Here is a 57,671-nt window from a genome sequence, read left to right as displayed (position 1 = left end):
CACCTCGACCAGGCCAACGAGCGCCTGGCCTACACGGGCACGAACGCGAACACGCTGGCCTACGATTACCTGGCCGCGATCAAGGACGAGGCCTCGGCGGCGTATGCCCTCGATCCGGCCAACATCGATGCGCTGATCGCGAAGATCAGCACCGTGATCTACACGGCAGGCATGGAAGAACCGGTGCACCTCGTCGGGGTGCAGCCGGGTTGACGACGGGGCGGCGGGCTCAGGCGCCCGCTTCGTTCGCCATCGTGCTGCCGGCCGTCTTGCCACCCGCACAATGCGGACACGATTTCCCCACCACATATTCCGGCGCCAGTTGCTGGCGCGGCGTGACAACGGCGCGGCAGGCAAAACACTGCACGGTTTCCGTCGGTTCCAGTTTGGGATTGAGCGCGGTACGGTAGTCGAACACGAAGCAGTCGCCCGTGTAGTGGTCGCCGCCCACTTCCTCGAAATACTTCAGGATGCCGCCGTCGAGTTGATACACGCGGTCGTAGCCGATGTTCTGCATGTGGATCGCCGCTTTTTCGCAGCGGATGCCGCCCGTGCAAAAAGTCACGACGGTCTTGCCCTGGAGCGCATCCTTGTGCTGCGCGACGACGTCCGGGAATTCGCTGAACTTGTCGATGCGGTAATCGAGCGTGTTGTCGAACGTGCCGACGTCCACCTCGAACGCGTTGCGGGTTTCCATCATGACGACGGGGATGCCGTCGTCGTCGTGGCCCTGGTCGAGCCAGCGCTTGAGCGTCTTCGGCGCCACGGACGGCGCACGGCCCAGTTCCGGCTTGATCAGCGGCATGCGCATCGTGATGATTTCCTTCTTGATGCGGACCAGCATGCGGCGGTGCGACTGCTCGGTCGACACGCTTTCCTTCCACTCCAGGTCGGCCAGGCGCGCGTCGCTGCGCACCCAGGCGAGGTACTGGTCGATCGCCTCGCGCGGGCCGGACACGAACATATTGATGCCTTCCGGCGTCAGCAGGATGGTGCCCTTGAGGGCAAGTTCGGTGCACAGCGCCTGGTATTGCAGGCGCATCTCTTCGAGGTTGTCGAGGCTGACGAACTTGTAGGCGGCGATATTGACGTGCATGATCGTTAAAGCGGAGGAACGTGAAATGAAGCCTTCTATTATATGCTAGAAAATGCGGGCAGCTGAGCCCCGCAGACGTCGCATTCGCGGCAATTGGCATTACAATGCTTTTCTTTCGTGCAAGCTTTCCGGCCCTTCCATGCAATCGCTGAACCTGCAATACAACCCGCGCATCGACCAGCTGCGCTGGCTGGCCGCCACCATCGTGTTCCTGTTTCATTTCCACCTGGAGTACCGCGGCCTGGGCGGAGCGCCGCTGGTGAGCAACTGGGCGGCCCTCATCACGGAAGGGCATACGGGGGTGGGACTGTTCTTCACGCTGTCGGGTTTTTTGTTCATGCAGATCGCGCTGGCGCAAAAGACCATCGTCTACCGCGATTTCGTGCGCAATCGCGTGCTCCGCATATTCCCCCTGTTCCTGACGATCTTCCTCGTCGCGACGTCGATCGGGCGCGATAATTTCCAGCCGCAGGACCTGCTGTATCTGTTCGCCACCAACCTCGGCCATGCGCCCACGTCGGGCACGGTGGTCACGGGTGCGGCCTGGACCATTTCCCTCGAATTCCTGTTCTACCTCGTCTTCCCGTTCCTCGCCCGCTTTGCGCTGGAGCGGGGCAAGCGCTACGTGCTGCAGCTGCTCGTGCTGATGGCGTTCTTCAAGCTCGCCGCGTATACCGTCAACGACAACAGCACGCTGATGTATTTCTGCACGTTCGTCGGGCGCTTCGACCAGTTCCTGATCGGTATGCTCGCGGCGATGCTGTACCAGCAATACCAGCCCACGCTGCAGCGCCATGCGCCGTGGCTGCTCGTGGCCGCGGCCGCGCTCGTCGTGTGGGACACCGCCACCATGCACCGCCTGGCGCCGTTCGGCGCGACGCCGAAATCGTCGTTCTGGATCTTCTGGTCGATGGCGGAGTCGGCCGGATGGGCTTTCTTCATCCTCGCCTGGGTGGGATTCCGGCCGCGCCTGCCGGACGTCGTCGAGCGCGTGCTGTGCCACGGCGGCAAGGTCAGCTTTTCCTTCTATTTGCTGCACATGGGGCTGCTGCACCTGCTGGCCCAGCGCGTCGGCCTCGTGCACCCGACCGGGCGCGGCTGGCTCGACGCCGCCCTCATGGTGGCCGTCAGCTATGGCGCGACGTGGACGCTGGCGACCCTCAGCTACAACAGCATCGAGGAGCCGTTCCTGCGCATGCGTCGCCGCTACGGTGCCGACAAGCCGGTGCAGGCGAGCGTCGCCGTGCAATGATGGATTGATCACGCGGCCGCATCTTGTCAAGCGTGTCACCGTGCCTGGATGCAACCCTCCCATCCGGCGGTCCGAGGTAAAATGACAGGATGACTTCCCCGATCTTCACCCACCTCCGCGTCCATACCGAATACTCGATCGTCGACGGCCTCGTGCGCATCGACGACCTCGTGGCTGCCGCCTCCAAGGACCAGCAGCCGGCGGTGGGGGTCACCGACCTGGCCAACGCGTTCTGTCTCGTGCGTTTTTATAAGGCGGCGCGCGGCAAGGGCATCAAGCCGATCGTCGGGGTCGACGCCTGGATCACGAACGACGAGAACCGCGAAAAGCCGTTCCGCCTGCTGATCCTGGCCAAGAACAAGACCGGCTACCTGCAGATCTGCGAACTGCTGTCCAAGGCGTGGCTCACCAACCAGTACAAGGGCCGGGCCGAGATCCGCGTCGAGTGGCTGGAAGCGCTGGCGACGAGCGTGTCCACGCTCGAGCCGGACGTGCCCCAATCGAACGCCCTGATCGTGCTGTCGGGCGCGCAGTTCGGCGACATCGGCCAGGCCATCGACAACGGCGACATGGACAAGGCCGAGGCCGCTGCGACCCGCTGGGCGCAGCTCTTCCCCGGTCACTTCTATGTCGAGATCCAGCGCGCCGGCCAGCCGAACCAGGAACAGCAGGTGCGTCATTCGGTGGCGCTGGCGAACCGGCTCGGGCTGCCCGTCGTCGCGACGCACCCCGTGCAGTTCATCAGCAAGGACGAATTCGTCGCGCACGAGGCGCGCGTCTGTATCGCCGAGGGCGAGATGCTGGCGAACGCCAAGCGCGTGCGCCGCTTCAACGAAGGCATGTGCTTCAAGTCGCAGGCCGAGATGGCCGAGCTGTTCAAGGACTTGCCGGGCGCGTTGGCCAACTCCGTGGAGATCGCCAAGCGCTGCAACGTCACGCTGACGCTCGGCAAGCCGCAGCTGCCGAACTTCCCGACGCCGGGCATGACGATCGACGAATTCCTTATCGCCGAAACGAAGAAGGGCCTGGAAGAGCGTCTCGTCGAGCTGTACCCGAACGAGGAGCAGCGCGAATCGGCGCGGCCGCGCTACGAGGCGCGCCTCGAGTTCGAGAACAACACCATCATCAAGATGAAGTTCCCGGGCTACTTCCTCATCGTGGCGGAGTTCATCCAGTGGGGCAAGAACAACGGCGTGCCGATCGGCCCGGGCCGCGGTTCCGGTGCCGGTTCGCTCGTCGCGTACGCGCTCAAGATCACCGACCTCGATCCGCTCAAATACAACCTGCTGTTCGAACGTTTCCTGAACCCGGAACGCGTCTCGATGCCCGACTTCGACATCGACTTCTGCCAGGAAAAGCGCGAACTGGTGATCCAGCACGTGAAGGACCTGTACGGCCGCGACGCCGTGTCGCAGATCGCCACGTTTGGTACGATGGCGGCGAAGGGCGCGATCCGCGACGTGGGCCGCGTGCTCGATTTCGGCTACAACTTCTGCGACGGCATCTCCAAGCTGATCCCGTTCAAGCCGGGCAAGCAGGTGTCGATCGCCGAGGCGATCGAGGAAGAACCGATGCTGAAGGAGCGCCTCGAGAACGAGGAAGAGGTGAAGCAGTTGATCGAGCTCGCGCAGCAGGTCGAAGGCATCACCCGCAACATCGGCATGCACGCGGGCGGCGTCTTGATCGCCCCCGGCAAGCTGACCGACTTCTGCCCGCTGTACACGCAGGGCGGCGACGCCGGCGTCGTGTCGCAGTACGACAAGGACGACGTCGAGGCGGCCGGCCTGGTGAAGTTCGACTTCCTGGGCCTGACCACGCTGACGATCCTCGACCGCGCCGTCAACTACATCCGCGGGCTCGACCCGGCCGACAAGGATTTCGACCTGGCCAAGCTGCCGCTGACGGACCGGCCGACCTATAAACTGCTGACGGATGCGAAGACCGTCGCCGTGTTCCAGCTCGAAAGCCGCGGCATGCAGGGCATGCTGAAGGATGCGCGTCCCGACCGCTTCGAGGACATCATCGCGCTCGTGGCGCTGTACCGTCCGGGCCCGATGGACCTGATCCCCGACTTCTGCAAGCGCAAGCACGGCGAAAAGTTCGACTACCCGGACCCGCGCACGGAGTCCATCCTGTCCGAGACCTACGGCATCATGGTCTACCAGGAGCAGGTGATGCAGATGGCGCAGATCGTCGGCGGCTACTCGCTGGGCGGCGCGGACATGCTGCGCCGTGCGATGGGCAAGAAGAAGGCCGAGGAAATGGCCGAGCACCGCGCGATCTTCCGCGCCGGCGCCGCGAAGGACGGCCTGTCGACCGAAAAGGCCGACGAGATCTTCGACCTGATGGAGAAGTTCGCGGGCTACGGCTTCAACAAGTCGCACGCGGCCGCGTACGCGCTGCTGTCGTATCACACGGCGTACCTCAAGGTCCACCACACCGCCGCGTTCATGGCAGCCAACATGTCGCTGGCGATGGAAGACACGGACAAGATCAAGATCCTCGTCGAGGACTCGATCGACATGTGCGGCCTGACGATCCTGCCGCCGGACGTCAACGAATCGCAGTTCCGCTTCACGCCGGAAGGCCCGCCGCCGTCCGTCACGGGCAAGCAGGTGAAAAACATCCGCTACGGCCTGGGCGGCGTGAAGGGCGCGGGCCAGGGTGCGATCGAGGCGATCATCGCGGCGCGCGAGGAAGGCGGCCGGTTCAAGGACCTGTTCGACTTCTGCAAGCGCGTCGACCGCAAGCAGATCAACCGCCGCACGATCGAATCGCTGATCCGCGCCGGCGCGATGGATTGCTTCGGCACCGACCGCGCCGTGCTGCTCGCGTCGGTCGCCTTCGCGATGGAAGCGGCGGGCCAGGCCGCCGCCGCCGCCAACCAGGTCAGCCTGTTCGGCGGCGACGATTCCGACCTCGTCGCGCCGCCGGAATACGTGAAGGCGACGCCCTGGACCGACCGCCAGAAGCTGGCCGAGGAAAAGACCGCGCTGGGCTACTACCTGTCGGGCCACATGTTCGACTCGTACGCGCAGGAAGTGCGCCGCTTCGCCAAGACCAAGCTGAAAGACCTGGAGCCGTCGCGCGATCCGCGCATGCTGTGCGGCGTGATCACGGGCGTGCGCACGCAGCTCACGCAGCGCGGCAAGATCCTGATCGTGTCGCTGGACGACAAGTCGGGCGTCGTCGAGGTCACGATCTACAGCGAGCTGTTCGAAGCCAACAAGAACATCTTCCGCGAGGACGAATTCCTGCTCGTCGTCGGCAAGGTGTCGGAAGACCGCTTCAACGGCGGCCTGCGCATCACGGCCGAAAAGGCATTCGACATCGCGACGGCGCGCATCCAGTACGGCCACAAGCTGGAGATGGACGTGGCCTGCACCATCGCGCCGGCCAAGCTGGCCGAGATCCTGCAGCCGTACCGCCACGAGAACGGCCTGCCGGTCAGCCTGCGCGTGACGCCGCAGGGCATCCCGTGCATCCTGCAGTTGGGCGACGCGTGGCGCGTGGCGCCGTCGGACGAACTGAAATACGCGCTCGAGCTGCACCTCGGGGCGAAAGAGGTCGCGGTCGAATACTGATTACTTCCTGAGGACGACGATCCCCGCCTGGTGCTTGGAGAACAGCACCGTGCACGCGCCCACGAGCGCGCGCATGCCGGGGATGCGCATGACCTTGCCGAGCAGGCCGCGCAGTTCGCGCCGGTACAGCGCGATGTACAGGTACTGTGCATGCGGGTGCACGGAAAAGCCAGTGAAGCCGGCCTTCTTCGCGCCGCGGATGATTTTCGCGGGATGCATGTCGCGTTCCGTGACGCCGAATTCCTGCATGACGGCGGCCGAGCGTTTTTCGTGGCCCAATCCCGGTTCCGACGTGATGCAGATGCCGCCCGGCTTCAGCGCGCGGTAGGCGCTTCTCAATGCGCCGACTTCGTCGACCGCATGGTGCAGGCAGTCGAAGAACACGACCACGTCGAATTCGTTCTCGAACGCCAGCGACTCGTAGTCGCCCACGACGAAGTCGAGGTGTTCGAGGCCGTTGTCGTGCTTGAGCCGGCGCGCCGCCTCGATGGCTTCCGGCACCAGGTCCTGCCCGACCACGTGGTAGCCCCTCTTTGCGAACAGCACGCTGGTCCAGCCCGTCCCGCAGCCCATGTCCAGCAGGCGGCCCCCTTCCGGCATCAGGCCCATCATGGCGCCGAGTTCCATCAGGTACATGCCGCACTGGCTGTCCGACCACGGTTTGTGCGCGGCGTGCCGCATGCCGTCCGCGCCGATGTTCTTGAAATAGTCGTACTCGCCTTGCGTCGCCATGTGCCCGTACCGAATTCAGCAAAAACGGTATTCTAATGGATGAACTCGCGCAGCATTACGCACACGGCAAGACTATTTGTTAAGCGGCCGCCGGCCGTGCGCCCGCCAGGCCGCCGTATTCTCGTGCTCGCGCAACCCGATCGTTGCCTGCGTAACCTTGTTCGCAGCGCGCTCGAGGACGACTTTCCGGTTGCTCGTTTCCTGGTCGCGCTGCGCCTCGCGGTGCCACAGGTGGAACACTTCGGTGGCGAAGGCGCCGTCCTTGCGCATCACGCCGGCGTGGAACAGGCGCACGACGAGGTCGGAATCCTCGTGGCCCCAGCCCGTGAAACTCTCGTCGAAGCCGTTCACCCGTTCCAGGTCGCCGCGCCACACGGCCAGGTTGCAGCTCTTGATGCGGCGCCAGGAAAACTTGCGCGACGTGCGGCCCAGGTCGGGCCAGCGCAGCCCCAGCGGCTGCAGCGTCTTGTTCAGGTCGCCACGCAGCCGCCAGCGCAGGCGCGTGAGCGGGGACGTGGCGGCGACGTCGATCCCGTCGTCCAGCACCCGGCGCGTCAGCGTCTCGGACATCAGGATGCGGCTGCCCGACACGAGGCAGCCGGGCCGGGCCAGCGCGCGGTGGCGGGCGATGAAATCGCGCTGCGGGATGCAGTCGCCGTCCAGGAAGATGATGTAGTCGCCGGTGGCGGCGAGAATGCCGCGATTGCGTGCCATGGCGGCGCGAAACCCCACGTCGGGTTGCCAGACGTGGCGTAGAAGCACCGGTGAAGCGGCTGCCAGCCGTTCGACGCAGGCACGCGTGTTGGCAGTCGAGCCATCATCAGCGATAATGATTTCAAAATTCTTGTCGTTCTGCATGAAACATGCCCGCACCACCGCCTCCAGCGCGTCTGGCCGGTTATAGGTGGTGATCACGACCGAGATTGTCTGAGCGTGACGCATAAGGTCCGTTGTACACTGCTGTATTCAGGGGCAAGAGTATCCCACAAGAACATCAATGAACAGTAATCCGACGAATACGAGGGCGCCGATGCGGGTCTGGATCGGCGCCCTGGCCTTCCTGTTACCCTTTTCGAGCCTCGTCACCTCGTTCGGCGTGAGTCTTGCAAGTTTCCTCTTCCTGGTCAGCGCCTTGATATTGTTCAAACCGTGCCGTGATGCGCTCGTGCGCCACTGGCCGGAGGTGCGCTGGGTCGTGCTAGCCTTCCTGCTGCATCTCCTGTTCGTGCTGGCCTGCGCACTGTTGCGCGGCGAAAAGATGAGTGTGGTGGAAAAACCGGTGCGCATGCTCCTGTCCCTGACCGTGCTGGCCGCCGTGGTGGCGAGCCGCGCGCCGCGCCGGGCGCTGTGGTGGGGCGCGAGCGCGGGGGCGGTGGCGGCGCTGCCGTTCATCGCCTGGCAGCGCTTCGCCCTGCACATCGAGCGCCCGGGGGGCTTCATCAATTCGATCACGTTCGGCGATCTCGCCATGCTGCTGGCGCTGCTGGCGCTGGCCGGCGCGATCGACATGCGCGACCGCCCGCGCGATGCGCTGCTGGCCGGCGCCGGGGCGCTGGCGGGCTTCGCAGCGTCCGTGCTGACCGGCACCCGCGGCGGGTGGGCGGCGCTGGTGCTGGCGGCGCTCGTGCTGGGGCGCCATGCGGGCCGGATCGACAGCCGGCGCGGGCGTGCGCTGCTGGCGGCCGGCGTGGCCGTGCTGGCCGCGGCCTGGTTCACGCCGGCGCTGGGCGTACAGGAACGCTTTGCCGAAGGCGTCCACGACGCGCGCACCTGGTACGAGGGCGGCACCGTGTGGACGAATGTGGGGACCCGGCTGGAATTGTGGAAGGGCGCCGTCATGCTGATCCGCGAACACCCGTTGTTCGGCATGGATTTCGATGCCTGCCGCGCCCGCCTGGCGGCGTATGCGCAGGCCGGCCGGCTCGATCCGATGGTGCTCGAGCTGCCGCACCTGCATAATGACGGGTTGCAGGCCCTGGCGACTGGCGGCGCGGTCGGCTTCGTCATCTGGGCCGCCACCCTGGCCGCGCCCCTGCGGTTTTTCCTGCGCCGCCTGGGGCGGGCGACGGCAGCGCGCGAACCGCAGTTCGCGGTCGCGCTGGGCGGGGCGCTGGTGGTGCTAGGCTATGTCGGCTTCGGGCTGACGGAAGTGATTTTCTGGTCTATGAAGGGCAGTCTGTTCTATGCGCTCATGGTGTTTCTGCTCATGGGCTTCTGCCTGAATGCGAAAGAAAAAATTGGATAACAGTGTCATCATCAAGCGCCTGTGGGCGATCCTGAAGCCGTATCGCGGGCGCGCCTTCCTGTCGCTGCTCGCGATGGCGTTGACGGCCGCCACCCAGCCGTTGCTGGGCGAGGCCCTGAAGCTGCTGATGGACAAGGGTTTCAAGCATAAGGTGCCGTTCAGCCTGTGGTGGATTCCCGGCGTGCTGGTGTCGATCTTCGTCCTGCGCGGCATCGGCACGTTCGCCACCGCCTACTACAACAACTGGGTGCTGTCGCGCGTACTGAACGACTTGCGCGCCCAGGCCTTCGCACGGCTGCTGCGCCTGCCGGTCGCGCGCTTCCACGAAGAGTCGACCGGCAAGGTGATCAACACCGTCGTCGGCGACGTGCGCCAGGTCGTGGACATGATCCAGTCCGTGTTCATCTCGTTCGTGCGCGACGTGCTGGTCGTCATCGGCCTGCTCGGCTCGCTGCTGTGGCTGAACTGGAAGCTCACGCTCGTCGCGATCGTCGTCGTGCCGCTGACGGCCGTGATCGTGCGGACGACGAGCCGCCGCCTGCGCCACCTGAACCGGGAGAACCAGCGCGTGACGGCCGAGATGACCCAGGTCGTCGAGGAAGCGGCGCGCGGCCACCAGGTGATCCGCGTGTTCTCCGGCGAGCACTACGAAAACCGTCGGTTCTTCCTGCGCAGCGAGGCGCTGCGCGGCTTTTCCCAACGCATGACGGTCGCGTTCGCGGCGACGACGCCCGTCACGCAGATCGCCACGTCGATCTCGCTGTCCGTCGTCGTCGTGCTGGCGCTGAAGGCCGATATGACGGTCGGCGAATTCACCCAGTTCGTCACCATGATGCTGATGCTCCTGACGCCGCTGAAGGCGCTGGCCGAGGTGAACGGCCCGATGCAGCGCGGGATCGCCGCCGCCGAGACCGTGTTCGAACTGATCGACGCGCCTGTCGAGCACGATCCGGGCACGCGTACCCTCGCGCGCGCGCAGGGCCATGTGCGCTTCGAGCACGTGACGTTCCGCTACCCGAACGCGCATGCGCCCGCGCTGGACGACGTGTCGCTGGACGTGAAGCCGGGCCAGACCGTCGCGCTGGTCGGCATGTCGGGCGGCGGCAAGTCGACGTTCGTGAACCTCGTCACGCGCTTCTACGAACCGGAATCCGGCCGCGTCCTGTTGGACGGCATCCCGTACCAGGACATCGCATTGGCGTCGCTGCGCGCCCAGCTGGCGCTCGTGAGCCAGAACGTCGTGCTGTTCGACGACACGCTGCGCGCCAACGTCGCGTACGGCGCCGAGCACGTCGACGAGGCGCGCCTGCACGCGGCCATCCACGCCGCGCACCTGGGCGACGTCGTCGCGCGCCTGCCGGAAGGCGTCGACACGATGATCGGCGAGAACGGCATGCGCCTGTCCGGCGGCCAGCGCCAGCGCGTGGCGATCGCCCGCGCCATCTACAAGGATGCGCCGATCCTGATCCTGGACGAGGCCACGTCGGCGCTGGACAACGAATCGGAACGCGCGGTGCAGGCCGCCCTCGACACGCTGATGGCGGGCCGCACCACGTTCGTGATCGCGCACCGCCTGTCGACCATCGAAGGCGCCGACCTGATCGTCGTGATGGAACACGGCCGCATCGTCGAGCAGGGCACGCACGACCAGCTGCTCGCGCAGGGCGGCATGTACGCCAACCTGTACCGCCTGCAGTTCTCCGCCCTGGTGGAAGAAACATGACCGGGAAGAGCAACGAGCGGGCGCGGACCCTGGTCATCTCGCCCAACTGGATCGGCGACGCCGTGATGGCCCAGCCCCTGCTGCGCCTGCTCAAGCAGGCCCACCCGGAGCGCGCCATCGACGTGCTGGCGCCGCCGCAGGTGGTGCCCGTGTGGCGCCGCATCCAGGAGGCGGACGATATCCTGGTGACGCCGTTCCGCCATCGCGCCCTGCAGCTGGGCGAACGCTGGCGCTACGCGCGCCTGCTCAAGGAGCGCGGCTACAGCGACGCCTACGTGCTGCCCAACACGCTGAAATACGCGCTGATCCCGTGGCTGGCGCGCATTCCGCGCCGCGTGGGCTACAAGGGCGAGATGCGCTACGGGATGGTCAACGTCATGCACCACGACGAGAAGCCGCCGCGCTCGATGGTGCCGTTCTACGCGGCCCTCGCGCGCGAGCCCGAGCTGCCGCTGCCGGGCAGGCTGGCGCGCCCGTTCCTCGTGGTCGGCGGGGAAGAGACGGAGCAGGTCGGGAAACGCCTCGACGTCGATCTCATGCGCCCCATCGTCGCGTTCGCGCCGGGCGCGGAATTCGGCATCGCCAAGCGTTGGCCGCCCGCGCATTACGGCGCGCTGGCGGCCCGGGTCGTGGACGCCGTGCCGGGCGTGCAGGTGCTGCTGCTCGGCTCCCCGAACGACCGCGAGACGTGCGCCCAGGTGCAGCAACATGCCGGCGCGGCCGCTTCCGTGGTGCTGAACCTGGCGGGCCAGACGTCGCTCGACGACGCCATCGCCCTGCTGGCGCAGGCCAGTGCCGTCGTCTCCAACGATTCCGGCCTGCTGCACATCGCGTCGGCGCTGAACCGTCCGGTGGTGGCCTTGTACGGCTCGACCGATCCGGACTACGCGCCGCCGTTGTCGGAAGTGGCGCGCACGGTGTCGCTGCGCCTCGAATGCTCGCCGTGCCGCAAGCGCGAGTGCCCGCTCGGGCATCACGATTGCATGAACAAGATGAGTGTGGAGCGGGTGTGGAGCGAGTTGGCGCCGATCCTGGTGCCGGTCCGCGACAACCGTAGGGTGGGCGCGGCTGTGCCCACGCGGTGATACGCGACATTGAATAATTCGCGGCCGTGCCGGCGGATGTTGAACGGGTCGGCACGGGGTGCCCCCGTACGATTACCTTGCTCGCAACGCGATGCACACGGCGTCCGCCATCCGGCTCACGAGCTCGTGCCGCTTGCGCGCCTCCGACCGCTTCTTCGACGGTATGCTCTCCAGGTCCGGCGCCGCCACCGGCGCGCAGTCGAGTTCCCAGTCGCCGTCGGGCCGCTTGCGCGCGCCCAGTTCTTCCCACAGCTGGTCGTAGTCCGCCAGCACGCGGCCGTGGCGGATCGCCTTGTAGATCACGCGGTTGCGGTTCGAGACCATCACCATGCGCTCGCACCCGTAGGCGTGGCCCAGCTGGCGCACGACGGTCGCCATCAGTTGCTTGGGCCGCATGCCGTGCAGTTCGCGCGTGGCCGTGCGGATCGCCTCGCGCGCATCGTCCGTCTTGCCGCCCTGGACGCAGCCGATGCTGACGGCCGGGCGGCCGTCGCGCGGCGCCACCGTGAACGCCACCGTGTACAGGACGCGGTCGGCCTGGGTCAGCTGCAGTACCAGTTCGCCCTCGCGGTCGAACATGTTCACGGTGCGCAGCTGGAGCTGGTAGGGCAGGCCGCTCTTGCCCGCGGCCTCGGCCAGCACGACGGGACCGAGGCTGGCGCGCGCCAGGGTCTGGCCCAGGCCGCGCCGGAACATGAAGTCGTAGTGCGCGCGGATCGCTTCCAGGCGCGCGTCGGCGTCCAGCACGTGGCTGATGTAGGGGCGGTAGACCTTGTACAGGAAGCGCGGACAGTTGCGCACGTATTCCGAGAACGCCGGGTGCGCGTTGAGCAGGCGCAGCCACTGGGGCGTCTGGCGCGGATGCAGGATGGCCCGCAGCCGGATCTTCGCGAACTCGCGCACCGACTTGAAGCCCGCCAGGTGTGGCGGCACGGCCGAGCGCAGCGTGACGGACGGCGCGGCGGATGCGATCAGGCGCTCGGTCCAGCCATGGTCTTCACGATAGAGTTTCATGCTGGCCGTCCGGCCGGGGCAGCACGGGGCACCGCGGGTAGCGGCTGGCGAGGGAAGTCGGACATGTCAGTCACACCAGGTTGCGTAAAGTAACGCTAAGTAACGTAGTGTAACTAAATAAATCCCTCCAGTAAATACAGCGGCAGCCGATGTAATGAAACAGTAATACGGCCGCCCGCGGGCGCGGACGGCCGTGGCCGTTGGCCGGCGATCAGCTGGCGTAGTGCGCCGATTCGACCTTGTTCGCCCGGTCGTCAATGCGCTCGCGCTCGCGCAGGTAGCGCGCCAGTGCATCGTCGAAGGAGGGCAGCAGCAGGCCGCGCTCGCTGCTCATGGCGCTGTTGCGCGGACGGGCGGCGCGCAGGCCGAGTTCGCCGGTCGTGCGTTCTTCCAGCCGGCCGTCGGCGACGCCGGCCGCCGCGCAGGCCCGCCGCGCCAGGTTGGCCCAGCTTATCGCGGCACCGTTGGTCAGGTGCCAGATGCCGGATTCGCGGTCGATCAGCAGGTCGAGGCAGGCGTTGACGAGGTCCGGCACATAGGTCGGCGCCGTGACCTGGTCGGATGCCGCCGCGAACGGCCGGCCCGCATCGAGCGCGTCGAGGGCATGCGTCACGAAGTTGTGCTCGTCCCACGGACCGAAGAAGGCGCTGGTGCGGATGACGAGGGCCTGCGGGTCGGCGTCGAGCACGCGCCGTTCCGCGTCGGCCTTGCTGCGGCCGTACACGCCCAGCGGCGCGACCGGATCGGATTCCACGTACGGACGGTCCTGGGTGCCGTCGAACACGAGGTCGCTGGAAAAGGTCATGAACCGCAGCGCGTGGCGGATCGCGGCCAGGGCGAGCACGGTCGGACCGTGGGCATTCTCGCGCATGCAGCGTTCGATATCGCCCTCGGCATCGTCGACGCGCACATAGCCGCCGGCATTGATGATGGCCCATGGCTTGAAGCGCACGATCGCCGCCTCGACGGAGGCCGGATCGGCGATGTCCATCTCCTGGCGCGTGAGCACGTGGAAGGCGAGGTTGCGCCGTTCGCAGATGCGGGCGAAGGCGCGGCCCAGGGTGCCCGTCGCGCCCGTGATCAGGATCGGCTGCGGGAAGGTCGAGCGGAGCGCGCCGCGCTCGGCGATGTCGGCCACGGCCGTGCTGGTCGCCACGGGCCTGGCCAGGAAGCGGCCCGGCCGGCGCCACCAGCCCTGGCCCTGCAGCACCGGATGCGACAGCGGCCGGCCGCTGGCCAGTTCGCGCATCAGGTTGGCGACCGCGGTCGGACGGGGCTGCGGTCCGCGCACGTCGAACGGGCCCGGTTCGTAGTAGCCGCGGCATTCGGTGACGAGGCAGTTCCAGTCGAACGAGCCGAGCAGCGCCCACACGGTGACGGCGCGGATGTCGGCGCCGCCCTGCTGGACTTTCCTGGCCGCGTTCCAGATCTCCACGAGCCAGCGTAATTGGTCTTCGCGGTTGGCGTCGATGTGCGCCTCGGTGACGGCGACGGGCAGGCCGTAGCGGTCCCACGTTTCCTGCAGCAGCGGGCCGATGCCCGGCGTCGGCGTGGCGAGCACGCGCGGGCATTCGATGTCGGCGTGCGGGATGCCGCGATAATTGCTGCGATGGCTTTCCGGATAGCGTTCGGCCCGGTGGTCGAGCCAGCGCTCGCTCGTGATGTAATAGTTGACGCCGATGACGTCCGGCGGGCAGGTATTCTCCTTGAACCACAGGAGCTCGTCCGCCTCCGCGCCGTTTTCCAGCAGATAGTCCCACAGCGCATGACCGGGGTCGATCTTCCCGCACAACATGTCCCACGCCAGCCAGCGGCGTTCGTTGAAGAAATTCGCGATCTCCGCCATTTCCGGCGTGCCGTAGGTGCGCGACAAGTCGTCCGTCTGCACGAGCTTCGCACCCGGATTCACGGCGCGGATCGCGCGCATCGACAGGACCACGGCGCGGCACTGGTTGATGAGGGCGCGGATGAACAGGTCCTCGCTGTCGCCGTGCGGATACCATACGCCATTGAGGCCGGAGAAGCGGGCCGTGGTGCAGGGCTCGTTCACGGGCGTCCAGTACTCGACCCAGGGATAGCGGCGCGCCACGGCGCCGGCATAGTCGGCCAGTTTTTCTGCGAAGTCCGGCGCCACGAGGCTCGTATGGCGCGGGCCGCTGCCGTGGTGGACGAGGCCGACGATGGGCGTCACGCCCAGTTGCTGCAACACGGGCAGGCGCTCGTCCGGCCACGACCAGTCCGCAGCTTCGATGCCATCGGGGGCGATCCGTTCCCACAGGACGGGGTAGCGGATGGCGCGGATGCCGAGCGACGCGAAGCGCTCCAGGTCCTGGAGCCGTTCGGCATGTCCATTGCGTTCCATTTGGGAGAAGTACTGATTGCGTACGCGGTTGACGGTGCATTCGAGGCCGCCCCAGAGCTGGAGCGGCGAGCTTGCTGGCTGGATATGACTGTTAAGATTCATGTGCGTGTCCTGCTGTTGATCCAAGGTCTAAGCCTAGTCGGCGAGCCCGGCTTCTTGTGTGGGATGGCGAACATATAGGCTCGATTTAGGACAAGTCCTACGTTCTCGCGGTCTCAGCTATGGCGCCGGCCGGGTTTGTCTTGACAGCCCCGGCGCGCACCGACACGATGCGGCCAGGAGGAACGAACATGTACATGGTGTACTGGATGATCGAGGAAGATGGGAGCCGGACCCCGCACGCGCAGCCGTTCGACACCACCGGGATGGTGGCCGCGATGCGCTTCATGGAAGACCTGCGGCGGCGCCAGCGCGAAGGCGAGGGCGTGCGCTTCGTGACGATGTGTTCCGAGCATCCGGACGTCGTCGGGCATCCGGGCGTGGATGTGACGGGGCCGGGTTACGACTGGAAGAAGAGGCGCAGATAACAACGGTGCAGATGATAACGGCGCAGATGACAACGGCGCGGATAACAACGGCGCGGATAACAACGGTGCCGATAACAACGGTGCCGATAACAACGGTGCAGATAACAACGGTGCCGATAACAACGGCGCAGATGACAACGTCGTCCCCGCGCAGGCGGGGATCCAATTTGCACGCGTCTCGACAGCGCTGGCAAACTTGGCCCCCCGCCTTCGCGGGGGCGACGAGTTAGAGGTTGGCGGCCTTTTCCTTGAGCACGTGCTTGAGCACCTTGCCGTTCGGCGCGGCGGGCAGGGCGTCCATCATGACGATGCGCGCCGGCCGCTTGTACGGCGCGAGCCGTTCCGCCACCCACGCGCGCAGCTCGGCGTCATGAGGCGGGCGGCGCGGATCGGGGTGGACGAAGGCGATGACTTCCTCGTTGCCGTCGGCCACGGTGCGGCCCACGACGGCCGACTGCGTCACGCCCGGATGCGCGTTCAGCACCGTCTCCACTTCCAGCGGGAATACATTGAAACCCGACCGGATGATCAATTCCTTCGTGCGGCCGACGATGAACAAGGCGCCGTCCGCGCCGCGCCGCGCCATGTCGCCCGTGTTCAGCCAGCCGCCGGGACGCAGCGCCGCATCCGTCGCCGCCGGATCGCGGTAGTAACCCCGCATCAGGTTCGGCCCGCGCACCCATAACTCGCCCGCGTCGCCGTCCGCCGCGTCGCGCCCGTCGCGGTCGACGACGCGCGCCTCGACGCCCGGGATCGGCTGCCCGACGGACGTGTCGGCACGCGGCGCGTCCAGGCGCGTCTGGCTGACCGTGGGCGCCGCCTCGGACAGGCCGTAGCCGTTGTGCAGCGCCACGCCCAGCACCCGCTCGACGGATGCCTTCAATACCGGATCGAGCGGCGAGCCGCCCGCGTACGCGAAGCGCAGGCGCGACGGCAGCCGAGCGTCCGCCCCGACCCGTTCCAGCAGCCGCGCATACATCGCGGGCACGCCCTGCACGATGGACAGGCCGTCGTCGCGGATCGCGGCCAGCATGCCCTCTGGCGTAAAGCGGGGCGCCAGGTGCAGGCAGGCGCCCGCGCTGAGCGTGCCCAGCATCACGGAGGTGAGGCCGTACACGTGCGAGATGGGCAGCACGCCCCAGGCGCGGTCGGCCGGCGCGAGGCCGCGCAGGCGGCTGGAGACGGCGGCCACGAACAGCAGGCTGCGGTGGCTCAGCATCACGCCTTTCGGCTGGCCCGTGGTGCCGGTCGTGTAGACGAGCGCCGCGACGTCGCCCTCGTCCGCCGGCGCGCAGTCGTCGTCCGGCGGGCCGATCATGATGCCGTCGTCGCACGCGGCGCCCGCGCGCATGGCGTGCGCCTCGGCTTCAGGCGATACGGCCGCCGTGTACAGCGCGATGCGCGCGCCGCAGTGCGTGCGGATCGCGTCCAGCTCGGGCGCGGTCAGGCGCGGGTTGACGTTGACGATCCATGCATCGACGCTCGCGGCGGCGAAGATCAGCGCGACCTGGTCCGCGCAATTCTCGCTCGCCAGCAGCACGCGGTCGCCGGGCCGCACGCCGTGTGCCCGCAACTGGTCGGCGCGGCGGTCGACGAGGGCGGCGAGGTCGCGGTAGGTCAGCGTGCGGCCGGCGTCGACGAGGGCCGGCGCATCCGGCGTACGTGAGGCGGCGCTGCGCACGATCGCGTCGATGCGCGCGGGCAGCGCGGCGAGCAGGGCGGGGATGTCGATCATGGCCGCGATGATAACCGGGCGGGCGCGGTCCCGCCAGCCACTGTAAATATTGGGCGCGGCGCGCACTCGTGATACGCTCGCGATGCAGTAAAAGTTTCCATAAGTATACGCTCTGAACAACGACAATCACGGAGGGGACATGGCTTTACTGGATATGCTGGACAAGGAACACACCGTGGCGCAGCCCGGTTTCAATCGCTGGCTCGTGCCGCCCGCCGCGCTCGCGATCCACCTGTGCATCGGCATGGCGTACGGGTTCTCGGTGTTCTGGCTGCCGCTGTCGAAGGCGGTCGGCATCAAGGAGTCGCTCGCCTGCCCGGCCGGCATGGGCTTCCTGGCCGAGATCACGGCGACGACCTGCGACTGGAAGATCTCGATGCTGGGCTGGATGTTTACGCTGTTCTTCGTGTTCCTGGGCCTGTCGACCGCCCTGTTCGGCGGCTGGCTCGAACATGCGGGACCGCGCAAGGCCGGCGTCGTCTCGGCCCTGTGCTGGTGCGGCGGCCTCGTGATTTCCGCGCTGGGCATCTATTCCCACCAGATCTGGCTGATGTGGCTCGGCTCGGGCGTCATCGGTGGCATCGGCCTCGGGCTCGGCTACATCTCGCCCGTCTCCACGCTCATCAAATGGTTCCCCGACCGGCGCGGCATGGCGACCGGCATGGCCATCATGGGCTTCGGCGGCGGCGCGATGATCGGCGCGCCGCTGGCCGACCGTCTCATGAAGCACTTCGCCACCGCCACGTCGGTGGGCGTGTGGGAGACCTTCCTCGCGCTGGCCGCGATCTATTTCGTGTTCATGATGGGCGGCGCGCTGTCGTACCGCGTGCCGGCAACGGGCTGGGTGCCGGAAGGCTGGACCCCGCAGGCCGCCAAGGGTTCCAATGCGATGATCACCCACCGCCACGTGCACGTGAAGCATGTCGGCTCGGTGCCGCAGTTCTGGCTCGTGTGGCTGGTGCTGTTCCTGAACGTCTCGGCCGGCATCGGCATCCTGGCGATGGCGTCGCCACTGCTGCAGGAAGTGTTCGGCGGCCGCCTGATCGGCGTGACGGCGGCCTTCAACGAGCTGACCACGGGGCAGAAGGCCCAGATCGCGACGATCGCGGCCGGCTTCACGGGCCTGCTGTCGCTCTTCAATATCGGCGGCCGCTTCGCCTGGGCCTCGTGCTCCGACTACATCGGCCGCAAGGCCACGTACTTCGTGTTCCTCGTGCTCGGCTTCGTGCTGTACGCGGCGATTCCGGCGCTGGCGCACGGCGGCCACCTGGCCCTGTTCGTCGTGTTCTTCTGCGTCATCCTGTCGATGTACGGCGGCGGCTTCTCGACCGTGCCGGCCTACCTGGCCGACCTGTTCGGCACGCAGATGGTGGGCGCGATCCACGGCCGCCTGCTGACCGCATGGTCCGCGGCGGGCGTCGTCGGCACCAGCCTGATCAACTACATCCGCGAGTACCAGATCGCCCATGGCGTGCCGAAGGCGCAGGCGTATGATACTGTCATGTACGTGCTGGCCGGCCTGCTGGTGCTGGGCTTCCTGTGCAACCTGATGGTGCGCCCGGTGGCTGCGCGCCACTTCATGAGCGAGCAGGAACTGGCGGACGAACGGCGCCTGGCGCACGAGCGCGACGGCGCGGCGGGACGTGCGCCGGCAAGCGCACCGGGCGTGGCCGGTATCGCCGGCGGCGCGGCGGTGGCGGTGCCGGCGGCGGCGGGCAATCCGCTGGTCGCGGCGCTGGCCTGGGCGGTGGTCGGCGTGCCGTTGTTGATCGGCGTGTGGATCACGTTGCAGAAGGCTATCGTGCTGTTCCAGTGATGTGAATGCATGCGCTGGTTGTGCGAACGGCTGCACATCGATCATCCAACGTAAGACAGGATCGACCATGAACCACCCCGTCATCCCCATCGCTACGCAAGGCCCCAGCCGCCAGCGCAAGCGCGAGGCACCCAAAGGCCGGCGCGTCGACCCGCAGGCCCTCGCCGACGTGCAGGCCGCGCTGGGCGATGCGCCGCGCCGGCGCGACCTGCTGATCGAGCACCTGCACAAGGTCCAGGACCGCTACGGGGCCCTGTCCGCGCCCCACCTGGCCGCCCTCGCGCAAGAGCTGAAACTGGCGCAGTCCGAGGTCTACGAGGTGGCCACCTTCTACCACCATTTCGACGTGTTGCGCGACGGCGACGATGCGCCGCCGGCATTGACGGTGCGCGTGTGCGCCGGCCTGTCGTGCGAACTGGCCGGCGCGCGCGACCTGCTGGCGCGCCTGCCGGCCATCCTCGGCACGCAGGTCCGCGTGCTGGCCGCGCCCTGCATCGGCCGCTGCGACGGGGCGCCCGCGGCGCTCGTCGGCCAGCGTCCCGTCACCGGGGCGAACGTCGACACGGTGCGCGCGGCCGCCGCCGGCGCCACCACCGACGTGCACACGGGCCATGCCGATTACGACGCCTACCGCGCCGCGGGCGGCTACCGGCTGCTGCGCGCCTGCATGGAGGGGCACCTCGACCCCGAGTCCACGATCGTGACCATGATGGCGTCGAGCCTGCGCGGCCTGGGCGGGGCGGGCTTCCCGGCCGGGCGCAAGTGGCGCATCGTGAGGAACGAACCGGGACCGCGCCTCATGGCGGTCAACATCGACGAAGGCGAACCGGGCACGTTCAAGGACCGTCATTACCTCGAACGCGATCCGCACCGCTTCCTCGAAGGCGCGCTCGTCGCCGCGTGGGCCGTGGGCATCGATACGATCTACCTGTACCTGCGCGACGAATACCACGGCCTGCGCGCCATGCTGGCGCAGGAGCTGGACCGGCTGCGCGCCGATCCGCCCGTGCCGGACCTGCCGGAGATCGTGCTGCGCCGCGGCGCCGGCGCCTACATCTGCGGCGAGGAATCGGCGATGATCGAATCGATCGAGGGCAAGCGCGGCATGCCGCGCCTGCGGCCGCCGTACCTGGCGCAGGTGGGCCTGTTCGGGCGGCCGACGCTGGAACACAACCTGGAAACGCTGCACTGGGTGCGCGACATCCTCGAACGCGGCGCCGAGTGGTTCACGAGCCAGGGCCGCCACGGCCGGCGCGGGCTGCGCTCGTTTTCCGTGTCGGGCCGCGTGCGCGAGCCGGGCGTGAAACTGGCGCCGGCCGGCATCACGATGCAGGAACTCCTCGACGAATACTGCGGCGGCATGCAGGACGGCCACGCGTTCTATGCCTACCTGCCGGGCGGCGCGTCCGGCGGCATCCTGCCCGCAAGCATGGCCGACATCCCGCTCGACTTCGACACCCTGCAGCGCCACGGCTGCTTCATCGGCTCGGCCGCGGTCGTCGTGCTGTCCGACCGCGATTCCGCCCGCGCGGCCGCGCTGAACACCTTGCGCTTCTTCCGCGACGAATCCTGCGGCCAGTGCACGCCGTGCCGCGCCGGCACGGCGAAAGCCGTCGCCCTGATGGAGCGGGACGCGTGGGACACGGCGCTGCTGGCCGAACTGTCGCAGGTGATGCGCGACGCGTCGATCTGCGGCCTCGGCCAGGCCGCGCCGAATCCGTTCGACTGCGTCATCCATTATTTTCCGCACGAGCTGGAGGGAGCATGAACGCGAATCTGCCCGGCGTGACGTTCGAGATCGACGGCCGCGAAGTCTCGGCCCGGCCTTTCGAGACCTTGTTCGATGCCGCCGCCCGCGCCGGCATCGAGCTGCCGCACCTGTGCCACAAGGACGGGCTGGAGCCGGCCGGTAACTGCCGCGCGTGCATGGTGGAGATCGACGGCGAACGCACGCTGGCGCCGTCGTGCTGCCGCCAGCCGGCGCCCGGCATGAAGGTGCGCACGGACAGCGCGCGCGCCGTCGCCGCGCGCAAAATGGTGCTGGAACTGCTGCTGTCCGACCTGCCCGAGACGACGTACACGCGCGACGACGAGGTCGCGCAGTGGGCGGACAGACTCGGCGTGGGCAAGCCGCGCTTCCCCGCCACGCGCGCGGTGCCGCCGGCGGACGCCAGCCACGCTGCGATCGAAGTGAACCTCGACGCCTGCATCCAGTGCACGCGCTGCGTGCGCGCCTGCCGCGACGAGCAGGTCAACGACGTGATCGGCCTCGCGGGCCGCGGCGAGAACGCGCGCATCGTGTTCGACCAGGGCGACCCGATGGGCGCGTCGACGTGCGTGGCCTGCGGCGAATGCGTGCAGGCCTGCCCGACGGGCGCGCTGGCGCCGGCGCGCGGTGCCGCGTTGGCCGTGCCCGACAAGCAGGTCGATTCCGTCTGCCCGTATTGCGGCGTGGGCTGCCAGCTGACGTACCACGTGAAGGACAACCGCATCGTGCGCGTCGAAGGCCGCGACGGCCCCGCGAACCACGGCCGCCTGTGCGTGAAGGGCCGCTACGGCTACGACTACGCGCACCATCCGCAGCGCCTCACAAAGCCGCTGATCCGGCGCGCAGGCGCGCCGAAACGCGGCGACTTCACGATGGACCCGAGCCGCGTGCTCGACGTGTTCCGCGAAGCGACGTGGGAAGAAGCGCTGGCGGCGGCGGGCGGCGGCCTCGCGCGCATCCGCGACGCGCACGGGGGCCGCGCGCTGGCCGGCTTCGGCTCGGCCAAGGGCAGCAACGAGGAAGCGTACCTGTTCCAGAAGCTCGTGCGCACGGGCTTCGGCAGCAACAACGTCGACCACTGCACGCGGCTGTGCCACGCGTCGTCCGTCGCCGCGCTGCTGGAAGGGATCGGCTCGGGTGCCGTGTCGAATCCCGTGATGGACGTGACGCGGGCCGAAGTCGTGATCGTCATCGGCGCCAACCCGACCGTCAACCACCCCGTTGCCGCCACGTGGATGAAGAACGCCGTGCGCACCGGCGTGAAACTCATCGTGATGGACCCGCGCCGCTCCGACCTCGCGCGCCACGCGCACCGCTTCCTGCAGTTCAAGCCGGACACCGACGTCGCGCTGCTCAACGCGATGATGCACACGATCGTCGAGGAGGGCCTGGTCGACCCGGCCTTCATCGCCGACCGCACGAGCGGCTACGACGCGCTGGCGGCGAATGTGGCGAACTACAGCCCGGAAGCGATGGCGCCCATCTGCGGCATCGCCGCCGACACGATCCGCTACGTGGCGCGGCTGTACGCCACGTCGACGGGCTCGATGATCCTGTGGGGCATGGGCGTGTCGCAGCACGTGCACGGCACCGACAATGCGCGCTGCCTGATCGCGCTGGCGCTGATGACGGGCCAGATCGGCCGTCCCGGCACGGGCCTGCATCCGCTGCGCGGGCAGAACAACGTGCAGGGCGCGTCGGACGCCGGCCTCATTCCGATGATGTATCCGGACTACCGGCGCGTCGATGATGTTCAAGCCCAGGCGAAGTTCGAAGCCGCGTGGGGTAGGGCGCTGGACGGCAAACCGGGCCTGACGGTCGTCGAGATCATGGACGACATCCTGGCCGGCGGCGAGGACAGGATCCGCGGCATGTACATCATGGGCGAGAATCCGGCCATGTCCGACCCGGATGCGAACCACGCGCGGGAAGCGCTGGCCGCGCTGGAACACCTCGTCGTGCAGGACATCTTCCTCACCGAGACGGCGTACCTGGCCGACGTGATCCTGCCGGCGTCCGCGTTCGCCGAAAAGACCGGCAGCTTCACGAACACGGACCGCGTGGTGCAACTGGGGCGCCAGGCGCTCGATCCGCCGGGCCAGGCGCGCCAGGACCTGTGGATCATCCAGCAGCTGGCGCGCGGCCTCGGCCTGCCGTGGGATTACGCCGGACCGGCCGCCGTGTTCGACGAGATGCGGCGACTCATGCCCAGCATCGCCGGCATCACGTGGGACCGGCTGGAGCGCGACGGTGCCGTGACGTATCCGTGCCGCGCGGAGGGCGACCCGGGCGAGCCCGTCGTCTTCACGCAGGATTTCCCGCGCGAGGGCGGCCGCGCGCGCTTCGTCCCGGCCGACATCATCCCGGCCGACGAGCGTCCCGACACCGCGTACCCCGTCGTGCTGATCACGGGCCGCCAGCTCGAGCACTGGCACACGGGCAGCATGACGCGCCGCGCCGGCGTGCTCGACGCGCTCGAGCCGGATCCGGTCGCGCTCGTGCATCCGCTCGACCTGGAGGCGCTCGGGGGCCGGCCGGGCGATGTGGTCACGATCGCGTCGCGCCGCGGCGAAGTCGCCCTGTACGCCCGGGCCGACGACGGCACGCCGCGCGGCGCCGTGTTCGTCCCGTTCTGCTACTACGAGGCGGCGATCAACCGGCTGACGAATGCCGCGCTGGACCCGTTCGGCAAGATCCCGGAATTCAAATACTGCGCGGTGCGCGTGCGCCTGGGCGGGCAGGTCGCGCACCAGGGTTCCTACGGTGGCTGCCAGATTCTGGACCCCATGGCACAATTGCAGGCATGACATCTTCATATCGTCCGCAGCTGTCCCAGGCCAGCGCCGGCCTCACGCACCCGGTCACGGCCATCGATGAGCGCGGGCGCCGCGAGACCCTGCACATCCCGGCCGAGCGGCCGTTGACGGTGTATGTCGACAAGCGCGAGCTCGTCACCTTGATGACGCTGGGCGCGGCGCCGGAAGCGCTGACCCTCGGTTATCTGCGCAACCAGCGGCTCGTGCGGTCGCTGGACGACATCGTGTCCGTGCAGGTCGACTGGTCGGTGGATGCGGTCGCCGTCGTCACGCGCGGCGGCATCCGGGACGTCGAGGCGCGCACGGCGAAGAAGGTCGTCACGACGGGCTGCGGCCAGGGCTCCGTGTTCGGCGGGCTGATGGACGAGGTCGACCGCATCGTACTGCCGCCGGACGCGCGTTTGAAACAGTCCGTCGTGCACCGCATCGTCGAGACGGTGCGCACCCAGCAATCCGTGTACAAGCAGGCCGGCTCCGTGCACGGCTGCGCGCTGTTCACGGGCGAGGGCGAACTGCTGTGGTTCATCGAGGACGTCGGCCGCCACAACGCCGTCGACGCCATCGCGGGCCTGATGTGGCTCGAAGGCGTCGACGGCGCCGACAAGGTGTTTTATACGACGGGCCGGCTGACGTCCGAAATGGTGATCAAGGGCGCGCAGATGGGCATCCCGTTCCTGCTGTCGCGCTCCGGCACGACGCAGATGGGGCATGCGGTGGCGGCGCAGGTCGGCATGTCGCTGCTGGCGCGCTGCAGCGGTCATCATTTCCTGTTGCTGTCCGGCGAAGAGCGCCTCGTGTTCGAACCGGAGTGGCTGGCCGCTCTCGAGACCGCGCGCACCTTGCGCACGGCCTGACGTCTGCCCATGAACGACATCGAGGATGCCGTCCTGCGCGCCTTTGCGCTGCTGTTCACGGGCGACGCGGACCTGTGGCGCATCGTTTGGGTATCGCTCAAGACGAGCCTCGTCGGCCTGTTGCTGGCCACGCCGCCGGCCATCCTGATCGGCTACGTCGTCGCGATGCGGCGCTTTACCGGACGGCGCATCGTCATCTGGCTGGCGCAGGCGGCGCTGTCGCTGCCGACCGTCCTGATCGGCCTCGTGCTGTACCTGCTGCTGTCGCGCCACGGGCCGCTGGGCGGCCTGCAATGGCTGTTCTCGCAGCCCGGCATCGTGTTCGGCCAGTGCGTCGTCGCGCTGCCCGTGCTGCTCGCGTTCACGCTGGCCGCCGTGCAGGGACTCGATCCGCGCTACGCCGAGACCGCGATCGCGCTGGGCGCGTCGCCGCTGCAGGTGATGGTGCGCGTGTTGCACGAGGCGCGCTTCGGCGTGATGGCGGCCGTGCTGTCCGGCTTCGGCCGGGTGATCTCGGAAGTCGGCTGCGCGCTGATGGTGGGCGGGAACATCGAAGGCGAGACGCGCACGATCACGACCGCGATCGCGCTGGAGACGAGCAAGGGCGAGTTCGCGCAGGGCATCGCGCTCGGCATCGTGCTGGTCTCGATCGCGCTGCTGATGAACGGCGCGCTGATGCTGCTGCAGGGCGACGCCCACACGGTGCGGGAGCGCGCATGAGCATCGGCATCCACGCGCAGATCGCGGCGGCCGTCCACGAGAACGCCGACGCGCCGCAGCGCGACGAGCGCCGCAAGGCCCTGCTGGGCGTGCGTGGCCTGCGCAAGCGCCACGGCGACCGGCTGCTGTTCGACATCGACGTGCTCGAGATCGCGACGCACAGCGCCTACGTGCTGACCGGGATGAACGGCGCCGGCAAGAGCACCCTGCTGCGCGTGCTGGGCGGCCTGGAACGGGCCGAGATCGACAGCCTGCGCTTCGCCGGCGAGGACGTGCTGCGCGTGCACCCGTACCCGCGCGCGCTGCGCCGGGCCATCGTCTACGTGCATCAGCATCCGATCCTGTTTTCGACGAGCGTCGCCGCCAACATCGGCTACGGCCTCGCACTGCGCGGCGAACCGCCCGCCGCCGTGCGACCCGTCGTCGACGAAGCGATGGCCTGGGCCGGCGTGGCGCACCTGCGCGATACCGACCCGACCAAGCTCTCCGGCGGCGAAAAACAGCGCGTGGCGCTGGCCCGCGCGAAGGTGCTGCAACCGCGCCTGCTGCTGCTGGACGAACCGACGTCCAACCTGGACGGCGCCGCGCGCGAACAGGTGATCGCCCTGATCCCGACGATGGTCGACGCGGGCAGCAGCATCGTCATCGCCTGCCACGACCGCGACCTGATCAACCTGCACGGCGTGCAGCGGCTGAAGCTGCGCGACGGGCATCTCGAATACCGTTGATACGACAAGGAGACACCATGCACCGCCGTTCCATCCTCCGCTTCGTCGCCTGCCTGACCGCCTGCTTGACCGTCGCGGCGCCGTGCGCACGCGCGCAGTCCGGTCACGTCCTGCGCCTGTCCACCACCACGAGCACCGAGAACTCGGGCCTGCTGGGCTATCTGCTGCCGGCCTTTGAAGCGCAGTCCGGCCTCAAGGTCAACGTGATCTCGGTCGGCACCGGCAAGGCGCTGGAACTGGGCAAGAACGGCGACGTCGACGTCACGCTCGTCCACGCCCGCAAGCTGGAAGACAAATTCGTGGCCGAGGGCTGGGGCATCGACCGCCACGACGTGATGTACAACGATTTTATTATTGCGGGACCGGTGGCCGACCCGGCGGGCGTGAAGGGCAGCCATGATGTGATCGCCGCGTTCAGGAAGATCGCGGCGGCGAACGTGAAGTTCATTTCGCGCGGCGACAATTCCGGCACGGACGTGATGGAAAAGGGTTACTGGCAGCAGGCGGGCACGAAACCCGCGGGCGCCAATTACGTGTCGGCCGGCCTGGGCATGGGCGAGGTGCTGAACATGGCGGCGGAGATGGGGGCCTACACGCTGACGGACCGTGCGACATACGGCGCCTATAAAGCCAAGACGGGGCTGGCGATCCTGGTCGAGGGCGACAAGCGGATGTTCAATCCGTATGGGATCATCGCCGTCAATCCGGCGAAGCACCAGGGCATCAATTACCAGGGCGCGACGGCGTTGATCGGGTGGATCACGTCGCCGGCGGGGCAGGCGAAGATCGCGTCGTTCAAGCCGGAAGGGGAGCAGTTGTTTTTCCCTTCGGCTAAGTAAAATTGGGTCCCCGCCTTCGCGGGGACGACGTGCTGGCTTTAGCAGTACTGCATGCACGTCGCCCCTGCGAAGGCAGGGGCCTAATTTCGTAAGGCAGTCGAAAAAACAAAGGGCCGCATTCGGCGGCCCTCGTTACACAATCACGCGATTCACGCCAATGCGTGCATCACCGCATCGACTGGAATCGCCTTCACCCAATCCCTTCTCTGATCCGCCGTGATGACGGTGCTGTTGGCCTTGTCGACCGGCGCCCATTCCGGCGTCTTCTGGCGCATCAGCGCGACCACCGGCACGCCGACGGCGTTCGCCAGGTGCATCACTGCCGTTTCCACCGAGACGATCAGGTCGCACTGCGCCAGCATCGCCGGCAGCTGGAAGAAGTTTTCGTTGGCGCTGAACAGCTCCGTGCGGTCCAGCTGGCGGCGCACCAGCATCGCCTTCACGTTGTCGACTTCCTGCGGCACCGCGTTGACGATGAAGCAGGCGTCGCGCCATTCCGGCTGCGCGCGCATCGTCGTGATCAGTTCGGCCACGCGCTCGACGGGCCAGCAGCGCTTGCGCGTCTTGGCGAACGGGTTGATGAACACGAGCTTGCCGCGGCGGCCGTCGAAGCCCCATTCGTGCAGGCGCGCCTTCGCGCCCTCGACGAATTGGTCGGGGATGTGCACGAACGGGATGCGCTCGGCCGGCGGGATGTCGACGGCGGCCAGCTGGCGGAACCATTCGGCATGCACGTCGCTGATGTGCGGGGCGCTCGTGCGGTCGGCCACGTCCGGATCGAGGCTGGCGTCCAGCTTGCGGAAGCTGAACCAGTGATGCATGCCCAGCAGGCCGAGCGGCTTCTTGAGGCCGAACACGAAACCGTCCGGACTGATCTCGCGCGCGAGGTCGGCGTAGAAATGGGGACGCAAGGTGCCCAGCGAGACGACGATCGGGTAGTGCTCCCGCTGCGCGTCGCGGATGGAGGCCCGGAACAGCTCGGGCGAGTAGTTCTGGTTGTAGACCTTCTCGATGAAGTCGCAGGCGTCGAGCCAGTCGTACAGGACGTTCTTCTTGAGGTGCGGCCACTGCGACGCGTCGCTGGTGCGCCGGACCTCGTCCACCCACAGGTGCATTTTCAGGTGCGGGTAGGCGCGCGCGAATGCCTGGAAGCAGTTCTGCAAATACGTGTAATCGCCCAACGCCAGGTGGGCGATGAACAGGATCTTGTCCGATTTCTTCAGCAGATCGGAAGGAATGAGGGGTACGTTCATTGTCTCTTACGGGTCGCCTGCCAGTTATTGTCCGACGCCGCCAGCGGTGTATCAGGGTCTGCGATCAGCAGCGCTAACCGGTCGGCTGGCTGCGTACCCGAAGCGTGGTAGGGATGCGCACGACCGCCAACTCTCGAAATCTTCAACAAATTGTCTCGAATTGTAGTCCAAACTGGGACACTGCGTTGCCCCCGGTTATATATTTAGACGCATTGTCCTATGTGAGCAACAGCTATTGAACACGATGACAAGTCCCTGCTGGGCAAGCGGCGAAACTGGCGTATTAAATTAACATCGAGGTGCCACATCAGGATGACGTCGTAATATTTTTCAATTATCCAGCAGCATTTAATGCCGTCGAAATCAGGAGTAATCGATTTTATCGTTATCGGTACATCGACGTCCCATCATTCGAGCCGCACCGTCTTCATGAACGCGTACCGGGCCGCGACGCCTCCCGCGTCCGGGCGCATGAAAACCACAACGATCTTGCTTTTTCTCACAGATAATTTTGTTCGTGCGTAAAATGGCTCAAGGGTCTCTACCGTCTCCAAACATCTGTCTCGATGCCAGCCGTAACGCGTTTCGTCCTGTGCCTGCCGGACCTTGACCTGTCGTTCTACTGGACCCGCTTCCGTGTCCAGGCGCGCGTACGCGTGACGGAGGCGGGGTTCCGGCTCGAGGACGTGCCAGTCCGCTCGACCACCCACCAGTGCGACGTGCTGGCCGCGCTGGAGCTGGGCGCCGGCGACGTGCTCGTACTGCGTCCGCTGGAACGCGACCTGCCCGCCCTGGTGCCCCATGTCGAACGCCTGCACGCGGCAGGCGCACGGGTGCTGCTGCTGGGTGACCTGACCGGGGTGCCGCCCCGGGTGGTCCACGCGCAGGTCCGGGCCGACCACGGGGAGGGACTGGCCCGCGCGACCTCGCTGCTGGCCAGGGGACGCCCCGTGCGCGCCCTGCTGCTGGGCGAAACGCCGCACGCGCGCGTGGATGCCGCCGCGCTGCGCGCCCGCGCACCCGAGGTCACGCACCTGACGATCGCCGTCCCCTGCACCAGCAGCGCGCCGGACGCCATGCGCGTGCACGCCCAGGCGCAGGCGGCCGCGCTGCTCGCGGAAGGCCGGCTGGGCGACGGCGACGTGGTGCTGGCAGTGGAGGACGTACTGGCGCTGGGCGTGCTGGACGCCCTGGCGGCTGCGGGACCACGGGCGCCCAGGCTGGCAGTGGCCGGTTTCGGTGCCGCGCCGGACAGCCTGCGCGCCCTGCGCGAGGGCCGGCTCGCCCTGTCATTGTTTTTCGATCCGGGCGTCTGGCTCGACGCGCTGCTGGCCACGCTGGACGCCGCCCCCGGCGGCAGGATGCTCCTCCACGCCGGGATGGTCGACGCCGGCAATGTCGACGCTTTCCAGATCGCGCACGCCACCTGGCTGATCGCCACGCTGGAAGAAACCGTCAACCAGGCGCGCGCGGCCCGCCAGGCGGCCGCCTTCCTCGACGCCGTGGTCGAAAACATGCCGGCCATGCTGTTCGTGAAGCGCTTGCCGGGCCTGCGCTTCGAATTCGTGAACCGCGAGCGCGCGCGCTGGCTGGGCATACCGCGCGAACGGATCCTGGGCCGCACCGTCCACGACGTCGATCCGCCCGAGGCGGCCGACCTGGACACGCTGAGCGACCACGAGACGCTGGCGTCCGGCACGATCGTCGACCAGCCCGTGACCGCCGTCCGGCGCGCCGGCGGCGACATGCGCTACGTCCTGACCCGCAAGATCCCGCTGCTCGACCCGAACGGCCAGCCGTCGCACATGATCGGCATCGCGCTCGACGTGACCGAGCGCGAACTTGCCGAGCAGGCGCTGGCGCGGCGCCAGCAGGAACTGGAAGCGGCGCACCAGGCGCTCAAGGAAAACCAGGACAAACTCCTGATCGCCGAGAAGATGGCGGCCCTTGGCCGCCTGACCGCCGGCATCGCACACGAGATGAACACACCGCTGGCGACCATCCGGGCCGCACTGGGAGAGCTGGACGCGCTCGTCACCGAATACGCCGAGTCGGCGGGCGACGCCGAAGTCACGGAGGAAGACCATCGCCAGATCGTCGCCGAGATGCGCCAGTGCGCCACCCAGGCCACGCTTTCGGCCCAGCGCGCCGCTGCGTTCGTCCGTAGCATCAAGCACCACACGCGCGACCAGGGCAACGAGGAGCGTGTGCGTTTCGCCGTCGTGCCGGCGCTCGAAGAAAGCATCCTGCTGCTCGACCACCAGTTCAAGCGCCAACGCTGCACCGTGCACCTGGATGCGCCCGTCCCCTCGCTGGAGGTGACGGGCACGCCCGCCGGGCTGGGCCAGGTGGTCACCAACCTGCTGACCAACGCCGTCGACGCAGGCGCCCAGTCGATCATCGTCCGCGCGGCCGAGTCAAGGGCCGGCATCGAACTCGCCGTACTGGACGACGGTGCCGGCATCGCGCCGGCCGACCTGCGCCGCATCTTCGAGCCGATGTTTACCACGAAGCCGTTCGGCCAGGGCACGGGCCTGGGCCTGGCGATCGTGCACGACATCGTCGTCGCGCAATTCGGCGGCAGTATCGACGTCGCCAGCACGCTCGGCGTCGGTACCCGCATCACCCTGCATTTCCCCCATCCCGGAAAGGATCCGTGACCATGGTCCGCAAAACCCGCCACGCCACCCGCACCGATTGGGTCATCCTCCTCACCGATGACGACCAGACCTACCTCGACGCCATCCGCAAGCTGCTCGAACGTGAAGGCCACCGTGTGCTGACCGCCCGCGACGGCGAGGAGGCCTTGGCGTTGCTGGCCAGCGTCCACGTCGACCTGCTGCTGCTCGATTTCTACATGCACGGCATGACCGGCGAGGAAGTGGTGGGCGAACTGCGCAAGACGAACCCGATGCTGCAAGTGATCCTGCAGACCGGCTACGCGTCCGAGCAGCCGCCGCGCGCGCTCCTCAGGCGCCTCGACATCCAGGGCTACCACGACAAGAGCGAGGGGCCCGACAAGCTGCTGATGTGGGTGGACGTGGGACTGAAAGCGGCCCATTCGGCCCGGCTGCTGCACAAGAGCCGCGTGGGCCTGCGCTACATCCTCGACGCGACGCCCGGGCTGCACCGGCTGCAGCCGCTGGAAAACCTGTTGCAGAACATCATCTTCCAGGTCACCGGCCTGTTCGGCGTCGCCAATTCATGCGTCGCCAGCCGGGAGCACCACACCGACGATCCCGGCGTCGCGCCGTCCTGCTTCCTCGCCGTGTTCGAGGACGATGCCGGTCCCACCGTGCACGCGGCGACCGGCCGTTACGCGGGGGCCGGCGGGTTGAACGAGCAGGAGCTCGATGGCCTCCTGGCGCGGGCGCTGGACCAGGCCACGCGGAGCCGCCGCCCACAGGTCGGCACCGACGCCACCGTCGTGCCCCTGTGCGTGGCCGATCAGGCGATCGGCGTGATCTACCTCGACAAGCCGATCGTCGACAACCAGGACCTGGAACTGGTGTCCGTGTTCGCCAACCAGGCCGCGGTGGCAATCCGCAACGCGCAATTGTTCAAAATGGCCACCGTCGACCCGCTCACGGGCGTGCACTTGCGCCGCTTCGTGGAACAGTGGACGATCGTCGAGATCCGCAAGGCTTGCCGCCACGGCGGCCCGCTGACGCTCCTGATGGTGGATATGGACGGCCTGAAGCGCATCAACGACGACAGCGGCCACCTGGCCGGCGACCAGGCGCTGGTCGCCATGGGCCGCCTGCTGCGCGCCATCGTGCGCGAAGGCGACATGGCGGGCCGCTACGGCGGTGACGAGTTCATCGTCGTCCTGCCGAATACGGGCGAGATTGGTGCAGCCCAAGTCGCCGCACGCCTGCTCGACCTGCTGCAGGACACGGGCATCGAGTGGCAGGGCCGAAGCCTGCCGGTGCGCGGCAGCGTCGGCATGGCGACCCTGCTGCCAGTGCCGGAAACCTTGCGCAGCGCGTCCGCGCCGCCGCGCCAGTACTTCGAGCGGGTCTACGACGCGCTGCTGGCAGCGGCCGACCGCGCCCTGTACGAGGCCAAGCGCGGCGGCCGCGGACGGCTGCACGCGGCGGGCGAGTGCCCCTGGCTGGATTTAAGTCATTGATTGAAAGCTTGTTCTCTTACATCAGGATGACGTCGTACTGCTCCTGATGATAGCCCCGTTCGACCTGCAACGAGATCTTCTTGCCGATGAAATCGCCGAGCATGGCCAGGTGCTGCGATTCCTCCTCGAGGAACATGTCGACCACTTCCTGCGAGGCGACGATGCGGAACTCGCGCGGGTTGAACTGCTTGGCCTCGCGCAGCAGTTCGCGCAGGATTTCGTAGCAGATCGTCCGGCTCGTTTTCACTTGCCCCTTGCCGGCGCAGGCGGGACAGGGCTCGCACAGGATGTGGGCCAGCGATTCGCGCGTGCGCTTGCGCGTCATCTCGACCAGGCCCAGCGCCGAGAACCCGCTCACGGACACCTTGGTGCGGTCGCGCGACAGCGTTTTCTTGAGCTCCGCCAGCACGGCGTTGCGGTGCTCGTTGTTCTCCATGTCGATGAAGTCGAGGATGATGATGCCGCCCAGGTTGCGCAGCCGCAGCTGGCGCGCGATCGCGTGCGCCGCTTCCAGGTTCGTCTTGAAGATCGTGTCGGCGAAATTGCGCCCGCCGACGAAGCCGCCGGTGTTGACGTCGATCGTCGTCATGGCCTCGGTCTGGTCGACGATCAGGTAGCCGCCCGACTTGAGGTCGACGCGCCGGCCCAGCGCGCGCAGGATCTCTTCCTCGACGCCGTACAGGTCGAACAGCGGACGCTCGCCCGTGTAGTGCTGCAGGCGCGACAGCACGCTGGGCGTGTACACCTGCGCGAATTCGACCAGTTTCAGGTAGTTCTCGCGCGAGTCGACGAGGATCGCGGCCGTCTCGTCGTGGACGAAGTCGCGCAGCACGCGCTGGGCCAGGCTCAGGTCCTGGTACAAGAGGCTCGTCGCGGGACGCGTGCGCGCGCCTTTCGTGATCGCGCCCCACGTCTTGCGCAGGTAGTCGATGTCGGCGGCGAGGTCGGCGTCGGAGGCGTCCTCGGCCTGCGTGCGCACGATGTAGCCGCCGTTCTCGTCCGGCGGCAGCAGGCCCGCGAGGCGCGCGCGCAAGGCTTCGCGCTCGGATTCCTTCTCGATCTTTTGCGAGATGCCGATGTGCTTGTCCTGCGGGAGATAGACGAGCATGCGGCCGGCGATCGAGATCTGCGTGGACAGGCGCGCGCCCTTGGTGCCGATCGGGTCCTTGATCACCTGCACCGTCAGCACCTGGCCGTCGAACAGGATTTTCTCGATGGGGGTCGGTGCGCTGTTGCTACTGTTGCTGGCGCCATTGCTGCCGTCGTGCGGCTTGGCTTCCCAGATGTCGGCCACGTGCAGGAAAGCGGCGCGTTCCAGGCCGATGTCGATGAAGGCCGACTGCATCCCCGGCAGCACGCGCACGACCTTGCCGAGATAGACATTGCCCGCCAGGCCACGGGTGAGCGTGCGCTCGATGTGCAGCTCCTGAACGGCACCCTGTACCACCAGCGCGACCCGTGTTTCTTGCGGGTTGATATTGATCAGGATGTCTTCAGTCATGTGACCAGGTTTTAATTGTTGTCCAGGATCACATCATACACGCAGGGTGGGCACTCCGTGCCCACGCGTAACGCCAACGAGCCGCGTACGCCATTACAAAATGCTGACGCCCGCTTTCTGCAATAACTGCGCGGTCTCGAACACGGGCAACCCCATGATGCCCGAATGGCTGCCTTCGATATGCTCGATGAACAGGGCGGCGAGGCCCTGGATGCCGTAGGCACCGGCCTTGTCGTAGGGTTCGGGCGTGGCGCAATACGCCTGGATCGCGGCCGGGGTGAGCTTCGCGAAACGCACGTCCGACACCTGCGTCACCTGCTCGAACACGTCCGTGTAGTGCAGCGCGACGGACGTCAGCACCTGGTGCGTGCGGCCCGACAGGCGTTCGAGCATGGCGACGGCTTCCTTGTGGTTGGCCGGCTTGCCGAGGATCTCGCCGTCGATGGTGACGGTCGTATCGGCCGACAGCACGGGGCGCAGCGGCATGCGGCGCAGGTGCAGCACGTTCCACGCGAACGCGCCCTTTTCGCGCGCCACCCGCGCCACGTAGTCGAGCGCGGGCTCGTCCGCGAACGTGTCTTCGCTGACGTCGATGCCGCGGGCCGGGTCGGAGCGGAGGCTGAGGATGTCGAAGTCGATGCCGACCTGGCGCAGCAGTTCGCGCCGGCGCGGGCTCTTCGAAGCGAGGTAGATTTTTTTGTCGAGCGGTTTCATCGGGTCACACTCGATGGTAGGGATGGTTCTGGGTAATCGTCCAGGCACGATATAACTGTTCCGCGAGCATCACGCGCACGATACCGTGCGGCAGTGTCATGCTGGAGATGCGGATCAGGCCATCGGCCCGCGCCTTGAGTTCCGGATCGAGGCCGTCGGCCCCGCCGATCAGGAAGACGCAATCGCGCCCGTCCTGCTGCCAGGCCTCCAGTTGCTGCGACAGGCCGACACTGGTCAAATCCTTGCCGCGCTCGTCGAGGGCGACGATGCGCGCGCCCTTCGGCAGCACGGCCTCGATGCGCTCGCGCTCGAGCGCCATCGCGGTCGCCGCCGTCTTGCTGCCGGAACGCTCGACCGGCTTGATTTCCTTGAGCACGATGCGCAGTTCCGGCGGCATGCGTTTGACGTATTCCGCGAAGCCGGTCTCGATCCAGGCCGGCATCTTGTGGCCGACCGCAGCGATGATCAACTGCATTGCAGCTTATTCGTCGGCTTTTTTGATGCGGCGGATGACTTTCTTGGCCGGTGCGGCGCCCTCGGCCGCGGCCTTCGTGGCGCGCTTCGGTGCGGCGGCAGCCTTGGCAGCCTTGGCGGCCTTCGCGTCCGCGGCGGCGGTCTTGGACACGGCAACCTTCACGGTGGCGCCGGTCGGGATCTTCTTCGCGGCCGCTTTCTTGGCGGCCGGCTTGGCGGCGGCCGATTTCTTGGCCGCCGGCTTGCGCTCGCGCACCGGCTTCGCATCTTCCTGTTCCTGGTTGGCGGCGAGGTGCTTCGACTTCGCTTTCGGTGCGGCCGCGTCCAGGCCTTCGGTCGTCGACTTGCGCTTGGCGGCGCCCAGCTTCACAGGCTTGTCGCCCCAGATTTCTTCCAGGCGGTAGTACTGGCGGATGGCCGGCTGCATGATGTGCACGATCATGTCGCCCAGGTCGACGAGGACCCATTCACCCGTGTCTTCGCCTTCCATCCCGATCACGTCGCCGCCTGCGTCCTTGACCTTGTCGCGCACCGAGGCGGCCAGCGCCTTGGTCTGGCGATTCGACGTGCCCGACACGACCGCGATACGGTCGAACAGGCTGGTCAGGTGCGTCGTGTCGAACAGGACGATTTCCTGGCCCTTGACGTCTTCGAGGGCGTCGACGACGAGCGTTTGCAGTTTCTTGATATCCATTAGCTTTTGTATAAGTTATGTTGTTGAATATAGTCTAGCACTTGCGGCGCAACCAGCGCGCTTATGTCAGTACGGGGTCGCGCGTGCAGCGCAGCGCGCACCTGGGTGGCCGAGATGTCGACGGCCAGCGTGTGCGCCAGGCAGACTTTGCCCGCCGGGCTCGCGCGCACATCGTCGAACGACGCGCGCCGGTGTGCCAGTTCCGCCGCCACGGCGGGCGGCAGCGCGGCATCGTCGAGCCCGTAGCCGGGGCGGGCGGCCACGCCAAAATTGGCCAGCGCGAACAGGTCCTGCCAGTCGCGCCAGGTGTCCAGCTTTTGCAGCTGGTCCGCGCCCATCACGAACACGATGGAGACGCTTGGTCCCAGTTCCGCGCGCACTTCGCGCAGCGTTTCGACCGTGTACGTCGCGCCGTGGCGGGCGATTTCGCGGGTATCGATCGTCACGGGCGCGCTGCTGCCCGCGAACGCCAGTTCGAGCATCGCCACGCGCTCGGCGTCGCCCGCTTCCAGGCCGGTCTTTTTTTGCCACGGCTGGCCGGCCGGCAGCACGCGCAGCTCGTCCGGATGGAGCAGGCGCGCGAACAGTTCGGCCAGTGCGACGTGGCCGTGATGCGGTGGATCGAAACTACCTCCCAGCAGTGCTACACAGGAATTCGCACACGTTGTCACGAAGCCAGCCAGTCCCGGTGGGGAAGGAAGTCCGAATACAGTTGCGCTTCCGGGCTGCCCGGTTCGGGATGCCAGTCGTAGCGCCATTTGACGATCGGCGGCATCGACATCAGGATCGCCTCCGTGCGCCCGCCCGACTGCAGGCCGAACAGCGTGCCGCGGTCCCAGACGAGGTTGAATTCGACGTAGCGCCCGCGCCGGTAGGCCTGGAAATCGCGTTCGCGTTCGCCGTAGGGCAGGTCCTTGCGGCGCTGCAGGATCGGCAGATAGGCGTCGAGGAAGCCGTTGCCAACACGTTGCACCATGGCGTACGCCGTGTCGAATCCGGGTTCGTTGAAGTCGTCGAAGAAGATGCCGCCGACGCCGCGCGCTTCCTTGCGGTGCTTCACGTAGAAATAATCGTCGCACCAGCGCTTGAAGCGCGGATGCAGGTCGTCCCCGAACGGCGCCAGCGCGTCGTGGCACACCTGGTGGAAGTGGCGCGCATCGGCCTCAAAGCCATAACAGGGCGTGAGATCCATGCCGCCGCCGAACCACCAGACGGGGTCCTTGCCTTCGGCCGTCGCTTCGAAAAACCGCACGTTCATATGCACGGTGGGTGCATACGGATTGCGCGGATGGGTCACGAGCGACACGCCCATCGCTTCCCACGCGCGGCCCGCGAGTTCCGGCCGCGCGGCCATCGCGGACGGCGGCAGGTTCGTGCCGCGCACGTGCGAGAAATTCACGCCGCCCCGTTCGATCACATTGCCTTCCTCGATGAGGCGCGAGACGCCGCCACCGCCTTCGGGCCGTTCCCACGTGTCGCGCAAAAAGGGCTTGCCGTCGACGCCTTCCAGCGCGTGCACGATGCGCGCCTGCAGGTCGAGCAGCCAGGCCTTGACGGCGGCGGGATTCGGGGTGGACATGTGGGAATGGGTGAGAAAAAAATGAACGGGGGATTGTACACCGATGCGGGGGATCGTGACAGGCGACCGGTCATTGCGCAAGTTGCTACAAGGAAACCGCTACCACAGCTCCAGCCGTATCGTCCCCGGGCTTCTATCAATACTGCGTAAATACCTAGAAATTTCTGCACATTTTTATTTTTTATGGCTGGAATTACAAGCAATACATACCTTTTGCTAATAGCCTTGTCTCATGAAATCGATTTCCTAGCCTACCGCACCGGCTGGCGCCCTGATCCTCGATGACCTGGGCTGGAAAACCATAATAAATATCGACCGGAGACCGCCATGAAGCAAACGATCACTCATCAGCCACAGCCACAGCCGTAGCGCGAACCGCGCACGGCGACGACGCCAATCATCCTCGTTTCAACCCTCCGCACCGCGCGCACGGACCGGCTTTGGCCGCGCCCGGCACGTCGGTGCACATGCAGCAAGCGCGCGCCGGGCCGGCCGGGGCGCGCCGATCCGGCGGCTCGTCCGCCCTACCGGCAACCACGATTTATCACTTTCTTGGAGTTCAAGCATGAAGAAGCAATCCCTTGCCCTTGCCTGCGCCCTGGCCGGGTTGGTGGCGGCCTGCGGCGGCGGCAGCAGCCCGTCGTCGCAGTCGCCTTCCCTTGCCGCCATGGTCGGCAGCGCGTCCGGCGGCGGCGCCGATGTCGCGACGACGGGTAACCGGTGGCAGAGCGTCAAGTACGGCGGCAGCGGCTACGTGACGGGCCTGATCTTCCACCCGACCAGCCCGAACGTCCTGTATGCGCGTACCGATATGGGCGGGACCTATCGTTGGGACGCGGCGACCTCGTCCTGGACCTCCATCACGGACGGCTTCGGCATCCGCGAAGAATTCTTCAACGGCGCCGAAAGCGTCGCCCTGGACCCGAACGACGACAAGCGCGTCTATCTGGTCACGGGCATGTACGATTGGTCTGGCACCAATGCCCGCCTGTACATTTCCACGGACCGCGGCGACAACTGGACGCATGTTGATTTGCCGTTCCGCGCCGGTTCCAACGATCCGGGCCGTGCCATCGGCGAGCGGCTGATGGTCGATCCGAACAAACCGTCGGTCCTGTACTACGGTTCGCGCACGTCGGGCCTGTGGAAGAGCACGGACTACGGCCAGACCTGGAACCAGGTGACGTCCCTGACGTCGTTCCAGTATCCCGGCGACCAGATCAGCAACCTGCCCGGACGCACCTTGGGCGGCATCGAGGGTGTGCTGTTCGACACGTCGACCACGGGCACGGGCACGGCCACGCAGACCATCTACACGTCCGTGGCGCCGGATTACGCCAATGCGGCCGGCCTGAATTACAACCTGTACAAGTCGACCGACGGCGGCGCGACCTGGGCGGGGGTGACGACCCCGGTGACCGGCTTCTATATCCCGCACATGGTCCGTGCCAAGGATGGCATTGTCTACGTCGCGTTCACCAAGGAAATGGGCCCGGGCGCCGGCGGTCCGTGCAGGTTGTACAAGTTCGATGGCACCAATTGGACACTGCTGAAGAGCTACGATACGGAGCAATGGGTGAACTTCGGCATGGGCGGCCTGTCCGTGTCCGGTTCCGGCCCGACGACGCGCATTGCACTGGGCGTCTCGAACTCCTGGGGTAACTGGCAGGGCCAGCCGGTCGTGCAGGTGTCCGATGACGCCGGCCAGACGTGGCGCGAGATCGCGTCGATGACCCCGCATACGCCGTCCGACGTGGACTTCTCGGGCTGGGTCGACGACGTCGAGATCGATCCGAGCAACCCCGACCACATCCTGCACGTGTTCGGCGGCGGGATCTGGGAGACGAAGAGTGCGTCGGCAGCCACGCCCAACTGGAACCTGGACGTGACCGGCCTCGAGGAAACCGCGACGATCAGCCTGACGACGCCCCCCAAGGGCGCCGGCTACGCGCTGCTGAGAAGCTCCGGTGACATCGGCACGCACGTGCAGACCGAGCTCCTGAAGAAACCGACGCGCGGCCCGGTGGGCTGGTTCAGCAACGGCCACGCCACCGACATGGCCTGGTCGAATCCGGCCTATATCGCGGCGGTCGGCTCCGGCGGCTGGGTCCAGAATAACCCCCGCGGCGCCTACTCGACCGACTCCGGCGTGACCTGGACGGCGTTCGCCAGCAAGCATCCGGACGCAATGAACAACCAGGGCAACGAGGAAACGATCGCCGTCACCAAGCCGGGCAACATCATCTGGGCACCGCCGGCATCGCGCCCGGCCTACACGACGGACAACGGCGCGACCTGGACGTACACGAACCTGCCGTCCATCGCCGCGGTGGGTGGCGCCTACCGTGTCGTCGCCGACCGCAAGAACCCGAACAAGGTCTATGCCTTCAATTCGAGCGGCGCGTGGTGGAACCAGTGGTCGGATACGGCGCACTTCTGGTACTCGACGGACGGCGGCCACACCTTCACCGAAAGCGCGACGTTCGTGAGCGCGGGCGCCCAAGTGGCGAGCTTCTACCAGTCGTCGATCGCCGTCAATCCGAATGCCGAAGGCGATATCTGGGTGGCCGACGGCTTCAGTGTCCTGCACTCCAAGGACTCGGGCGTGACCTGGACCAAGCTGAATGCGACGGCAGCGATCTATGGCAGCAGCCAGTTCTACCCCGACGTGTACGGCGCGACCTCCATTGCACTGGGCAAGGCGCCCGCCGGTGCGGCGTACTCGGCCTCGATCTACATCGTCGGTGTGATCAATAACGTGTGGGGCGTGTACCGCTCCGACGACGGTGGCGCAGCATGGCGCCGGATCAACGACGACAAGCACCAGTACGCCGGCATCAGCAACCTGGCGGCCGATCAGACCGTGCCGGGACGTGTGTATGCAGCCGGCGCGGGCCGCGGCGTCGTGTTCAGCTATTGATGTCCACGCCGGCGCCTTCGCGGGCGCCGGCGGCATCAATCAAGATTATTTTCGGAGAACCACATGAAATTCAAAACCATCCTCGCCGCCGTCGCCCTGGTGGCGGCAGGCAGCGCCAGCGCGACCGTCCTGAACTTCGACGGCCTGACCGAGATGATGTACGGCGACGGCTTTCCGCTGGCCGACAGCATGACCTATAGCGGCCCGAACCTGACGTATGTGGAATCGGGCTTCCAGGTGACCCTGAACGCGCCGGGCGCGGACGCCGGGGCGGCGCACATCGGCGACGGCACATACGAGCCGCAGACCTATAACTGGCACGACGGCATGGAAAACGGTGCGGGCTCGTTCGTGACCCTGAGCCGCGTCGACGGCGGCAAGTTCGATCTGAAAGGCTTCGATTACTACACGGACGCGAGCGACGTATCGGCCGACGGCACCTGGGTGGGCTCGATCCAGGACGCGGGCACATGGACCACGGCGCTGACCGGCATCACGGCACTGCGCCTGAGCTCCGGCGCCTTCAATCAGATCGACAACGTCGACGTGGAAGCGGCCGCCAGTGCCGTACCGCTGCCGGGCACGCTGGCGCTGATGCTGGGCGGCCTGGCTGTGGGTGGGCTGGCGCGCCGTCGTCGCGGTTGAGTCTTTGTCGTCATCACCGTCAAAAACCGTCGTTCCCGCGAAGGCGGGAACCTAAGTCTGGCTTCCGAAGTTAGCCTTCTTGCGACTTCTCAGTAGCCCAGCGAGTCCTCGGCCCGACCATGCCGTTTTCGGAACCGAGGACACGAATATGGACAAGTCGAGCTACGTCTACATCCTGGCTAGCAAGCCATACGGTACGTTATACGTCGGCGTTACCTCCGATCTGATCAAACGTGTTTGGCAACATCGCGAAGGATTCGTAAGCGGGTTCACAAAAGACGCCGGTACGAAACGCCTCGTCTGGTACGAGGTACATGCCGACATCACGCAGGCCATCACACGTGAAAAGCGGATCAAGAAATGGCGGCGGGACTGGAAGGTTAATCTCATCCAGAGTATGAACGCCGATTGGCGTGATCTCTACGATGAAATTTGTCGGTAGGTGCGTAACTTGGGTCCCCGCCTGCGCGGGGAGGACGTTTGAACTCGGGGTTCCGCTTGCGCAGGGACGACGTGCTTATTGTGTTGGCCTAAAAACCGTCGTCCCTGCGCATGCAGGGACCCAATTTCCTTACCGAAGTCGTAACCGAAGCGGCCAAAGAGAAAGCGGGACACCGCTCTCGCCGTATCCCGCTCCGAAGCAACCAAAAGCAGCGCTTACGCCTGCTTGATCCCGCGCCAGCCGATGTCGCGCCGGTACTGCGCGCCGTTGAAGTGGATCTTCTCGACCGTCTCGTACGCCTGCTTCTGCGCCATCTTGACGCTGTCGCCCAGGCCGACGACGCACAGCACGCGGCCGCCCGACGTCTGCAGCGTGCCGCCGACCAGTTGCGTGCCGGCGTGGAAGGTGACGCATTCCGGCGTTTCCGCGGGGATGCCGTCGATGATGTCGCCCTTGGCCGGGGCGTCCGGATAACCGGCCGCCGCCATCACGACGCCCACCGCGGTGCGGCGGTCCCATTCCAGTTCGACCTTGTCCAGCGTGCTGTTGCAGGCATGTTCCAGCACCGTCACGAAGTCGCTCTTCAGGCGCGTCATGATGGGCTGCGTTTCCGGATCGCCCATGCGGCAGTTGAATTCGATGACCTTGGGCACGCCGGCCGCATCGATCATCAGGCCCGCGTACAGGAAGCCGCTGTACGGGATGCCGTCCTTGGCCATGCCCTGGATGGTCGGGTTGATGATCTCGCGCATCACGCGCGCGTGGATCGACGGCGTCACGACGGGCGCCGGGGAGTACGCGCCCATGCCGCCCGTGTTCGGCCCCTGGTCGTGGTCCTTGAGGCGCTTGTGGTCTTGCGACGTGGCCAGGGCGACGACGTTCTTGCCGTCGCACATGACGATGAAGCTCGCTTCTTCGCCGGCCAGGAATTCCTCGATCACGATGCGCGCGCCGGCGTCGCCGAAGCGGTTGCCCGACAACATGTCATCGGCCGCCTGGTGCGCTTCGTCGAGGGTCATGGCGACGACGACGCCCTTGCCGGCGGCCAGGCCGTCGGCCTTGATGACGATGGGCGCGCCCTGGGCGTCGATGTAGGCGTGGGCTTGCTGGACGTCGGTGAAGGTCTGGTACTGCGCCGTCGGGATGCCGTGGCGGTGCATGAAGGCCTTGGCGAAGTCCTTCGAGCTTTCCAGCTGGGCCGCTTCCCGGGTCGGGCCGAAGACCTTCAGGCCGCGCGCGCGGAACAGGTTGACGATGCCGGCCGCCAGCGGCTGTTCCGGCCCGACGAGCGTCAGGTTGACGTTTTCCGCGACGACGAAGTCGGCCAGCGCGGCCGGATCGGTGATGTCGATGTTGACCAGGCGCGCATCGCGCGCGGTGCCGCCGTTGCCCGGTGCGACATAGACCATCTGGACACGTTCGGATTGGGCCAGTTTCCAGGCCAGGGCATGTTCACGGCCGCCAGAGCCGACTACCAGGATTTTCATGGATTGCTTTCGCCAGGCGATGCCTGTGCTTGTACTTGAATGAAGCTTATTCTTCAATGACCGCGTTCGTATAGACTTCCTGCACGTCGTCCAGGTTTTCCAGGGCGTCGAGCAGCTTCTGCATCTTGAGCGCGTCTTCGCCGGTGAACACCGTCTCGGTGTCCGGCTTCATGATGACTTCGGCGGAATCGGCCTTGAAGCCGGCCGCTTCCAGCGCTTCCTTGACGCCGGCAAAGCCGTTCGGGTCGCACAGCACTTCGAAGCCGCCTTCGTCGTCCGGGATCACGTCGTCGGCGCCCGCTTCCAGCGCGGCTTCCATCAGCTTGTCTTCTTCGACGCCAGGCGCGAACAGGAACTGGCCCACGTGCTTGAACATGAACGAGACGGAACCTTCGGTGCCCATATTGCCGCCGAATTTGCTGAACGCATGGCGGACTTCGGCCACGGTGCGCACGCGGTTGTCGGTCATGCAGTCGACGATGATGGCGGCGCCGCCGATGCCATAGCCTTCGTAGCGGATTTCTTCGTAGTTGACGCCTTCCAGGCCGCCCGAGCCGCGCTGCACGGCGCGGTTGACGTTATCCTTCGGCATGTTCGCGTCGGCCGCCTTCTCGACGGCGAGGCGCAGGCGCGGGTTGGTCGTAACGTCGCCGCCACCCATGCGGGCGGCAACCGTGATTTCCTTGATCAGTCGGGTCCAGATCTTGCCGCGCTTCGCGTCCGTCGCGGCTTTCTTATGCTTGATGTTGGCCCATTTGCTGTGTCCAGCCATGTCGAGTCTTCCTTAGGCAGAGGACCTCGCTGGATTGCAATGATCGAGGCCCCGGGTATGATAATCCTCGACATTTTAGCATAGGCACCCCGTCTAAAAACTGTCAGGGAAACAACAATGCGGTGCCCAGTCCGACCAGTCCGAGCCCCGTCGCGCATGCCACCACATGGCCGCCGGGCAGCAGTTTTTCGGCCAGAATCAGCGCGATCAGGCCGGCGATCACGGGCAGGTCCAGCACGCCGGCCGGCAGCACGAGCGCCAGCAGCAGCCAGCAGCAGCCCGTGCAGTAGCGGGCATCCGTGACGCCCATGCGGAACGCGCCCCACGTGCCGCGGCGCCAGTGCGTGAGGACGAACGCCAGCGGCGCGCGGCAGTTGTCCAGGCAGACGTGCTTGGCGGGCGTCCACTGGTAGACGCCGGCCGCGACGAGGGCCAGGGCGCCGACGGTCGGGTGCGCGATGCCCATCGTCTCGTCGAGCGCGCCGGCGTCGTGCAGCTGCCAGTCGGCCAGGGTGGCGGCGAGGGCGCAACAGGTCCAGGCGAACAGGTAGCCCAGCATGAACAGGAAGGTCGAAGGGTAGACCCAGCGCTCGCGCACGAGCCGCTTGACGCGCGCATACAGCAGTACGGACGGCGCCGCGGCCGGCAGCATCATCGCCGCGATGACGACGATCCACAGCGCCAGCAGGCGCGCGAGGTCGGCCGTGTGGTACGGCGTGGCCAGGATGTGGCCGCCGGTGCCGGATCCCGGCGGCGACAGGCGGCCGGCCCGGAAGATCAGGAACAGCAGGCAGGCCCAGCACAGCGCCGCGAGCAGCGCCAGCAGGGCGAGGACGACGGTGCGGTCGGCACCGGGGCGGCCGACGCCGCTGGCGCGGCTCATTGCTTGCCGGCTCCGGCCGGTTGGGTGCAACGGTGTGCCATGGACATCCTCCAGTCGACGGTTGAGCGATGATGGCAATTGGACCGCGTGCTGCCGGCCGGGTTCGGAGGCGTCCTCAGCCGGCGACGTGGATTCCCCGTACAATCGTCGGATGAGTAAATCTGCTGTTGACATTTCCGTTGCGTCGCCCCCACGCCCGGCCGTGCTGGGCGGCCTGGCAATCGCCATCGCGGGCGCCGTCCTGTTTTCCACGAAGGCGATCGTCGCCAAACTGCTGTACCGCTACCACATCGATGCCGTTACATTGATCGCGTTCAGGATGCTGTTCTCGTTTCCGGTGTTCGCGGCCGTCGCGGTGTGGAAGATGCGGACCGAGCCGCCGCTCACCGTGCGCGACCGCTGGCGTCTCGTCGGGCTGGGGCTGGTCGGCTACTACCTGTCGAGCTACCTGGATTTCCTCGGCCTGCAATACATCTCGGTGGGCCTGGAGCGCCTGATCCTGTTCCTCACGCCGACCTTCGTCCTCCTGATCACGGCACTGGGCCTCAAGCGCCGCATCGCCCGCGCGCAATGGATCGCGCTCGGCCTGTCGTACTGCGGCATCGTGCTCGTGTTCGCGCACGACCTGCAGGGCGGCGCGGGCAGTACCGTGACCGGATCGCTGTTCGTGCTGGGTTCGGCGATCTGCTACGCGACCTATCTGCTGGGCACGGGCGAGATGGTGCGCCGCATCGGCTCGCTGCGCCTGGTGGCATACGCGATGTGCGTCTCGAGCGTGGCGTGCATCGCCCAGTTCTTCGTGCTGCGCCCCGCCAGCCTGCTCGTGCAGCCGCTGCCGGTTTACGGGCTCTCGCTCGTGAATGGGATATTCTGTACCATCTTCCCTGTCTTCATGACGATGGCCGCGGTCCAGCGCATCGGCGCGACGACGGCATCCCAGGCCGGCATGATCGGCCCGGTGTCGACGCTGTTCCTGGGCTGGGCCATGCTGGGGGAGGCGATCACGACCGTGCAACTGGCCGGAACGGGCCTGGTGCTGGCCGGGATCTATCTGCTGTCGCTGAAAAAACAAACTTGATCAACCAGAACGCCAGAACGGAACGGAACATGAAACCTCGCATCGCCCTGATCGCCCACGACAAGAAAAAAGACGACATGATCGCGCTCGCCGCCGAGTACGTCGACTTCCTGCGCGGCTGCACGCTGTCGGCGACCGGCACCACGGGCGGACGCCTGATCAATGAACTGGGCCTGGACGTGACGCGCATGCATTCCGGTCCGGTCGGCGGCGACCTGCAGATCGGCGCCCACCTGGTCAACGGCGAGATCGACTGCGTGATCTTCCTGCGCGACCCGATGACCCCGCAGCCGCACGAACCGGACATCAACGCGCTCGTGCGCGCCTGCGACGTGCACAACATCCCGTGCGCGACCAACGTGGCGAGCGCCCACCTCGTGCTGTCGCAGCTGCAGGCGACGGAAAACTGATGCCGACGGGAGGCCGGCCATGACGACGTCAAAAGCAATCCGCTTCGCACGCACGGGCGGGCCCGAGGTGCTGGAATACGTCGACGTCCAGGTCGGCGACCCCGGCCCGGGCGAGGCGCGCGTGCGCAACCACGCGATCGGCGTGAACTTCATCGACACGTATTTCCGCGCGGGCCTGTACCCGCTCGACCTGCCGAGTGGTCTCGGCCAGGAAGCGGCCGGCGTCGTCGAGGCGGTGGGCGAGGGCGTCACGCACGTCAGGCCGGGCGACCGCGTGGCCTATGCGGCGCGCCCGAACGGCGCCTACAGCCAGCTGCGCGTGATGCCGGCCGACGTCCTCGTGCACCTGCCGGACGACATCTCGTTCGAGACGGGCGCCGCGATGCTGCTGCAGGGCCTGACCGTGCAATACCTCCTCAAGCAGACCTATGCCGTGCAGGCGGGCGAGACGGTCCTGTTCCATGCCGCGGCCGGCGGCGTCGGCCTGATCGCGTGTCAATGGGCGCGCGCATTGGACGTGAACCTCATCGGCACGGCGGGGTCCAACGAGAAAACGGCGCTGGCAAAGCAGCACGGCGCCGCCCACGTCATCAACTACAACACCGAGGACGTCGTGCAGCGCGTACTGGAGATCACGAACGGGGCCAGGGTGCCGGTCGTCTACGATTCGGTCGGCAAGGACATGTTCACGCGCTCGCTGGACTGCCTGCGGCCGCGCGGACTGATGGTCAGCTTCGGCAATTCGTCGGGGCCGGTGCCGCCGTTCGCGCTGAACGAGCTGGCGGCGCGCGGCTCGCTGTACATCACGCGGCCGACGCTGCAATCGTATGCGGCCACGCGGGCGCAGCGGGAGTCGATGGCGGCCGACCTGTTCCAGATGGTGTCGAGCGGGCAGGTGAGCATCGAGATCCACCAGCGCTTCCCCCTCGCCGACGCGGCGCAAGCCCACATCGCCCTCGAAGGCCGTCGCACGACGGGCAAAACGATCCTGCTGCCATGAGAGAATTTAGCGACGATAATGAACCGCCGATCGACCCGCAGCCGGCCACGGCGCCGCGTTTCGGGCGCTTGCTGGTGGTGTTGATGCTGGCGGTGCTGCTGATCGTGGGGATTACGTTTTTGTCGGAAGCGTACCTCGGTTGAACGATGGTGGTCACTGGGTGCCCACGCCTGAAAACGTCGTCCCCGCGGAGGCGGGGACCCAAGTTTGCTGGCGTTGTCGAGACACGTAAAAATCGGGCCCCTGCCTGCACAGGGGCGACGGGATCCGCGGATTAACCGTTCTGCCGCGGATCCTGCTTCAACTCGATCACCCGCGACCCGCCATTCGGCCCCGGAAAGCCTTCGAACGCGCTCTGCACGAGGGCCGGCATCACGGCCGGGGTCGACATCTGCTTGCTGACGTTGCGGACCGTGACGTCGAACAGGCGCTTGCCGTCCGTCGCCGACGCGATCGACAACTGCAGCTGGCGGTGGTAACGGTGTTCTTCCTGCACGTCATAGGCCGGGTACGGGCCCCACAGCGGGTCGTAGAACGGGCTGTACCAGCCGCCCCAGTAGCGCCGGCGCCAGCCCATGTAGGCGAAGCGGGGCGAGTACATCGGCGTGAAGGTCGGGTAGATGACCTGCGTCGGCACGTCGATGGTCGAGAAGCGCATCGACACCTTCAGGGCGGGCGACTGCGGCACCTCATGGAAGCCGAGGCGGCTCATCTGGGTGCGCACGAGGTTTTCGTAGCTCTGCAGCTCGAGCGTGTTGTCCTGCGGCGGGGGCGTCTCGAACGCATAGCTCTTGTCGGGCAGCTGGGCGGGCCACTGGTTGAAGGTGGTGACGTCACTGCGGATCGTCGTCGCACAGCCGCCCAGCAACAGGCTCAGCGAGGCGACCGCCGTGATCATGGTACGTTTCATGATGCGCTCCATCTATTCGGTATTCCCTGTCTGTCGGATGTCAAATCCTGTAATCGGTCTTGTTCAGGTGACCATATTATTCCCGATGCGTGATGTTCGTCGATACATTTACGCGCGGTTACTGCCTATACATGGCGATACAAAAGAAAGGTTAGACGGAGTGTGGCGTGAAGCTGTTGGTAAAATAAGCATCCCACCAACGGCTTTGCGGACCCTGACCATGCGCACCGATACGCCCCAGACGATCTACCGGAAGGATTACACCGCCCCCAGTTATCTGGTCGATACCGTTGAACTCGGCTTCGATCTCGACCCCGCCCGCACCGTCGTCGCCAACCGCATGACGATGCGCCGGAATCCCGCCAGTGCCCAGCGCGAAATCGAGCTGTACGGCGAAGACATCGAACTGGTGACCCTGCGCCTGAACGGCAAGGCGCTGGCCGAGGGCGAGTACACCGTCGAGGGCAACCTGCTGCGCATCCCCAACGCGCCGGAAGAGGCGACGCTGGAAATCGAAACCGTCTGCATTCCAGAAAGCAATACTACCCTCAGCGGCCTGTACACGTCCAATGGCAGTTTTTATACGCAGTGCGAGGCCGAAGGTTTCCGCCGCATCACCTATTTCCCGGATCGTCCGGACGTGATGGCCCGCTTTACCGTGATGCTGCGCGCCGACAAGGACAAGTATCCGGTGCTGCTGTCGAACGGCAACCTGGTCGAGGAAGGCGAACTGCCGGACGGCCGCCGCTACGCGCTGTGGGAAGACCCATTCAAGAAGCCGTCGTACCTGTTCGCCCTCGTCGCCGCGCGCCTCGTGTGCCAGGAAGAGGACTTCGAACTGGCCGACGGCCGCACGGCCCTGCTGCAGGTGTGGGTGGAAGAGGGCAACCTCGACAAGACGGATTACGCGATGCAGTCGCTCAAGCACAGCATCCGCTGGGACGAAGAGCGCTGGGACCTGGAGCTCGACCTGGACCGCTTCATGATCGTCGCCGTGGGCGACTTCAACATGGGCGCGATGGAAAACAAGGGCCTGAACATCTTCAATACGAAGTTCGTGCTGGCCAATCCGCGCGTCGCGACGGACGTCGACTTCCAGGGCATCGAGGCCGTCGTCGGCCACGAATACTTCCACAACTGGACGGGCAACCGCGTGACCTGCCGCGACTGGTTCCAGCTGTCGCTGAAGGAAGGCCTGACCGTGTTCCGCGACCAGGAATTCTCGGCCGACATGATCGGCACGAACACGGGCCGCGCCGTCACCCGCATCGACCAGGTGCGCACATTGCGCCAGGCCCAGTTCCCGGAAGACGCCGGCCCGATGGCGCACCCGGTCCGTCCCGACTCCTTCGTCGAGATCAATAATTTTTATACGGTCACCGTCTACGAAAAAGGCGCCGAAGTCGTGCGCATGTACCAGACCCTGCTGGGCCGCGACGGCTTCCGCAAGGGCATGGACCTGTATTTCGAGCGTCATGACGGCCAGGCCGTCACCTGCGACGATTTCCGCCTCGCCATGGCAGACGCCAACGGCCGCGACCTGACGCTGTTCGAGCGCTGGTACAGCCAGGCCGGCACGCCGGTCGTGCAGGCCGAGACCCGCTACGACGAGCAGGCGCAGACGTACACGCTGCGCCTCGTCCAGTCGTGTCCGGCGACGCCCGGCCAGCCGGAAAAGCTGCCGTTCCACATCCCGGTCGCCGTCGGCCTGCTGGGCCGCGACGGCCGCGACCTGCCGCTCACCGTGGAGGGAACAAACCGCGGAACGACGGCCGTGCTGGAGCTGACGGACGCCGACCAGACCTTCACCTTCACCGGCGTGACGGAACAGCCGACGCCGTCGATCCTGCGCGATTTTTCCGCGCCCGTGATCCTGAAGTACGGCTACAACGACGCCGAACTGGTGCACCTGTTCAGCCACGACAGCGACCCGGTCAACCGCTGGGAAGCGGGCCAGCGCCTCGCGATGAGTCGTTTGCTGAAGCTGGCCGGCCAGGTGGCCGCCGCCGGCAACGTCATCGAGACTGCCAGGCCGGACCTGGACGACGTGTTCGTCGACGCCATGCGCAAGATCCTCACGGACGACACGCTGGACCCGGCCTTCCGCGAACAGGCCCTGTTGCTGCCGTCGGAAACGATGGTCGCCGACCAGCTGGACGTCGTCGACCCGCTCGCCATCCACCTGGCGCGCCAGTTCGTGCGCGCCGCCATCGGCACCCGCCTGCGCGCCGAATTGCGGGCGCAATACGACGCCAACCAGACGCCGGGCGACTACAGCCCGGACGCCGGATCGATCGGCAAGCGCGCACTGAAAAACCTGGCGCTGGCCTATCTGTGCGCGGCGCCGGACGACGACAGCCTGACGCTGGCCCGGCAGCAATTCGACGGGGCGACGAACATGACGGACCGCGTGGCCGCGCTGGCGGCCCTCGTGCATGCGCGCGCGCCCGCCGCGGCGGACGCCCTGCAGCGCTTCTACGACGAATTCCAGGGCGAGGCGCTGGTCGTGGATAAATGGTTCGCGATGCAGGCCGCCGCCCCGACGACGAACGTGAACCGCGTGCGCGAACTCATGACGCACACGGCCTTCACCTTGCGTAATCCGAACCGTGCGCGCAGCCTGGTGTCTACGTTCTGTGCAGGCAATCCGGTGGGCTTCCACGCGCCGGACGGCGGCGGCTACGCGTTCTGGGCCGAGCAGGTGATCGCGCTGGACGCGCTGAACCCGCAGGTGGCCAGCCGCCTGGCCCGCGTGATGGACCGCTGGCGCCGCTTCACGCCGGACCTGCAGGCCCACATGAAGCGGGCGTTGCAGCAGGTGGCCGGGCAGGCGAAGCTGTCGAACGATGTGCGCGAGGTGGTCAGCAAGGCCCTCGCCAATTAAAGATTTTCACAAACCGAAGGAAGTCCATGAAACGAGTCAGCCTGACGCAATACCTCGTCGAGGAACAGCGTCTCCACAGCAACATCCCCGCGTCGCTGCGCCTCCTGATCGAGGTGGTGGCGCGCGCCTGCAAGACCATCTCGCACTCGGTCGGCAAGGGGGCGCTCGGCGATATCCTCGGCAGCGCCAACACCGAGAACATCCAGGGCGAAGTGCAGAAGAAGCTCGACGTGATCTCCAACGAGATCCTGCTCGAGGCCAACGAGTGGGGCGGCCACCTGGCGGCGATGGCGTCGGAAGAAATGGAATCCATCCACCCGATCCCGAACCGCTACCCAATGGGCGAATACATGCTGCTGTTCGATCCGCTGGACGGCTCGTCGAACATCGACGTCAACGTGTCCATCGGCACCATCTTTTCCGTGCTGAAGGCGCCGGACGGCATGACGCACCCGACCGAGGCCGACTTCATGCAGGCCGGCAGCAAGCAGGTCGCGGCCGGCTATGCCGTGTACGGCCCGCAGACGATGCTCGTGCTCACCACCGGCAACGGCGTCAACTGCTTCACGCTGGACCGCGAGATGGGTTCCTGGGTCCTCACGCAAAAGGACATGCAGATCCCGGAAGATACGAAGGAATTCGCGATCAACATGTCGAACCAGCGCCACTGGCATCCGCCCGTCACGCGCTATGTCGACGAAATGCTGGCCGGTAAGACGGGCGTCCGCGGCAAGGATTTCAATATGCGCTGGATCGCCTCGATGGTGGCCGACGTGCACCGCATCCTGAACCGCGGCGGCATCTTCATGTACCCGGCCGACCAGCGCGACCCGTCGCAACCGGGCAAGCTGCGCCTGATGTACGAAGCGAACCCGATGGCCCTCATCGTCGAACAGGCCGGCGGCGCCGCGACGGACGGCCGCGAGCGCATCCTCGACATCGTTCCGCAGAAGCTGCACCAGCGCGTGCCCGTGTTCCTCGGCTCGAAGAGCGAAGTGGAGCGCGTGACGAGCTACCACCAGGAATGATTTTCGGCCGCTCCACATAAAATTGCCGAGTCGGACTAGCAAGTTTGCGGAGTTGTTGTTAGAATGCGGGCTCCTTTGCGGTGCAGCTCATTCGATTGAGCAACACCCATGATGGCCTCCGGGCCGCCAGCAGTCTGATGGCAAGGTAGTGCAGGCACAGGTTAAACGGTTGTTCCGGTTTAGCCGCTGTAGCTCAGTCGGTAGAGCAGCGCATTCGTAATGCGAAGGTCACCAGTTCGATTCCGGTCAGCGGCACCAAAATTCAGCAGTAAGGATAAAGGGTTGCAAGCGAAAGCTTGTGACCCTTTGTTTTTTCATCGCTGCCTGTACCGCAAGGCCTCCACGACGAGTGCAAATGCGGACGAGGGCTGGCGCCGGCTCGGATAGTAGAGGTGGTAGCCGGGGAAGTCGTTGCACCAGTCGTCGAGCACGCGCACGAGCCTGCCTTCGGCGAGGTGGTGCCGCACCGTGTCTTCCAGGATGAACGCCAGCCCGGCGCCCGCCAGTGCGGACTGCAGGACCTGCGGAAAGCCGTTCAGGATCAGCGGCCCCTCGACCCGCACGTTCAGCGCGCGTCCATCCTTGCTGAAATCCCACGGAAGCAATCCGCCATGCGTCGGCAGGCGCACGTTGATGCAGTCGTGGCTCGTCAGGTCCTGCGGCTTCTCGGGACGTGCGTGTACGTCGAAATAGGACGGCGCCGCGACGACCGCCATCCGTACGTCGGGGCCGATGCGCACGGCGATCATGTCCTTCGCCAGGTGCTCGCCGAGGCGCACGCCTGCGTCGAAGCGCTGCTCGACGATGTCGATCATCCGATAGTCGGTATTGATTTCGAGCTGGATGTCGGGATAGCGGGCCAGTAGCGGCAACAGCTTCGGCAGCAGGATCGAACTGGCTGCGTGGTCCGAGGCCGTGATGCGGACCGGGCCGGCCGGCTTGTCGCGCAACTCGCCCAGCGCGGCGAGATCGTCTTCGATCCCGTCCAGCCTTGGTCCAATGGCACCCAGCAGGCGCTCGCCGGCATCGGTCGGCGCCACCTTTCGGGTCGTACGCATCAGGAGGCGTATGCCCAGTCGTTCTTCCAGCCCCCGGATCGTCTGGCTCAAGGCCGACTGCGATATGCCGAGCCGGGCCGCCGCTTTCGTAAAACTGCCTTCGCGCGCAACGAGCACGAAAGCGCTCAGGTCATTGAGGTTCTCTTTCATGATTCATTAGCTCCGCTAATCAAGGCATGCGGATTGTACCGGCTTATCAAGTAATGGCGGCGCCGGTACAGTGTTCGTATTGACTTACAGGGAGCAAACGATGGAACAGCGTGAACTCGGAAAAAGTGGATTGCGTGTCTCTGCGATCGGCCTCGGCTGCATGGGACTTAGCTATGGATATGGGCCGGCGGCCGAGCGCGGCGCGGCCACCGAACTGATCCGCACGGCGGTCGAACGCGGCGTGACCTTGTTCGATACCGCCGAGGCCTATGGTCCGAACGAGGCGCTGGTCGGCGAGGCGCTGGCGCCGTTCCGTGACCGGGTCGTGATCGCCACGAAGTTCGGTTTCCGCGACGGCGACCCTCGTGCCGGCCTGGACAGCCGGCCGGAGCGCATCCGCGCGGTGGCCGAACAATCGCTCAAGCACCTCGGGACCGATAGCATCGACCTGTTTTATCAGCATCGACCCGATCCGAACGTGCCGATCGAAGACGTGGCCGGCACGGTGCGGGACTTGGTTCGCGAGGGCAAGGTCAAGCATTTTGGCCTGTCGGAAGCCGGGACGGCGACGATCCGACGTGCACATGCTGTACAGCCCGTGGCGGCCCTGCAAAGCGAATATTCGATGTGGTGGCGCGAACCGGAAGCGGAGATCCTGCCGCTGCTGGAAGAGCTGGGCATCGGCTTCGTCCCGTTCAGCCCGCTCGGCAAGGGCTTCCTGACCGGCGCGATTCAAGCGTCTACCCAGTTTGACCCGACCGACTTCCGCAACACCGTGCCGCGCTTTGCGGAGGAAGCGCGCGCAGCGAATCAGGTCCTGGTCGACCTTCTCGGCCGTATCGCTGGCGACAAGGGCGCGACGCCCGCCCAGATCGCGCTGGCATGGCTGCTGGCGCAAAAGCCTTGGATCGTGCCGATTCCCGGCACCACGAAACTGCACCGGCTCGACGAGAACCTCGGCGCCGCGTCGCTCCAACTGGTGCCCGACGAACTGCGCGACCTGACGGAGGCGCTGTCCAGCATCTCCGTGCAGGGTGCGCGCTACTCGGCCGATCGACAGAAGCTTGTCGGCAAGTGAAGGTGCGGCAAATTTAATGAATATGGAGAAGAGCATGAAACAACGACAACTCGGCGACAATCTGGAAGTCTCGGCAATCGGTCTGGGATGCATGGGCCTGAGCTTCGGCCTCGGCCCGGCCACCGACAAAGGCGAGGCGATCAAGGTGATCCGCAGCGCCGTCGAGCGCGGCGTGACGCTGTTCGATACGGCCGAGGGCTATGGCCCGTTCGTCAACGAAGAACTGGTCGGTGAGGCGCTGCAGCCGGTGCGTGACCGAGTCTTGATTGCCACGAAGTTCGGTTTCAAGATCGACGACGACAAGCAGATTGTTGGCCTGGACAGCCGCCCCGGACACATCCGCGACGTGGTCGAGGCCTCGCTCAAGCGCCTGCGTACGGATCGCATCGATTTGCTTTACCAGCACCGCGTCGACCCGAACGTGCCGATCGAGGACGTGGCCGGCACCGTCAAGGACCTGATCCGCGAGGGCAAGGTCAAGCATTTCGGCCTGTCCGAGGCCGGCATCGAGAACATCCGCCGCGCGCATGCGGTGCAGCCGATCGCCGCCATCCAGAACCATTATTCGCTGTGGCAGCGCGAAGCAGAGCATGGCGCGCTGGCCCTGTGCGAAGAACTCGGTATCGGCTTCGTCGCCTGGGGGCCATTGGGGCAGGGGTTCCTGACCGGGGCAATCACGCGCGACATGAAGTTCGATGATCCAAGTGACCTGCGCTCGACCTTCCCGCGCTTCACCAAGGAAGCATTGGAAGCGAATTTCGCCGTAGTGGACTTCTTGAAAGATCTGGCCGCGCGTAAAAATGCGACTCCCGCGCGGATCGCGTTGGCTTGGCTGCTCGCGCAAAAGCCGTTCATTGTGCCGATCCCTGGTGGCACGCAGATTGCGCACCTGGATGACAACCTGCCAGCAGCGGAGCTGCAACTGAGCGACAGCGACTTGCGCGACATCGACAAGGCGTTCGCCACCATCGATATCAAGGGCGCGCCGCTGTCGGAAGCGCTCGACGCCGCAATCGTGCGCTGATCGTAGCCGTCTCCAGCGGATGCGTGGCTTCTGGCGCCTGATCGACCAACGAAGGAATCAACGATGCAATATGTAACGCTTAACAATGGCTTGCCGATGCCCATCCTGGGGTTCGGCGTTTTCCAGATTCCCGACTCATGGGAGTGCGAACGCACCGTGATCGATGCCATCGAGTCGGGCTACCGCCTGATCGATACAGCGGCCTCGTACATGAACGAGGCCGCGGTTGGGCAGGGCGTGCGGAACAGCGGCGTGGCGCGGAGCGAGCTGTTCATCACGAGCAAGCTCTGGGTTCAGGATGCGGGCTACGACCGCACGAAGGTCGCGATCGACCGGTCGCTGCAACGCCTGCGCATGGACTATCTCGACCTGTTTCTCATCCACCAGCCTTTCGGCGACGTGCATGGGTCATGGCGCGCCATGGAAGAGGCCCATCGGGCGGGCAAGCTGCGGGCCATCGGCGTCAGCAATTTTCACCCGGACCGCCTGATGGACATCATCGCGTTCAACGAGATCGTGCCCGCCGTGAATCAGGTGGAAATCAATCCCTTTCACCAGCAACCCGAGGCGGCGGCTTTCATGCAGGCGCAGGGCGTCCAGGCCGAGGCATGGGCGCCGTTTGCGGAAGGGCGGAACAACCTGTTCGGGAATGGCGTGCTGACGGCAATCGCTGCGCGGCATGGCAAGACGGTGGGGCAGGTCGTCCTGCGGTGGCTCGTCCAGCGCAATATCGTTGCCCTGGCCAAGACGGTACGTCGCGAGCGGATGGCCGAGAACCTGGCCATCTTCGACTTTGCGCTGAGCGATGAGGATATGCACGCCATCGCAGGGCTGGAAAACGGCACCAGCAGTTTTTTCTCCCACCGCGATCCGGACATCGTGAAGTGGATGAGCGAGCGTCAATTGAATATTGATTGAGGAGAAGGCAATGCAAGAAGTCATCGTCGTGATCGGACCGGGATCGATCGGCCAGGCTATTGCCCGGCGTATCAGCCTGGGCAAGCTCGTGCTGCTCGCCGACGTGCGCGCAGAGCATGCCGATGCCGCCGCCAAGACCTTGAGCGAAGCGGGCTTCGACGTGAAGACGGCGAAGGTCGACGTGTCGTCCCGCGAGTCGGTCCATGCGCTGGCCGAGCTGGCCGCCTCGCTCGGCCCCGTCATGGGCGTGGTCCATGCGGCCGGCGTTTCGCCGACGCAGGCGGCGCCGGAAACGATCCTGAAGGTCGACCTGTACGGCACCGCCGTCGTGCTGGAAGAATTCGGCAACGTGATCGCGCCGGGCGGCTCGGCGGTCGTGATCGCGTCGCAATCGGGGCATCGTCTGCCCGCGCTCACCGAGGCGCAGAACAAGGCGCTCGCCCTGACGCCGGCGGAAGGCCTGCTGGCCCTGCCCATGCTGCAGCCGGACCAGGTCACGGACCCGCTGCACGCCTATCAGGTGTCCAAGCGCGGCAATGCGCTGCGGGTGATGGCCGAGGCCGTCCGCTGGGGCAAGCGTGGCGCACGCGTGAATACCATCAGCCCCGGGATCATTTTTACGCCGCTGGCGAAGGATGAGTTCGCCGGTCCGCGTGGCTCGGGTTACCGGCGCATGATCGAGCTGTCGGCGGCAGGGCGCGTCGGCACCCCCGACGAGGTGGCGAATGTCGCAGCTCTGCTGATGGGGCCGGAAGGGGGATTCATCAGCGGCAGCGACTTCCTGATGGATGGTGGCGTGACCGCCGCGTACTGGTACGGCGAGCTCGCGCCCAAGCCAATGCAGGTCATTTGACGTCACGGCAAAACCCAAGCTTTTCTATTCGCGCCTATCGCCGGCGCATGCACTGCTGGATGACTCTTCAAGGCCCTTCCCCGTCTTTGTTATGCAGCGCACAGTCGGGACCGACAAAAAGTTATATTTTTTTTATTGAGACACCGCATTCTGACGGTGTCGCACCGACATCGCGCATCGGCGCGACGCGAAAGGACCGCCTATCGGTCGAACTTTTGAACGGATGCACGGTCAAGAAGATCGGTCTACTCCGCGTTGGTCAAAATCTTACAAGAGGAATTCATCATGGATAATCAGAAGTCGAGCGAAGCAAAAGGCAGCACCACGGGGTCGGGCAACCTGGGCAAGGACAGCACGAGCAACCTGCCGAACGCCAGCGGCGCGGGCAACCTGGGGAGCACGGCCGGTTCGGGCAGCCTGAACAAGAGCAGCTTGGACAACCAGGGCAAGGACCAGCACAGCTCGACCGGCAGCAGCACCGGCGGCGCCACCGCTTCCAGTACGGGCGCCGTGGGCGGCACCAGCAATGCCGGCTCGGCGTCGTCGTCGTCGGGCATGGGCTCGATGGGCTCGATGAGCGCATCCGGCTCCACCGCCTCCGGCACCAACAGCAGCATCGGCACCAGCAACAGCAGTTCGCTGGGTTCGGGCAGCCAGAACAGCCAGAGCGCCGGCGCCGCCACCGGTTCGGGCGTGGGCGGCGATTCGAAGGACATGGGCGCCCAGGTGAATGCGCGCGCCCAAGGCCTGCACCAGTCGATCGACAAGGCCGCCGACGCCGCCCGTCCGATGGTCGACAAGGCTGCCGATGCGGCCCGTCCGGTGGTCGACCGCCTGGCCACCACCGCCCATGCCGGCGTGGACAAGCTGCAGGGCATGCTGAGCGGC

Annotated in this window: 48 protein-coding genes and 1 tRNA gene (2 of these 49 cut by a window edge); 31 read left to right on the top strand and 18 right to left on the bottom strand. The window is 66.4% G+C overall.

Going from position 1 to position 57,671, the window contains the following annotated elements:
- Window positions 1–213, top strand: partial view of a DUF4214 domain-containing protein gene (locus U9J41_RS15010; protein WP_322402997.1) — the end only. It extends 378 nt beyond the left edge of the window; only the last 213 of its 591 coding nucleotides appear in the window; its start codon lies beyond the left edge, outside the window; the stop codon is at window positions 211–213.
- 16 nt (window positions 214–229) lie between these two features.
- On the opposite strand, the gene U9J41_RS15005 is transcribed toward U9J41_RS15010, so the two are convergent.
- Complete coding sequence (locus U9J41_RS15005) at window positions 230–1,099, bottom strand: sulfurtransferase (RefSeq protein ID WP_482194206.1); 870 nt, start codon at window positions 1,097–1,099, stop codon at window positions 230–232.
- 136 nt (window positions 1,100–1,235) lie between these two features.
- Here U9J41_RS15005 and U9J41_RS15000 point away from each other — a divergent pair, with 136 nt between their 5' ends.
- The gene (locus U9J41_RS15000; RefSeq protein WP_322402995.1) at window positions 1,236–2,348 is read left to right on the top strand and encodes an acyltransferase family protein; all 1,113 of its coding nucleotides are present in this window, start codon (window positions 1,236–1,238) and stop codon (window positions 2,346–2,348) included.
- 89 nt (window positions 2,349–2,437) lie between these two features.
- Complete coding sequence (gene dnaE / locus U9J41_RS14995; RefSeq protein WP_322402994.1) at window positions 2,438–5,932, top strand: DNA polymerase III subunit alpha; 3,495 nt, start codon at window positions 2,438–2,440, stop codon at window positions 5,930–5,932.
- Here the strand turns inward: dnaE and U9J41_RS14990 are convergent, their stop codons facing one another.
- Both U9J41_RS14990 and U9J41_RS14985 read right to left on the bottom strand, forming a co-directional pair.
- The gene (locus U9J41_RS14990; protein ID WP_322402993.1) at window positions 5,933–6,664 is read right to left on the bottom strand and encodes a class I SAM-dependent methyltransferase; all 732 of its coding nucleotides are present in this window, start codon (window positions 6,662–6,664) and stop codon (window positions 5,933–5,935) included. It abuts the gene before it with no gap.
- 72 nt (window positions 6,665–6,736) lie between these two features.
- Entirely contained in the window at window positions 6,737–7,606 is an 870-nt protein-coding gene (locus U9J41_RS14985; protein WP_322402992.1) for a glycosyltransferase family 2 protein, read from the bottom strand.
- 55 nt (window positions 7,607–7,661) lie between these two features.
- Between U9J41_RS14985 and U9J41_RS14980 the strand changes: the two genes are divergently transcribed.
- The 3 genes from U9J41_RS14980 to waaF are packed head-to-tail and all read left to right on the top strand — an operon-like array spanning window position 7,662 to window position 11,717.
- A complete protein-coding gene (locus U9J41_RS14980; protein WP_322402991.1) occupies window positions 7,662–8,909 on the top strand; it encodes an O-antigen ligase family protein in 1,248 nt (415 codons plus the stop codon).
- Entirely contained in the window at window positions 8,902–10,632 is a 1,731-nt protein-coding gene (msbA, locus tag U9J41_RS14975) for a lipid A export permease/ATP-binding protein MsbA (RefSeq protein WP_322402990.1), read from the top strand. The genes U9J41_RS14980 and msbA overlap by 8 nt, the downstream gene beginning before the upstream one ends.
- Window positions 10,629–11,717, top strand: coding sequence for a lipopolysaccharide heptosyltransferase II (waaF, locus tag U9J41_RS14970; RefSeq protein WP_322402989.1), 1,089 nt, complete (start codon window positions 10,629–10,631; stop codon window positions 11,715–11,717). Before msbA ends, waaF begins: the two co-directional genes overlap by 4 nt.
- Window positions 11,718–11,789: 72 nt before the next feature.
- Here waaF and U9J41_RS14965 read toward each other — a convergent pair whose 3' ends face one another.
- Window positions 11,790–12,731 (bottom strand): VirK/YbjX family protein, encoded by a 942-nt coding sequence (locus U9J41_RS14965; RefSeq protein ID WP_322402988.1) that lies wholly within the window; start codon window positions 12,729–12,731, stop codon window positions 11,790–11,792.
- A 211-nt stretch (window positions 12,732–12,942) separates the two neighbouring features.
- Window positions 12,943–15,195, bottom strand: coding sequence for a family 1 glycosylhydrolase (locus U9J41_RS14960; RefSeq protein WP_322402987.1), 2,253 nt, complete (start codon window positions 15,193–15,195; stop codon window positions 12,943–12,945).
- Between the two features lie 188 nt (window positions 15,196–15,383).
- Here U9J41_RS14960 and U9J41_RS14955 point away from each other — a divergent pair, with 188 nt between their 5' ends.
- Entirely contained in the window at window positions 15,384–15,620 is a 237-nt protein-coding gene (locus tag U9J41_RS14955; RefSeq protein WP_322402986.1) for a hypothetical protein, read from the top strand.
- Between the two features lie 226 nt (window positions 15,621–15,846).
- Here the strand turns inward: U9J41_RS14955 and U9J41_RS14950 are convergent, their stop codons facing one another.
- Window positions 15,847–17,355 (bottom strand): class I adenylate-forming enzyme family protein, encoded by a 1,509-nt coding sequence (locus tag U9J41_RS14950; protein WP_322402985.1) that lies wholly within the window; start codon window positions 17,353–17,355, stop codon window positions 15,847–15,849.
- A 139-nt stretch (window positions 17,356–17,494) separates the two neighbouring features.
- Between U9J41_RS14950 and U9J41_RS14945 the strand changes: the two genes are divergently transcribed.
- The 7 genes from U9J41_RS14945 to U9J41_RS14915 all read left to right on the top strand — a co-directional run bounded on the left by U9J41_RS14945 (window position 17,495) and on the right by U9J41_RS14915 (window position 26,896).
- Window positions 17,495–19,171 carry an OFA family MFS transporter gene (locus U9J41_RS14945; RefSeq protein WP_322402984.1) on the top strand — a complete coding sequence of 559 codons (1,677 nt, stop codon included), beginning with the start codon at window positions 17,495–17,497 and terminating at the stop codon, window positions 19,169–19,171.
- A 67-nt stretch (window positions 19,172–19,238) separates the two neighbouring features.
- Window positions 19,239–20,939, top strand: coding sequence for an NAD(P)H-dependent oxidoreductase subunit E (locus tag U9J41_RS14940; RefSeq protein WP_322402983.1), 1,701 nt, complete (start codon window positions 19,239–19,241; stop codon window positions 20,937–20,939).
- Window positions 20,936–23,746, top strand: a complete 2,811-nt coding sequence (gene fdhF, locus U9J41_RS14935) for a formate dehydrogenase subunit alpha (RefSeq protein ID WP_322402982.1) — start codon at window positions 20,936–20,938, stop codon at window positions 23,744–23,746. The genes U9J41_RS14940 and fdhF overlap by 4 nt, the downstream gene beginning before the upstream one ends.
- Window positions 23,743–24,609 (top strand): formate dehydrogenase accessory sulfurtransferase FdhD, encoded by an 867-nt coding sequence (locus tag U9J41_RS14930; protein ID WP_322402981.1) that lies wholly within the window; start codon window positions 23,743–23,745, stop codon window positions 24,607–24,609. Before fdhF ends, U9J41_RS14930 begins: the two co-directional genes overlap by 4 nt.
- Window positions 24,610–24,618: 9 nt before the next feature.
- Entirely contained in the window at window positions 24,619–25,329 is a 711-nt protein-coding gene (locus U9J41_RS14925) for an ABC transporter permease (RefSeq protein WP_322402980.1), read from the top strand.
- Entirely contained in the window at window positions 25,326–26,057 is a 732-nt protein-coding gene (locus U9J41_RS14920) for an energy-coupling factor ABC transporter ATP-binding protein (RefSeq protein ID WP_322402979.1), read from the top strand. Before U9J41_RS14925 ends, U9J41_RS14920 begins: the two co-directional genes overlap by 4 nt.
- 17 nt (window positions 26,058–26,074) lie before the next feature.
- Window positions 26,075–26,896 carry an ABC transporter substrate-binding protein gene (locus tag U9J41_RS14915; protein ID WP_322402978.1) on the top strand — a complete coding sequence of 274 codons (822 nt, stop codon included), beginning with the start codon at window positions 26,075–26,077 and terminating at the stop codon, window positions 26,894–26,896.
- Between the two features lie 149 nt (window positions 26,897–27,045).
- On the opposite strand, the gene U9J41_RS14910 is transcribed toward U9J41_RS14915, so the two are convergent.
- The gene (locus U9J41_RS14910; protein ID WP_322402977.1) at window positions 27,046–28,149 is read right to left on the bottom strand and encodes a glycosyltransferase family 9 protein; all 1,104 of its coding nucleotides are present in this window, start codon (window positions 28,147–28,149) and stop codon (window positions 27,046–27,048) included.
- Between the two features lie 566 nt (window positions 28,150–28,715).
- Here U9J41_RS14910 and U9J41_RS14905 point away from each other — a divergent pair.
- The gene (locus tag U9J41_RS14905) at window positions 28,716–30,809 is read left to right on the top strand and encodes an ATP-binding protein (RefSeq protein ID WP_322402976.1); all 2,094 of its coding nucleotides are present in this window, start codon (window positions 28,716–28,718) and stop codon (window positions 30,807–30,809) included.
- 2 nt (window positions 30,810–30,811) lie between these two features.
- Window positions 30,812–32,281, top strand: a complete 1,470-nt coding sequence (locus U9J41_RS14900) for a diguanylate cyclase (protein WP_322402975.1) — start codon at window positions 30,812–30,814, stop codon at window positions 32,279–32,281.
- Window positions 32,282–32,297: 16 nt separating this feature from the next.
- Here the strand turns inward: U9J41_RS14900 and rng are convergent, their stop codons facing one another.
- The 6 genes from rng to hemF form a co-directional block, all read right to left on the bottom strand.
- Window positions 32,298–33,782 (bottom strand): ribonuclease G, encoded by a 1,485-nt coding sequence (gene rng, locus U9J41_RS14895; protein ID WP_322402974.1) that lies wholly within the window; start codon window positions 33,780–33,782, stop codon window positions 32,298–32,300.
- Window positions 33,783–33,875: 93 nt separating this feature from the next.
- Entirely contained in the window at window positions 33,876–34,496 is a 621-nt protein-coding gene (locus U9J41_RS14890; protein ID WP_322402973.1) for a Maf family protein, read from the bottom strand.
- 4 nt (window positions 34,497–34,500) lie between these two features.
- On the bottom strand, window positions 34,501–34,971 hold the full coding sequence (gene rlmH / locus U9J41_RS14885; protein ID WP_056449784.1) for a 23S rRNA (pseudouridine(1915)-N(3))-methyltransferase RlmH: 471 nt from the start codon (window positions 34,969–34,971) through the stop codon (window positions 34,501–34,503).
- A gap of 6 nt (window positions 34,972–34,977) precedes the next feature.
- Entirely contained in the window at window positions 34,978–35,664 is a 687-nt protein-coding gene (rsfS, locus tag U9J41_RS14880) for a ribosome silencing factor (RefSeq protein ID WP_322402972.1), read from the bottom strand.
- Complete coding sequence (locus tag U9J41_RS14875) at window positions 35,664–36,335, bottom strand: nicotinate-nucleotide adenylyltransferase (protein ID WP_322402971.1); 672 nt, start codon at window positions 36,333–36,335, stop codon at window positions 35,664–35,666. Before U9J41_RS14875 ends, rsfS begins: the two co-directional genes overlap by 1 nt.
- The gene (gene hemF, locus U9J41_RS14870; protein WP_322402970.1) at window positions 36,332–37,243 is read right to left on the bottom strand and encodes an oxygen-dependent coproporphyrinogen oxidase; all 912 of its coding nucleotides are present in this window, start codon (window positions 37,241–37,243) and stop codon (window positions 36,332–36,334) included. The genes U9J41_RS14875 and hemF overlap by 4 nt, the downstream gene beginning before the upstream one ends.
- A 565-nt stretch (window positions 37,244–37,808) precedes the next feature.
- Between hemF and U9J41_RS14865 the strand changes: the two genes are divergently transcribed.
- The 3 genes from U9J41_RS14865 to U9J41_RS14855 all read left to right on the top strand — a co-directional run bounded on the left by U9J41_RS14865 (window position 37,809) and on the right by U9J41_RS14855 (window position 41,250).
- Complete coding sequence (locus U9J41_RS14865) at window positions 37,809–40,163, top strand: WD40/YVTN/BNR-like repeat-containing protein (RefSeq protein WP_322402969.1); 2,355 nt, start codon at window positions 37,809–37,811, stop codon at window positions 40,161–40,163.
- Window positions 40,164–40,226: 63 nt separating this feature from the next.
- Window positions 40,227–40,808 (top strand): hypothetical protein, encoded by a 582-nt coding sequence (locus U9J41_RS14860; protein WP_322402968.1) that lies wholly within the window; start codon window positions 40,227–40,229, stop codon window positions 40,806–40,808.
- A 148-nt stretch (window positions 40,809–40,956) separates the two neighbouring features.
- Window positions 40,957–41,250, top strand: coding sequence for a GIY-YIG nuclease family protein (locus tag U9J41_RS14855; protein ID WP_056449772.1), 294 nt, complete (start codon window positions 40,957–40,959; stop codon window positions 41,248–41,250).
- Between the two features lie 215 nt (window positions 41,251–41,465).
- Here the strand turns inward: U9J41_RS14855 and purD are convergent, their stop codons facing one another.
- The 3 genes from purD to U9J41_RS14840 form a co-directional block, all read right to left on the bottom strand.
- Window positions 41,466–42,737: a phosphoribosylamine--glycine ligase gene (gene purD, locus U9J41_RS14850; protein ID WP_056449770.1), complete on the bottom strand. Its 1,272-nt coding sequence runs from the start codon at window positions 42,735–42,737 to the stop codon at window positions 41,466–41,468.
- Between the two features lie 46 nt (window positions 42,738–42,783).
- Window positions 42,784–43,509 (bottom strand): YebC/PmpR family DNA-binding transcriptional regulator, encoded by a 726-nt coding sequence (locus U9J41_RS14845; RefSeq protein ID WP_056449768.1) that lies wholly within the window; start codon window positions 43,507–43,509, stop codon window positions 42,784–42,786.
- A 103-nt stretch (window positions 43,510–43,612) separates the two neighbouring features.
- Window positions 43,613–44,392 (bottom strand): DUF2182 domain-containing protein, encoded by a 780-nt coding sequence (locus tag U9J41_RS14840; protein ID WP_322402967.1) that lies wholly within the window; start codon window positions 44,390–44,392, stop codon window positions 43,613–43,615.
- Between the two features lie 151 nt (window positions 44,393–44,543).
- Between U9J41_RS14840 and U9J41_RS14835 the strand changes: the two genes are divergently transcribed.
- The 4 genes from U9J41_RS14835 to U9J41_RS14820 are packed head-to-tail and all read left to right on the top strand — an operon-like array spanning window position 44,544 to window position 47,023.
- The gene (locus U9J41_RS14835; RefSeq protein WP_322402966.1) at window positions 44,544–45,470 is read left to right on the top strand and encodes a DMT family transporter; all 927 of its coding nucleotides are present in this window, start codon (window positions 44,544–44,546) and stop codon (window positions 45,468–45,470) included.
- Between the two features lie 29 nt (window positions 45,471–45,499).
- Complete coding sequence (locus U9J41_RS14830; RefSeq protein ID WP_322402965.1) at window positions 45,500–45,880, top strand: methylglyoxal synthase; 381 nt, start codon at window positions 45,500–45,502, stop codon at window positions 45,878–45,880.
- A 19-nt stretch (window positions 45,881–45,899) separates the two neighbouring features.
- Window positions 45,900–46,880, top strand: a complete 981-nt coding sequence (locus tag U9J41_RS14825; RefSeq protein WP_322402964.1) for a quinone oxidoreductase family protein — start codon at window positions 45,900–45,902, stop codon at window positions 46,878–46,880.
- Window positions 46,877–47,023, top strand: coding sequence for a hypothetical protein (locus tag U9J41_RS14820; protein WP_200958406.1), 147 nt, complete (start codon window positions 46,877–46,879; stop codon window positions 47,021–47,023). The genes U9J41_RS14825 and U9J41_RS14820 overlap by 4 nt, the downstream gene beginning before the upstream one ends.
- Before the next feature lie 131 nt (window positions 47,024–47,154).
- Here U9J41_RS14820 and U9J41_RS14815 read toward each other — a convergent pair whose 3' ends face one another.
- The gene (locus U9J41_RS14815; RefSeq protein WP_322402963.1) at window positions 47,155–47,790 is read right to left on the bottom strand and encodes a DUF4136 domain-containing protein; all 636 of its coding nucleotides are present in this window, start codon (window positions 47,788–47,790) and stop codon (window positions 47,155–47,157) included.
- 220 nt (window positions 47,791–48,010) lie between these two features.
- On the opposite strand from U9J41_RS14815, the gene pepN reads away from it, so the two are divergent.
- The 3 genes from pepN to U9J41_RS14800 all read left to right on the top strand — a co-directional run bounded on the left by pepN (window position 48,011) and on the right by U9J41_RS14800 (window position 51,960).
- The gene (pepN, locus tag U9J41_RS14810; protein WP_322402962.1) at window positions 48,011–50,674 is read left to right on the top strand and encodes an aminopeptidase N; all 2,664 of its coding nucleotides are present in this window, start codon (window positions 48,011–48,013) and stop codon (window positions 50,672–50,674) included.
- 26 nt (window positions 50,675–50,700) lie between these two features.
- The gene (locus U9J41_RS14805; protein WP_322402961.1) at window positions 50,701–51,702 is read left to right on the top strand and encodes a class 1 fructose-bisphosphatase; all 1,002 of its coding nucleotides are present in this window, start codon (window positions 50,701–50,703) and stop codon (window positions 51,700–51,702) included.
- A gap of 182 nt (window positions 51,703–51,884) precedes the next feature.
- Window positions 51,885–51,960 (top strand) — tRNA-Thr (locus tag U9J41_RS14800).
- Between the two features lie 56 nt (window positions 51,961–52,016).
- Here U9J41_RS14800 and U9J41_RS14795 read toward each other — a convergent pair.
- On the bottom strand, window positions 52,017–52,910 hold the full coding sequence (locus tag U9J41_RS14795) for a LysR family transcriptional regulator (RefSeq protein ID WP_322402960.1): 894 nt from the start codon (window positions 52,908–52,910) through the stop codon (window positions 52,017–52,019).
- 100 nt (window positions 52,911–53,010) lie between these two features.
- Between U9J41_RS14795 and U9J41_RS14790 the strand changes: the two genes are divergently transcribed.
- The 5 genes from U9J41_RS14790 to U9J41_RS14770 all read left to right on the top strand — a co-directional run.
- Complete coding sequence (locus U9J41_RS14790) at window positions 53,011–53,988, top strand: aldo/keto reductase (protein WP_322402959.1); 978 nt, start codon at window positions 53,011–53,013, stop codon at window positions 53,986–53,988.
- A 34-nt stretch (window positions 53,989–54,022) separates the two neighbouring features.
- A complete protein-coding gene (locus U9J41_RS14785; protein WP_322402958.1) occupies window positions 54,023–55,012 on the top strand; it encodes an aldo/keto reductase in 990 nt (329 codons plus the stop codon).
- 63 nt (window positions 55,013–55,075) lie between these two features.
- Window positions 55,076–55,930, top strand: coding sequence for an aldo/keto reductase (locus U9J41_RS14780; protein WP_322402957.1), 855 nt, complete (start codon window positions 55,076–55,078; stop codon window positions 55,928–55,930).
- Between the two features lie 10 nt (window positions 55,931–55,940).
- Entirely contained in the window at window positions 55,941–56,783 is an 843-nt protein-coding gene (locus U9J41_RS14775; protein ID WP_322402956.1) for an SDR family oxidoreductase, read from the top strand.
- A 285-nt stretch (window positions 56,784–57,068) separates the two neighbouring features.
- Window positions 57,069–57,671: the 5' portion of a hypothetical protein gene (locus U9J41_RS14770; RefSeq protein ID WP_322402955.1), read on the top strand. The gene runs 171 nt beyond the window's last position; only the first 603 of its 774 coding nucleotides appear in the window; the start codon lies at window positions 57,069–57,071; its stop codon lies off the right edge, out of view.

It is taken from the genome of Massilia luteola, from assembly GCF_034420155.1.
In the GTDB taxonomy this organism is placed as follows: Bacteria; Pseudomonadota; Gammaproteobacteria; order Burkholderiales; family Burkholderiaceae_D; genus Telluria; species Telluria luteola.
This window is presented reverse-complemented; position numbering and strand designations above follow the sequence as displayed.

Excerpts from the sequence above, each read along its gene's own strand:
- U9J41_RS15000 (WP_322402995.1), top strand. The coding sequence starts at position 1,236 with ATGCAATCGCTGAACCTGCAATACAACCCGCGCATCGACCAGCTGCGC.
- dnaE (WP_322402994.1), top strand. The coding sequence starts at position 2,438 with ATGACTTCCCCGATCTTCACCCACCTCCGCGTCCATACCGAATACTCG.
- U9J41_RS14990 (WP_322402993.1), bottom strand. The coding sequence starts at position 6,664 with ATGGCGACGCAAGGCGAGTACGACTATTTCAAGAACATCGGCGCGGAC.
- U9J41_RS14985 (WP_322402992.1), bottom strand. The coding sequence starts at position 7,606 with ATGCGTCACGCTCAGACAATCTCGGTCGTGATCACCACCTATAACCGG.
- U9J41_RS14980 (WP_322402991.1), top strand. The coding sequence starts at position 7,662 with ATGAACAGTAATCCGACGAATACGAGGGCGCCGATGCGGGTCTGGATC.
- waaF (WP_322402989.1), top strand. The coding sequence starts at position 10,629 with ATGACCGGGAAGAGCAACGAGCGGGCGCGGACCCTGGTCATCTCGCCC.
- U9J41_RS14965 (WP_322402988.1), bottom strand. The coding sequence starts at position 12,731 with ATGAAACTCTATCGTGAAGACCATGGCTGGACCGAGCGCCTGATCGCA.
- U9J41_RS14960 (WP_322402987.1), bottom strand. The coding sequence starts at position 15,195 with ATGAATCTTAACAGTCATATCCAGCCAGCAAGCTCGCCGCTCCAGCTC.
- U9J41_RS14955 (WP_322402986.1), top strand. The coding sequence starts at position 15,384 with ATGTACATGGTGTACTGGATGATCGAGGAAGATGGGAGCCGGACCCCG.
- U9J41_RS14950 (WP_322402985.1), bottom strand. The coding sequence starts at position 17,355 with ATGATCGACATCCCCGCCCTGCTCGCCGCGCTGCCCGCGCGCATCGAC.
- U9J41_RS14945 (WP_322402984.1), top strand. The coding sequence starts at position 17,495 with ATGGCTTTACTGGATATGCTGGACAAGGAACACACCGTGGCGCAGCCC.
- U9J41_RS14940 (WP_322402983.1), top strand. The coding sequence starts at position 19,239 with ATGAACCACCCCGTCATCCCCATCGCTACGCAAGGCCCCAGCCGCCAG.
- fdhF (WP_322402982.1), top strand. The coding sequence starts at position 20,936 with ATGAACGCGAATCTGCCCGGCGTGACGTTCGAGATCGACGGCCGCGAA.
- U9J41_RS14930 (WP_322402981.1), top strand. The coding sequence starts at position 23,743 with ATGACATCTTCATATCGTCCGCAGCTGTCCCAGGCCAGCGCCGGCCTC.
- U9J41_RS14925 (WP_322402980.1), top strand. The coding sequence starts at position 24,619 with ATGAACGACATCGAGGATGCCGTCCTGCGCGCCTTTGCGCTGCTGTTC.
- U9J41_RS14920 (WP_322402979.1), top strand. The coding sequence starts at position 25,326 with ATGAGCATCGGCATCCACGCGCAGATCGCGGCGGCCGTCCACGAGAAC.
- U9J41_RS14915 (WP_322402978.1), top strand. The coding sequence starts at position 26,075 with ATGCACCGCCGTTCCATCCTCCGCTTCGTCGCCTGCCTGACCGCCTGC.
- U9J41_RS14910 (WP_322402977.1), bottom strand. The coding sequence starts at position 28,149 with ATGAACGTACCCCTCATTCCTTCCGATCTGCTGAAGAAATCGGACAAG.
- U9J41_RS14905 (WP_322402976.1), top strand. The coding sequence starts at position 28,716 with ATGCCAGCCGTAACGCGTTTCGTCCTGTGCCTGCCGGACCTTGACCTG.
- U9J41_RS14900 (WP_322402975.1), top strand. The coding sequence starts at position 30,812 with ATGGTCCGCAAAACCCGCCACGCCACCCGCACCGATTGGGTCATCCTC.
- rng (WP_322402974.1), bottom strand. The coding sequence starts at position 33,782 with ATGACTGAAGACATCCTGATCAATATCAACCCGCAAGAAACACGGGTC.
- U9J41_RS14890 (WP_322402973.1), bottom strand. The coding sequence starts at position 34,496 with ATGAAACCGCTCGACAAAAAAATCTACCTCGCTTCGAAGAGCCCGCGC.
- rlmH (WP_056449784.1), bottom strand. The coding sequence starts at position 34,971 with ATGCAGTTGATCATCGCTGCGGTCGGCCACAAGATGCCGGCCTGGATC.
- rsfS (WP_322402972.1), bottom strand. The coding sequence starts at position 35,664 with ATGGATATCAAGAAACTGCAAACGCTCGTCGTCGACGCCCTCGAAGAC.
- hemF (WP_322402970.1), bottom strand. The coding sequence starts at position 37,243 with ATGTCCACCCCGAATCCCGCCGCCGTCAAGGCCTGGCTGCTCGACCTG.
- U9J41_RS14865 (WP_322402969.1), top strand. The coding sequence starts at position 37,809 with ATGAAGAAGCAATCCCTTGCCCTTGCCTGCGCCCTGGCCGGGTTGGTG.
- U9J41_RS14860 (WP_322402968.1), top strand. The coding sequence starts at position 40,227 with ATGAAATTCAAAACCATCCTCGCCGCCGTCGCCCTGGTGGCGGCAGGC.
- U9J41_RS14855 (WP_056449772.1), top strand. The coding sequence starts at position 40,957 with ATGGACAAGTCGAGCTACGTCTACATCCTGGCTAGCAAGCCATACGGT.
- purD (WP_056449770.1), bottom strand. The coding sequence starts at position 42,737 with ATGAAAATCCTGGTAGTCGGCTCTGGCGGCCGTGAACATGCCCTGGCC.
- U9J41_RS14845 (WP_056449768.1), bottom strand. The coding sequence starts at position 43,509 with ATGGCTGGACACAGCAAATGGGCCAACATCAAGCATAAGAAAGCCGCG.
- U9J41_RS14840 (WP_322402967.1), bottom strand. The coding sequence starts at position 44,392 with ATGAGCCGCGCCAGCGGCGTCGGCCGCCCCGGTGCCGACCGCACCGTC.
- U9J41_RS14835 (WP_322402966.1), top strand. The coding sequence starts at position 44,544 with ATGAGTAAATCTGCTGTTGACATTTCCGTTGCGTCGCCCCCACGCCCG.
- U9J41_RS14830 (WP_322402965.1), top strand. The coding sequence starts at position 45,500 with ATGAAACCTCGCATCGCCCTGATCGCCCACGACAAGAAAAAAGACGAC.
- U9J41_RS14825 (WP_322402964.1), top strand. The coding sequence starts at position 45,900 with ATGACGACGTCAAAAGCAATCCGCTTCGCACGCACGGGCGGGCCCGAG.
- U9J41_RS14820 (WP_200958406.1), top strand. The coding sequence starts at position 46,877 with ATGAGAGAATTTAGCGACGATAATGAACCGCCGATCGACCCGCAGCCG.
- U9J41_RS14815 (WP_322402963.1), bottom strand. The coding sequence starts at position 47,790 with ATGAAACGTACCATGATCACGGCGGTCGCCTCGCTGAGCCTGTTGCTG.
- pepN (WP_322402962.1), top strand. The coding sequence starts at position 48,011 with ATGCGCACCGATACGCCCCAGACGATCTACCGGAAGGATTACACCGCC.
- U9J41_RS14805 (WP_322402961.1), top strand. The coding sequence starts at position 50,701 with ATGAAACGAGTCAGCCTGACGCAATACCTCGTCGAGGAACAGCGTCTC.
- U9J41_RS14795 (WP_322402960.1), bottom strand. The coding sequence starts at position 52,910 with ATGAAAGAGAACCTCAATGACCTGAGCGCTTTCGTGCTCGTTGCGCGC.
- U9J41_RS14790 (WP_322402959.1), top strand. The coding sequence starts at position 53,011 with ATGGAACAGCGTGAACTCGGAAAAAGTGGATTGCGTGTCTCTGCGATC.
- U9J41_RS14785 (WP_322402958.1), top strand. The coding sequence starts at position 54,023 with ATGAAACAACGACAACTCGGCGACAATCTGGAAGTCTCGGCAATCGGT.
- U9J41_RS14780 (WP_322402957.1), top strand. The coding sequence starts at position 55,076 with ATGCAATATGTAACGCTTAACAATGGCTTGCCGATGCCCATCCTGGGG.
- U9J41_RS14775 (WP_322402956.1), top strand. The coding sequence starts at position 55,941 with ATGCAAGAAGTCATCGTCGTGATCGGACCGGGATCGATCGGCCAGGCT.